This is a genomic window from Bacteroides sp. MSSM.1001136sp1_RTP21357st2_D2_RTP21359_211015, from assembly GCF_040913205.1.
Taxonomy (GTDB): Bacteria; Bacteroidota; Bacteroidia; order Bacteroidales; family Bacteroidaceae; genus Bacteroides; species Bacteroides ovatus.
This window is the reverse complement of the sequence record NZ_JBDFVF010000001.1, coordinates 424,832-482,502: the sequence shown is the minus strand read 5'-3', so window position 1 is coordinate 482,502 and position 57,671 is coordinate 424,832. Positions and strand designations below refer to the sequence as shown.

The window sequence follows — 57,671 nt, the reverse complement described above, 5'->3', positions numbered from 1 at the left end:
TTTATTAGCACGTTCACAGAGTTCAGCATTAATTTCTTCATTAAAAACCAATTGGGTAATTCCGTAACGGTCGCGAAGGTCAATGAAAGTCATCCCTCCCATCTTACGGCTGCGCTGTACCCATCCGGACAGCGTGACTTGCTTGTTTACATCAGAGATTCTAAGCTCTCCACATGTGTGCGTTCTAAACATATATTTTTTATTTAAACGATTATCACTCGCGTTTTTATTTTGATCGAACCAAAACTGCGCAAAAGTACGCAATAATTTGTAATTCGGTGTCAGTAATCCGTTATTTTATCAGACTTTCTTTGTCAGCTTTTTCAATATTTTCTTGTTTCTATCTGTTATATTGTCAACGATGGCTTCATTCATCAATTTGATGCCATTCATATATTCCTGCGCTCTTTGGAGCACATTGGCTGCATCCTTTTCCGGTGCTCGTGGCACTACCACGCGCAATCCTCTTTGAATCAGCTGAATATTTACATTGGCATCCGTTTCCATGGGGTCACCATCAAAATGCACGACACCCGGAGTAGTCCGGCGGATGCACAACTGCTTGCAGCGGAAAGTCTTGATACGGCTATTCTGATCGATTGTTTTATTGAATAATTGAAAGGCCAATGAAGGAACGTCCAATATGGTGAACGGTTCGAGAATAGTCACATCCAGCAAACCATCTGTCAGAGTGGCTTGCGGTGCGATATAAGCATTGTTTCCATATTGCGACGCGTTTCCGCAGGCAATCAGGAAGGCTTTATACTTGGAAACTCCGTTTTCCGTTTCCAGTTCGTACGTTTCCGGCTCATATTTAAGACTTTCCTGCAGGGTTTTCTCCAGATAAGTCAATAGCCCCCGTTTACCGGCATGCGCAAACTTCAGACTGACAAACGCGTCGAATCCCACTCCGCAAGTGCAGAAAAAATCCGTACCGTTAATCTTACCATAATCTATCACATCCATGCAACCTTCGTTCAGCACTTCCAATGCTCTCTTCGGTTCCATCGGTATATGCAGATGCCTCGCCAGTCCATTGCCCGATCCGCAGGGAATAATTCCCAGCGCGGTATCAGTATGCACCAACGAACGAGCTATTTCATTGATTGTTCCATCCCCACCAATAGCCACTACTATATCTGTTTTCTCTTCGGCAGCTTTGGCAGCTATTTCTACTGCATGACCGGCTCTTTCCGTATACACTACTTCCCAAGAGTATCTCGCCTTGTCTATTTTTTCGTCCAGCAAGTTAAGAATCAATTCTTTACTTTGTGTTCCCGAAATAGGATTGACGACGAATTTTATTTTTTTCATTCTTTCGTTCATGCTATTCTTGTCGATTGTAGACGACAAAAGTAATATAAATATCTTAAATTTTAATCTATTAGAGGTTTCTAATCATACGAGAGCAACTTTTTTCTCTTAAAAAGAACAGATAAAAGCAAATTTTGTTATCTTTGCCCCCTGTTTTTAAACACTTGTTAAGATAAAAGGATGTAAGATCGTCAGCGAACGATCTGAGTATGAGTATAATAAATTATAATTCATGGGATTATTACAAGAGAAGTTAGCTAAGTACGACCTGCCACAAAAGTTTATGGCACAGGGCGTTTACCCATATTTCCGTGAGATAGAAGGAAAGCAGGGTACAGAGGTAGAAATGGGCGGACACGAAGTGTTGATGTTCGGTTCTAATGCATACACTGGCCTTACGGGAGATGAAAGAGTGATTGAAGCAGGTATCAAAGCCATGCATAAATATGGTTCCGGTTGCGCAGGCTCGCGCTTCTTGAATGGTACGCTTGACCTGCACGTTCAGTTGGAGAAAGAACTGGCTGCCTTTGTAGGCAAAGATGAAGCGCTCTGCTTCTCAACCGGTTTTACGGTGAATTCCGGAGTTATCCCTGCTTTGACAGACCGCAATGATTATATCATTTGCGATGACCGCGACCACGCATCTATCGTAGATGGCCGTCGCCTCTCCTTCTCTCAACAACTGAAATATAAGCATAACGATATGGCGGATCTGGAAAAGCAACTTCAAAAGTGCAATCCGGATTCAGTGAAGCTCATCATAGTAGACGGTGTGTTCTCTATGGAAGGCGACCTGGCAAACTTGCCCGAAATCGTACGCTTGAAACATAAATACAACGCTACTATCATGGTAGACGAAGCTCATGGCTTGGGTGTATTTGGAAAACAAGGACGTGGTGTTTGCGACCATTTCGGTCTGACTCACGAAGTTGACTTGATTATGGGTACTTTCAGCAAATCACTGGCTTCTATCGGTGGATTTATCGCTGCTGATTCTTCTATCATCAACTGGTTACGTCACAACGCACGGACCTATATCTTCAGTGCATCCAACACTCCTGCTGCTACTGCATCTGCTCTTGAAGCCCTCCACATCATCCAAAATGAACCGGAAAGGCTTGAAGCTTTGTGGGAGGCTACCAACTATGCATTGAAACGTTTCCGTGAAGCTGGCTTTGAAATCGGCGCAACAGAATCACCTATCATTCCTCTTTATGTACGTGACACGGAAAAAACTTTCATGGTTACTAAATTAGCTTTTGACGAAGGGGTATTTATCAATCCGGTTATTCCTCCGGCATGTGCACCGCAAGATACTTTGGTACGTGTGGCATTAATGGCTACTCATACAAAAGATCAAATAGACCGTGCTGTAGAAAAGCTAGTTAAAGCATTTAAAGCATTGGATCTTTTATAATCTACGAGAAATATATCACTCTTATCGGGTGAATAAAATAAAAGTCTGACACAAATCAATGTGCCGGACTTTTATTTTATCTTATTCACCCTTAAGTACTTCCGCCGGATTTTGCTGGGCGGCTTTCCATACACGCCAGATGATGCTTAGGAAAATGACAAATCCCATTCCTATGAATATGACTGCATAGAGCCACCATTCTATCGGTGTTTGCTTTATATAATTTTCTAGCCAATGTTTCATCATGACATATCCCAACGGAAAAGCAAAGAACGATGAAAACACAAGTAAAAGTAAATATTCTCTAAAGAATAGATTCAGGATTATTCCTATATTGGCTCCATTTACCTTGCGTATAGCTATTTCTTTACGCCGTTGCTGGCAGGATAAAGTCACCAATGAAAATATGCCGAATACGGCAATCGCTATACATATAAAAGAAACTATGCTCAACAATTGACACAAAGTTCTCTCTGATTTCATATAAGTGTCATAAACCTCTTCCATATTAGACAACATCAATTCTGCATTTGGATTAACTTTATTCACTTCCGCTTTTATCTTTTCTGAAACAACGTTCCAAGTCCCTTCTTTCACTTTGAATATAATACCTCCTCTGCCTGTATTATCCGGCAAAAAAAACATAGCAGGGGCTACCGGGTGTATTGGGGCATTATATGAAATATTTTTAATAACCCCTTTCACTATATAATGCCTTCCTAATTTATCAATTTTCTTTCCAACCGGTTGTGTCCATCCGAAAGCTTTCACAGCAGCTTCATTTATAACAACCATATTTTTTCCATCCTTTTCATCCAGCATGCTTCCCTCCAGCACCTCAACTCCAAAGAAATCGGCATATTCTTGATTGATCGTCTCATCTTCTAGATCTATATATTGCTCACTATCAGTTGTCTTTCCTTCCCACTCCTTTATCCTGAATGTTGAAAAATACATTTTGGGAATAGGTGTCTGAAAGCCACTCAAATACTTTGTAACATCGGGCATCTGTTCTAATATTTCTTTAAAAGGAACATTTTCAGAGCAATAAACAACAGCTCCCACATTATGCCGTTCTATTCCAAGTTCTTTGGTATTCAACAAGAAGTTAAGTTGCTTCATCATCACCAAAGTACAAAAAACAAAGGCTATACCAATAAACAACTGAAATAAAATGCTACTCTTATAAAACCAACCGGAGAGATGAAGATTAGATTTTTTGTTTATATTACTAAGTAGAGTTCGCTTGCTAATGTATCGTATAAGCAGAGATGCAAAACCAACTGTCACGGCAATCAATGATAGTATATAAACAAATACTTCGATATAAAAAAATGAAACACCCTCATTGATTTGTGACAAACGTTTAAAAGTCGGCAGGATGAGTTCTATCAATACCAGCCCTATTCCTGAAGATAAAATTAGTAACAAGACAAGTTCTGTAAGAAGTAAAGTGAGTAACCCACCATTTGATGAACCATTGACTTTCCTCAACGCTAACTCACGTTTACGCATCCGGATACGAGTTATCAACATTGTTAAATAATTACATATTCCACAAATTATAACCAAACCGCTAATACATGCAAAAAGACGAATATGATTCAACTTCACATTCACATCTTCCCTCGGATGACTACTCCGCAATGTGGATAATGGAGCAATAAGCGTAGAATTTGGATATTTATGACCATCTTGTTGTACTTCATATTCTGACAACCTCTGTTTCAATGCTTCTATATCACAGTTGGGATAAATACGAAAAAGCGTTTGACATCGTTGGTTCCCCCAATTGGGGTTTGTATCATGAAATGGCAATAATATATCAAATGAAAACAAAGAGTGTCCTTCCCATGACTTTACAACTGCAACGATTATTTTTTCTTCGTTACTTTCCTCTAAAATCAAGTGTTTACCTATCGGAGATTCTTTCCCAAATATTCGCTTTGCCGTATTTTCTGTTATAGCAATTTCATCCTTTTTTAGCTGTAGATGGTTATCTCCATCCAATACTTTAATATTGAACATTGAAATGAAATTTGAATCTACCTCTATACGTCGTACCACAAACTCAACATCCTCATTCTTAATTTTTTTTTCATTCCAGTCATAAAATATACGACATACTTTCTCTATCTCCGGACAATTCTTTGCCAAATAATCAGCTAGAAAACTAGATGAATTATAGGTAAATCCGTCTCCATAAAGACGAAAGCTACTGCCTGCCAGATAAATGCGATCGGCTCCCTCATGAAAATTATCATACGTCATTTCATAACGTATCCATAATACCGACAGCGCAAAACAGGTAAAGCCGACTGCTAATCCAATAATACTAACAAGACTTTGTGTTTTATACTTTATCAGATTACGAAAGGCTACTTTCAGATAGTGTTTTATCATGATATTGTTATTTTATTATTCATTTTTGATAACTTCCGCAGGATTCTGTCGGGCGGCTTTCCATATGCGCCAGATGATGCAGAGTAGAATAATAATCGCCACTACAACGAAAATCCCTACATATACCCAACCGTTAATCGCAGTTTGTCTCACATACGTTTCAATCCATTGCCTCATAACCACATATCCCATTGGAAAGGCTATGACAGCAGCAATAATCAGCAATAGGAAGTATTCACGGAAAAACATCTGCAAGATATGACGAATTTGCGCCCCGTTCACTTTACGTATAGCAATCTCCTTTTGACGTTGCTCACATGATAGAGTGACCAATGAAAAAATTCCGAAAACGGAAATGAGTACACAGACCAATGACACGAAGCTCAACAGTTTCATCAGTGCATCCTCGGAGCGAAGATATTTACCATATTCCTCCTCCTCGCTAAACAACCGTAAATAAGCATGGGGAAATTCTTCTTTGTGGAGCTTTTCTATAGCTTCACGACATTCGTTCCAAGTCCCCTCTTTGAATTTAAAAAGGATACTGGCACGATTCAGGAGATATTCTTGTGCTTCGGGGCGTTGAAAGGCAATAAGTCCCGGCTTGCTTGTCGGAGAACGATAACTAAAGTTTTTCACCACTCCGACAACTTTGTATGCAATGTCCTGACGACCATTGGTGTTATTGCCGAAAGTCTTTCCTAAAGCATGTTTCCATCCGAATTTCAGGCACGTACTTTCATCAACCACAACTTCATTCTGCTGGCTCTTTTCAGATATAAATTCACCTTCCAGCAATTTCAAATCATAAAACTTAAAAAATTCCTCCTTTGCCGGCATTATGCCAACAAGTAGTGTTTTTTCTGTCACTTTGGGCAGCCCATCCCAATTTGTTATTTCTGCATACATCATCGGACCGGTTGGAATAATTGGAAAGTACGCAGGAGGTAAAGTTTCTGTTACCATAGGGAGAGCTTTTATTTTCTCTGCCCATTGATGAATGTCTCCATTCCACAATGCCACATTAGCCACATGATGACGTTCCATACCTAAATCCGTATTTTTCAGGAAATGTAGTTGCTTCATGATGACAACTGTGCAGAAGATAAAAGCAAGACTGACAATCAACTGTACGATAATACCTATTCTGCGAAATAAGTACGGACGGGCAGTAGCAACACTTCCTTTGATCGTTTCCTGCAATGTTCGACGACGAAAATAGGATAATGGCATCAGCGCAAACAGAAACGACAGGATGATTACTGCCAGAAGATATATCAAAATTTCTCCATAATATGAACTGGACTCTATCTGCGTAAAGTTCAGGAAGCGGGACATACTCATCTCCACCAGCAGCAATCCGCCGATCAGAGCAATACATAAAAGCAGCAATAATTCAATGGCAAACTGTACAGACAAAGCTTTATTGCTTGCTCCATTCACCTTACGAAGTGCCATTTCACGGTTGCGCATACAAAGGCGACTGATAAAAAGCGTCAAATAATTGAATAACGAACAAATAATCACCAGTCCGCCTGCTAAGGAGAAATAGAATATATAACTGAAAGAGATAACAACATCTGCTTTATCTACATAATCCGAATAGCGCAAAGCTGACATCCGGGTAATCAACAGATCGGAAAGTTCGCTCTCTTTCTCAATATCGTTGATGCAAACGGTGCTCATTTTTGTTCGGAATGCGTCTATATCTGTTCTTTCGCGTACACGAATAAGTAGCTGCTCATTTGAACTTCCCCACTGAGGAGAATGTCTTGCCGGAGCCAGTATATTATATGGAATATTGGAATGGTTAGACCATCCACTCACAATTGCTCCTATTTTACATACGCGTCTGCCTACTTCCACCTCTTTCCCCAATGCATCCTCTTCTTTGCTGAAGAGCCGCTTCGCAAATTCTTTAGTGATAGCAACTTCCTGACCATCACATTTCAGGAAGTTGACAGTACCTTTCAATAATTGTATATCAAAGAAGTTCATGAAAACAGAATCTGCGGCAATCATTCCGATCTCCTGCTCGGTATCTTCCATACGGAATTTTACATAATGTGCGGTAAAAGCGGTTACAGCTTCTATCTCCGGCATTTTGTCTTGCAAATATTTCATTAAAGGATATGGAGTAAATTTACTTGTACCGGGTTCATTGGCGTAATGCGCACGTACCAGATAAATGCGATCGGCTCCCTCATGAAAATTATCATACGTCATTTCATAACGTATCCATAATACCGACAGCGCAAAACAGGTAAAGCCGACTGCTAATCCGATAATACTAACAAGACTTTGTGTTTTATACTTTATCAGATTACGAAAGGCTACTTTCAGATAATGTTTTATCATGATATACTTTTTATTGATAGCTTGTGCTTACATACTAACTTCGGTCACCACCTGTCCATCAAACAGGTTTATGATACGGTCGGCATAACCGGCATCGTGTTGTGAGTGGGTCACCATGACAATGGTGGTTCCCTCTTTATTCAGTTCGCTCAATAGCCCCATCACTTCTTTACCGTTTTTGGAGTCCAGGTTACCGGTTGGCTCATCGGCCAGAATCAGTTTAGGGTTGGCCACGACGGCACGGGCAATGGCAACACGTTGCTGCTGACCACCGGAAAGTTGTTGCGGAAAGTGTTTACTACGATGAGTAATGGCCATTCTCTCCATAGCTGACTCTACCCTCTTTTTCCGTTCGGCAGCGGAAATACCCATATAAAGCAAAGGAAGTTCGATATTTTCGTATACGTTCAACTCGTCTATCAGGTTAAAGCTCTGAAATACGAAGCCTATCACGCCTTTGCGAAGACTGGTACGTTGCGACTCGGTATACCGGGAGACTTCCGTTCCGTTCAGATAATACTCTCCTCCTGTCGGGTTATCAAGTAGCCCCAAAATGTTGAGCAATGTTGACTTGCCACAGCCGGAGGGACCCATGATGGCTACAAATTCACCTTGTTTCACTTCGATACTGACGTTATTCAACGCCCAAGTTTCTACTTCTTCCGTTTTGAAAATCTTCTGTAAGTCAATGGTCTTAATCATAACTGTATTGTTTTTAGAATTATTAATTTTATTCGTTTTTGATTACTTCTGCGGGATTGAGACGTGCAATCCGCAGTATTTTAAAGATAATGGTAATTACTGTCAATAAGGTTACTCCCCAAAATATGCTTCCCCAATATAATATTCCATCATTAAAAAATACGGTGTACATTTGTTTCCACAGTTGCAATACCACGTAAATGAGCGGAAAGGTGATGGCGGCAGTCACCATCAGCAAAATCAGGTACAAACGTGCAAACAGCCAGATGATGGAACGTATTCCGGCTCCGTTCACTTTGCGAATGGCAACCTCTTTCTGGCGGCGTTCTGTATCGAGCGTAATGCTGGAATACACTCCCAACAGGGTAATGATGATGCTTACAATTGCAAAAAACGAGATGATATCTTTCAGAATATATTCCACTGCCTGCACTTCGTACAAATCATCCTGAAATGTACGTACTTGGGAAGAAATATTCTCCGGCAGCACTTCACGACGGATGGTTTCCATCCATTTCATGACTTCTTTTTGCTGTTCAGGGTAACATTTCACATAGCAGTGACCTATGTATTCAGAAGAATCATAAAGTGTGAAAGCATATCCGCCATTATGATTATGTACATCTGTTTGAAAGGGGGCACATACTCCACAAACGGTGAAATCACTGGTCTGGTCGTAAAAGTTCATTCCGATGATATCTTTCTTTTGTCTTTTCTGCCAGACTTCATCCATTACGAGATCCTTTTTTGTCCGGATCGTCCTGCCCTCCGTTATCGGAATATTCATAAAGGTGAAGAAATTCAATGGTACACACATTACATTAATATCAATCCAAGAGTTATCATTTCCTTTCTCCGTCATTAACAAGTTTCCGGATATTCCATGAGTATAAGATATATCAGATAACAAAATATCTTTCACACCGACATGCTGCCTGAAACGTTCCACCATTTCCTGTTTTTCTTTATTCTCCAGAAATGGATAGTCCAGCGGAATACTAAGAATCGTTTCTTTATCTTCCTGACTTAACGTATGAAATAAGGTTTCAGTCACCTTTCCTGATTGCAAAAACAGGCTGACAGTCAGCGTTACGAATATCCAGCAAATAAAGAACTGGACGCCGAGCATAAAGTTACGTCCCCACTGTTTCCCGCGACGTTTTTGACCTCCATAGATACCTGTCTGTATGGAAGACCTGCGAATACGGACGGATACCAGCAGACAGACTGCCATGCAAAGCAATGCAAGAAAAACAATGTATTGCAGAATATGCTTTAATAGTGTTTCAGGAGGGAAAGTCATTGTGAGGCCTGGCAAAGAGAAATCCATTCTATCTCCAATTAGTTCGATACCCCATATCACCAAAAATGAGGATGCAAATACAATCATCAATGACTGTGTTAATAACAGGCAAAACAGCCGTTTCCAATCAGAACCAAGCATTTTCATTATGGCGTATTCCTTAGTGCGATTCAGGAAAGAGCCGATGAGAAAATGAAAGAAATTAATCAATCCGACCAACAATATCAATATGCCGACAATTCCGGTGACCCATCCCAGAATATAAATACCTTTCTCCTGCGACCGATCTCCTATATAACGGGCAACAACGGTATAAGTCTCGTTATATAGACTATAAGTATAGTCGCGCTTGGAAAATTGTTTTTCCAAACCGGTAATGCCAACCTGCGGAGATAACAAAACGTATGTCCGGGCTCCCGTTATATCGCGACGTTTCGGACTCTGAAAAAGTCCCTCACTGTCGTTGATAACCAATGCGTCGGTATGACACATAAAATTAAAATCATTGTTCAGTGGAAGATCTTCCATCACTGCTTGGATTGTGTACACAATACCTCCTGTCTTTGGTGTACTGTCCGGAGAAGTATAAAGCCGTCTTGTAAGAGTCAGGTGTTTGCCAATGGCAGTCTCCACCTGACCAAATATCTTTATGGCAGTGGACCGGCTTATAATAACCGCGTTGGGCATCCGGCTTGCTGTCTGCCAGTTACCAACTACCATTTGCGGAGTAAAGACTTTATTGTATAGGGTATCGACTTCTATAATTTCAAGATCGTATGGCAATGATTTATCCGGAGACAGTTCAACCTGAAAAGAGCGTTCACGGGGATATGCCATACAAGAGATCGCTTCCACTTCACCCATAGCCCAAGTACGGAGTTCTTCGGATAATGCTACTTGTGTGCCGGAAAAATAGTCGCCAGTCTGTTCATTATAGAGATTTAACTCGACTATGCGGGAATAATTGTCAAAGCAATTATTGGTAGATTCTACAAAACGACTGCAATACATACATATACTAAAACACAGTAGTCCTACTGCCAATCCGATGGTGGAAATTATATTCTGTGCCTTGTACTTCCACAAGTTTCTAAATGCTACTTTGAAATAGTGTTTTATCATAATATCTTAGATTCATTCAGTTTTTATAATTTTAGCAGGATCAATATGCACAATCTTGTTTATTTGCCAGAATAGAGTCCCTAAAGAAATACCACCAACCAATAACAAAGCTATCAAAAAGATTCCTATACCTATAGGAGCTTTCACTACAAAATCCTTTGTGTATTCATATATCAGATACCAGGATAATGGAAGAGCTACTGCAAAAGCCCCACCTAATATGACAAGATACTTGCGTCCTAGTAAAAGATATAAATCTTTCAGTGATGCTCCATTCACTTTGCGAATTGCAACCTCATGGGAACGCTGCCTAATGTCAAATAATGAAATACCAAACAAGCCAAGACAAACTATTACAATAGCTATACAAGCGAAAAGAGCATAAACAGAAGCTATCTGGCGATCATTTTTATAAAGTTCAGCCACATCGTCCTTCAACAAAGAATATTTAAAATCCTCTGTACCATACACTTTCTTTTGAATACTTTTCAAATAGTCAATAACTGCCTGTTCTTTGCCGGAGTGGCAATATATCTGATATAAATCACCGTCTAATTGACTACCAACCATAAAGACCATCGGATGGACACCTGTACTAATATGTCCGTCATAATAATCGTCTATTACAGCAACAATAGGTTGAGCCGGAAAATCCGGGACGTTTCTTTTCATCATTTCATCAACCAGCATAGCTCCCTCACATTGCGTATATCCTAAGGCTTTCAATGCCGCACGATTTACAACGGCCACTCTATTTCTTGAGTCTTCATCCATTTCCGGCAGACTTCCATCCACAAACGCAAGATTGAAAACTTTAAAGAAATCAGGAGTAACATAAGATTGCAACAACGCAACTGTTTCTCCTTTTACACTTTGAAAGTTTGTAGAATAATAGTCTCCCAAAATAGATGAATGTCCCGTCGTCCAATACTGAATATCCGGACAACTCTTCATGAGTTGGTCTATTTCAGTAATCCTCTCTTGCCGTTGTTTGATAGTCTCCATAGTGTAAACTGCGAAATCTCGTGATTCATATATCAAGTTTGCTTGAATTACAGACTCTACACGAAAACCAGGATCGGTATGTAACATAAAATTCAGTTGCTTGCTGAAATAGATTGATAATACCACTAACAGGAAAGTAATCATATATTGCAGAAAAAGAAAGATCATACGTAAACGAACCGAATGGTTATCTGTACCTACCTTCCGGATTGAAACAGCCAACAAAGAACGTTGGCACTGCACAAACGCATAAATAGATACTAACAGAGGCAAAAACAACAAAATAGAGAATGATAATATCCCATCAAATGCAGTATACATCAGCTGACTGCCAAACATGGATGATACAGGAATATTTGTCACCTCTACAATGAGCCAGGCTACTATCATGGAAGCAGCGATCAATAAAAAGTTTTCTATGAATATTTGCTTAAACAACGCTTTTCTATCAGCTCCAAAAACTTTCCGCAAGCTATACACCTTACCTCGTTTCACCATCAATACCAGATAAAGATTGATGAAATTCATCACACCTGCAAGTAATATCAACAGGCAAATTCCTCCTAAAATAAATAGTTGGGAACGGTTTCCGCTAACTAGCATATCTGGTCCGGATCGACCAATTAAAGCCCGATCCCAATACATATCACTTATAGGAACTAGAGAGAAAGTGTATTTCCGACTATCCCCGCTACGAGCATCCTGATTGATAAACCGGGGATAACTCCCGGCCTTATTGGCTTTCATTACTTCCGTTTCTGAAGTGAAACGGATAAAATCCAAAGGCATACGCTCCCATAATGATGATAGTTTTGAAGAGAGGACCAAGTCAAAATTAAACATCCGCTTATTAATTGGTTCCTCTAATATGCCTGTCACCCTAATCTCCTTTCCATTCGAATAAGTGAGAATCTTGCCAATAGGATTTTCTTTGCCGAAAAGTTTTTTAGCAAAACCCTCCATTAACAAAACTGACGCCGGATCTTCCAAGGACACTGAACCTTGTAACACACGGTAAGGGAAAAGTTCAAAATAAGCACTATCTGCTGCCATAGCTTGAACAGGAATACGATTTGACTGATAGGTCAAATAATCATTTTCGAGCAACACGATGCGTGAACGCGTCACTATGCCACTATTATCAATGTAAACACTATCCCGGCTCCCTATTTCAGCCACACTTAATACCCGATTTCCTTCAAACGTTGTCTGTACACCATACACTTGATTACGATCAATGCAATGTGTGTCTACTGTAAGCTCACGATGAATATAACGAAGCAAAATAATGCAACAAGCTAAACTAAAGGCTAACCCGAGCAAATTAATAATAGTATATGATTTTGTACGCAACAAAAAGCGTATCGCATAGTACAATGTTTTCATGTTTTATCTATTTGTTATTTTTCATTCATTTCAAGATCAATTCTTCCGCATCGCCAAAGGTATCATATCCGGTGGTAATAACCCAATCTCCCGGCTGTAAACCTTCTACTATTTCATATTGTTGCGGATTCTGTCGACCAATATTCAATGGCACGCGAACTGCTTTTGTCTTTGATGCATTTACTTTATAAATCCATTGTCCGCCTGTAAACTGATAGAAGTTGCCTCGCGGAATAATGAGCGCTTGCTCCGGCTGTCCCAATTCAATCTGTACCCGGAAGCTCTTGCCGACTCTTACATTATCGGGCATATCTCCGGTAAAAATAAGATCAATATCAAACATACGATCTTTCACTTCGGGAACCACTTTTGTTATTTTCAGCGGATATTTGTTTCCTTGATAGTTCACGGTAGCCGGTAGTCCGGTGGTGATCCGGTCGATATAATATTCGCTAAGTGAAGTATGGATTTTGTATTGATCGAGCACTTTTATTTCAGCAATGCTTTCACCGGAGGAAACCTGCTGCCCCGGAGTGACCTTTACGAAACTAAGCTGACCTTTCAGTGGAGCTGTGACCACCAAGCTATTCAGTCGTTCGCGAGTACGTTCGTACTTTTTCCGTTCCCGCTCCCGGTCGTTACGAATCAATTCCTTACGTATCATCGTGACAGCAGAATCATGTCGCAAGCTCTCTTGTTGCAGGGCTGCGTTTTTCTGTTTGTAACAATATTCATCTTCAGCTACCTGCAACTGCGCCTTACTCTTCACTCCCATCTGAAATTCTTCGCGGTCGAGAGCGATGCTTTTTTTCAGGCGTTCCAATTCGTAGCTATTTGTCAGGGCTTGCTGTTTCAAGTTCAGACTTTTTTGTTCCATTTCAATCTCCTGCTCCTGATAGGTAATCATTTGCTTTTCCCATTCGTCACGCTGGTCTTCAATATTGCGGAGCAAATCGGGATTGGAAAGAATAAGAATGGTGTCTCCCTGCTGAAGCAAACTTCCCTCTTCACCGACAATCCTTTCCACGCTTCCAGTTTCACGAGTATTGATCTTGATGGTCAGTATAGGCTGAATGAGCCCTTCCACATCTACATATTCCATGAAATCAGACTCTTTCACTTCTGCAATCTGTATATTTTCGGCATCTATCCGTAGTTTTCTGGGACCTAAAGACAAAGTAATCACATAAATCAAAAAGGCGGCAAATAAAAGCCCTCCTATCAGATAGTATCTGTAACGAATGTACCACGGTTTCTTTTCTAATTTTATATCCATGAGATTATCTGGTGTTTTACAAGTTTCTATTAATTAGGGTTCCATCACTATTCTTTACTGACTTTTCGTTGTTCTCTATTCAATCAGAAGATGGTAGTCTTCTGTCAGTATCGTATTTCGCTCAAAATCATATAGTGTCATGCTACGGAGTGTATAATATAAACTCCAATAATTATATAAAGCCGAAATATAGTTACGGCGGGCACTATCTTTCTCTGAAATGGAAGCATTCAAGTCAAGAATGGTAGATTTACCTAATAGATAGAGTTTGCGGGCCACTTCACTTCTTCGTTGGGCTGTCTCATCCGTGCGGGCAGCGATCCGGACACGTTGCGTTTGCAGATTGAATTGTTTGACGAGTTTACGAACGTTCAGTTCAAAGTCCGTCCGGCTCTGTTCGACTTGTGTGTAAACCAGATCACGATTGGAACGGGCTACTCGCACCTGTCCTTTTCCACGTCCCCAGTCTAGGATAGGAAGAGAAATGCCGATACTTACGTATTGCTGGTCCAACAAATTTCGATAAGCGTCGGGCAGTTTGTCAGCAGTCTGCGTCAATCCGAAACGGAGATAGATATCTGCTTTCAGGCCGGCATTGGCGCGGGCTTTCGCCACAGCACTCTCACTTTCCAGTTTCCGCCTTTCCATCGTCTGTATATCCGGACTGTTTTCGTAAGCCAGTGCCAGTGCTTCATTCAGGTTCACACTGAAATCCGGAATTTGAGGACTGACAAGGACACGTAATTCCCGATCTTCGTGAATACCAAGATAGGAACGGAGTTCCTGCATACAATTATCCATTTCAATAAGGGCATTCATGCGGTTTGTCTCTTCCGTCAAACGGTTAAGTTCCAGTTGCAGCATTTCATTTTCTGTGATGGTACCTATGTTATAGCGGCCTTGCGCATAACGGTAAAGTGTATCGGCATTGGCGTAATTAAAGGAAGCAATATCGTAATCGCTCTGGGCGGTGGCCAAGGCAAAGAATTTATTAATCGCATTGGCTGATACGAGTTCAAGCGTCTCTACGTAGCTTTTCTTTGCCTCCTGATAGCGCACGGGCTCTATCCGTCTATCCCATTTCAAACTATTGTAGCCAAAAAGAGACTGGCGATAACCGATCATTATGGGGGAAGTCTGCCATGAGTATTTATGTTCGCTGAACAGATCCATGCGTTGAGCGGAGGTTTCGAGAAAGAAAGAGCCACCGGTCCAGGATAAGTTCTGTGAAAGATTCAGGGTTAAATCTGTATTCAATAGATTTTGTTCGACAAACTTTACCGAACCGTCTCCCATCGTTATCTTGTTAATGGCACGGTTCAGATTCGGATCGGATGTCAGGCTTAAAGACGGCAGATAATTGGCACGATAATATTTATAGTTCCAATACGCAGAACGGAAACTGTGGCGTGCCGTCTGTGCATCGGGAGATTCCATACGGGCAATCTCTATGACTTGCTTCAATGACAGCTCTGTGGTTTGATCTTGAGCAGTCAATAGTTCTGTCAACAATAGTCCGAGAGATATGAAGATTAATTTCAGATTCATTCGTTGGTTATATTTGTTATTTATCATTCAAAAGATGTGCCATTCAGATAAACAGTTATCATTCAATAATATAGTAATATTCCTTTCATTCATTCAGTGTGCATATACGCACAAAATTAGTGCGCAATCGCACACACAACACATGAGATTTATCCATATCTTTGCTCCCGGAGTTTAAATGGATAGAAGATATGGAAGAAGTCAACAAATTAGGAAAGATACTCATAGTAGATGATAACGAGGACGTGCTCTTTGCCCTCAACCTCCTACTGGAACCGTATACGGAGAAAATAAAGGTGGCTACTACCCCCGATCGGATCGAGCATTTCATGACCACCTTTCATCCCGATCTTATCTTATTGGACATGAATTTCAGCCGGGATGCCATCAGCGGACAAGAGGGATTTGAAAGTCTGAAGCAGATATTGCAGCTTGACCCACAAGCTATTGTTATTTTTATGACTGCCTATGCGGATACGGACAAGGCCGTCCGGGCCATCAAAGCCGGTGCTACCGATTTTATTCCCAAGCCTTGGGAAAAGGATAAATTGCTGGCTACGCTTACTTCGGGTATGCGACTGCGTCAGTCACAGCAGGAAGTCAACATGCTGAAAGAGCAAGTAGAAATTCTTAGCGGGCAAAATGCTTCGGAAAATGATATTATTGGAGAGTCACCGGCCATGCAGGAAGTGTTTGCCACGATAAATAAACTAAGTAATACGGATGCCAATATACTGATTCTCGGAGAAAACGGTACGGGAAAGGATGTGATTGCCCGACTATTATATCGTTGTTCTCCACGATACGGCAAACCTTTTGTCACGATTGACCTGGGAAGTATACCCGAACAATTGTTTGAGAGTGAACTGTTCGGTTTCGAAAAAGGCGCTTTCACCGATGCCAAGAAATCAAAAGCGGGACGAATGGAAGTGGCGACCAACGGGACTTTGTTTTTGGATGAAATTGGCAATCTTTCACTTCCTATGCAGTCTAAATTACTGACTGCTATCGAAAAAAGGCAAATCAGTCGTTTGGGAAGTACGCAAACCATTCCCATCGACGTCCGTTTAATATGTGCCACCAATGCTGATATCCGTCAGATGGTGGAAGACGGGAATTTCCGTCAGGACTTATTATATCGTATCAACACGATTGAAATACATATACCTCCACTCCGTGAACGCGGCAATGACATCATCCTGCTTGCCGAACACTTTCTGAACCATTATGCCCGCAAATATAAAAAAGAAATGCACGGACTGACACGGGAAGCCAAAAACAAACTGCTGAAATATGCATGGCCTGGAAATGTGAGAGAACTTCAACATACGATAGAACGTGCTGTAATCTTGGGAGACGGCTCCATGCTAAAACCTGAAAACTTCCTTTTTCATGCGACACCTAAACAGAAAAAGGACGAAGAAATGGTACTGAATCTCGAACAACTGGAACGGCAGGCCATTGAGAAAGCGCTCCGGATCAGCGACGGAAACATCTCCCGTGCTGCCGAATATTTAGGGATTACCCGTTTTGCATTGTATCGCAAACTTGAAAAATTAGGCTTATGAAACGATTTGAGTTCAAAGTAGCATTGCACATCTTAATTATTTTTCTGCTTTCTATCGGCAGTTGTCTGCTGTATCAAAGACAGTTATGGTTCAGCACTACCGTCTGTATTCTCTTTTTGATAGGTGCCGGTATGCATCTCTACCGAATACAGTTCAAGCAAATCACCTTGTTACGACGATTGACGGATGGACTTCGCTACAACGATATGACGCAGAATCTTCATCCGCCTTTCAAAAATAAGATGATGGATGAGTGGGCACAGGAGCTTTCTAATGCATTGAAGGACTTTCGGGGAAAGTTATTGGCAGAGGAAGTCAAGCATCAGTATTACGAGAGTTTATTAAATAAAGTAGATACTGTCGTACTCGTAACCGATGCTTCCGGGCACATTGAATGGATGAATCAGGCTGCAGTGGCCCATCTGGGGCAAATATCACAACTACCGGACGTACTTCAGGAGGCTTCTATCAGCAATGATATGTCCATGATCCGCATCGAGCAGAATGGTATCGTTCTGGAAATGGCTATTTCCTGCACCACATTTGCTACACAGGGGAAGAAACAGCGGTTAATCAGTCTGAAGAATATTCATTCTGTACTGGAACGTAATGAAATGGAGGCCTGGCAAAAGCTGATTCGTGTATTAACACACGAAATCATGAACTCCATCACTCCTATTATTTCTCTTTCGGAAACGTTAAGTGAAAGGGGAATCCCCGAATCACTCGGAGAAAAGGAGTATTCTGCTATGTTGCAAGCTATGCAGACTATTCACAGAAGAAGTAAGGGATTACTAGGATTTGTGGAGAATTACCGGCGACTGACACGAATTCCGATACCTGTCCGTACTAAAGTATCTGTTGCAGAATTGTTTATGGACTTAAAGAAATTATTCCCGGAAGAGTATATTCATTTCGAAATGCCTGCATCTGATTTATTTTTATATGTAGACCGGGCACAGATAGAGCAAGTGCTTATCAACTTGTTAAAAAACGCCCGCGAAACATGCGAGCGAAAAATAGATAAAGAGATACAGATAAAGTTTTTCTCTAAAGACAACCCGACATTAACAATATCTGATAATGGCGAGGGAATTCTAACAGATGTTTTGGACAAGATTTTCGTTCCTTTCTTCACCACCAAAACATCCGGTTCGGGCATCGGATTGAGCCTGTGCAAACAGATCATGACTTTGCATGACGGAAGTATTAACGTAAAATCAGAAATAGGGAAAGGAAGCTGTTTTATTCTTACTTTCCCTAAATGAGAACCACCGAAAGCCTCCCGAATCCTTTAATACGATGATTAGTCTGGGTAGTAGAGGAATTACTTATCCTCTACTACCCAGACTATTTGTATCGGGATTTAACTCCTTAACCGCCTCTTTGACCGCTTTATTAGTTGGCTTGCGATATGCTTCCGCTTGTTGAACGGGGACAATCTCATTCACCATTCTTTCATATCCTTTTTGCTCTAACAAGTGCACTTCTTTTTCACCTGTTTCTTTTTGTTTTCTTGTTTTCATAAGGCTTTTCATTTTAAAATTCTTATTTATAAAACAGCAAACATCGAAAGATAGTTCATACTCACAGATAATTTATGTACGGGGCAACCACCCCCAATATACCATTATGAGCTTGTTCACTCCGGTACAGTTATGAACAATTTAATATTCTTTCTCTATAATAGGCACAATTCTTCCATCCCCTTCACTCTTCCTCTGTATCACCGATTAACAGGGAGTTTGCAGGTGAAGAGCCGTTCTTTCACCTTCTTTTCATCGTGAACAAAATCAAATAGCCGCTTACCCTGATTACATCATTGAGCAAGATTAGTCAAGCTATTTCGTTATTAGTTTCAACCCCATTTGAAACTAAAAGTTTCACGCCTTGAAACAAAGTGTTTCTCCTAATGAAACAAAGTGTTTCACACCGAGAAACGAAGTGTTTCAAGGATTGAAACTATTTTTGAAACCTAATCGCTTACAGGTGAAGAGGTGGTGAAGTTGTTGCCCTTCACCCGCAAACTCCCTATTCATCGAAGAGACAGAGAAAAGGTGAAAGAGGAGATGAAAAGATGAATTACGATGTCCGATGATACTTCTAATCTCTGACAAGAAAAAAAAGTGCGGTCGCAAAGTGATGAGATTCAAGGTATTGAGAAATAATAGGTAAAAAACATTCGTTTAGCTATTGTTAATTAAAAAATACTCCCTATCTTTGCACCGCTTTTGAAAAGAACAACCCTTCAAAAAAGTAGCGGGGTGTAGCGCAGTCCGGTTAGCGCACCTGCTTTGGGAGCAGGGGGTCGTGGGTTCGAATCCCGCTACCCCGACTACAAAAAAGAGGGTTATTAAGTTCAAAGTTTTTCGGGGTGTAGCGCAGTCCGGTTAGCGCACCTGCTTTGGGAGCAGGGGGTCGTGGGTTCGAATCCCGCTACCCCGACGAAGAAAATCAAGTCAAGATTCACAAAATAAAGCCAGTACAATTAGTATTGGCTTTTTTATTATATATAGGATAAGTGTAATTATCCCCGTTTGGGGGCAAATAAAAAGGGCAATTCTTTGAACTATCTTTGAACAGGTTTCTAGCATTATCCTCATTTTCTTATTTAATTTAGAGTAAAAATCTATTTTGTTAACTTTACTACCCTTTTATTTTGGCGTTATCAATGTTTTGCGTTAACTTTATAGCGGAAATACAAACATTGTTTATAGAGAAAACGATAACAAACAAAATACTTAAACACATGAAGAAAACTCTGCTGATGCTCGTTGTTATTTTCATTTCACTATATTCGCATTCACAAAGTCCCTTTCTGAATTTTAGAATTCCAGAAGAATCAAATAAGCGTATCATTGGATATTCTTCAAGTAATAAAATAAATGTTTTTTTGAATATAAAATATCAATCTTGTAATACTCTAATACAGTATTACAAACAGGATTCTAATAAATTGATTGTGTAACAAAAATAACGATATGATGAAAAAGTTTTTTTATTTGAGTGCGATACTAGCCATAGTTTTGGTTTCATGTAATTCAGAAAAGGAGTATATAGCAAAACTCTCTAATACCGCTTCTATGATTGAGAAAGAAGCTGATTTAAGTGAAGCAATAACTCTTCATTATTGTGATACTTGGAGAAAAGTAATTTACGATCATGAATACAATGGAGAATATTGCACTGATTTCAATGAAGCCTTAGCGAAGCATCAGGAGTTTATTATCACAACAGATACCTATAAGAGACTAAAACAAAAGAGAGATTCAATCGAGGCTATAATGCCACAACTAAATGATTATCCTTCCAGTTGTAAAGATGCTTATAATGAGTTAGTATCAATATATGCAGATACAGATGAATTATTCAGATTCGCAGATGAGCCTAGGGGCTCTTTATCTACATACTCAACAAAAACAACAGACCTTTATCAAAAGATAGAAAAGTCACTGAAAGAATTTAAAATAAAGCATATACAAAACAAATAATTTAAAAGAGTAGTATAGTTATTGTAGCAGCTTATTGAATTTAAGACTATCAAAAGACAAAATAATAATTTCACTTCAAGAGCAACTTCAGAAAGTACTGCTAGAAAATAGTGTTCAAAAGCTAGAAATTACTCTTTTGAATTATGAGTTAGAAAGGAATAGAACGAAGATCTCAAAATAGCGTTTTTGAACTAGCTTTGAAATAGTGACGGTATATGACAGCGATACCGTCACTATCGCAAGCATATACCGTCACTATCTTTACCGGATAGCGTCACCCTTTTACATGTTCAAATAATAATCCCGGGTTAGCGTCATATATTCCTCACTATATTGATGACGAGCCAGTTCTGTCAATAGTTCTTCTACAATGCACTCTTGATTGGAAAAAGAAAAAGTAATCAAAACACGTTTCGGAATACCGCCGGGTTTAGTGATTACATTCAGTTGACGGACTGCATATAATTTCTTTATAGAAGCTATCTTTTTTACCCGTTCAGCTACATCTGCCGGAATCACCACTGTAAAAAATCCGTTTTCTGTCAATAATCCGCTTACTCCTTCCAACAAATCTTCATAGCTCAAAGAATTATTGTGACGCGCCGCGGTTCTCTGACGATCCGGACATTCCAGCGAATCGACAAAATAAGGAGGATTAGAAACAATTACGTCGAATTTATCCGAAGACCTGTATTTCCTAAAATCAGCCTGCACCACCTCTACCCGCTCCTTCCAGGGCGAACGAATAACATTTTCCCTGGCTTGCCCGACAGCCGCTTCATCTATTTCCAACGCTACAATATTTGCATCCGGCAAACTGCGTTGCGCCAACATTAAAGCTACCAACCCTGTTCCCGTCCCAATGTCCAAAATCCGGTGCGCACTTTCAACGGAAGTCCAAGCTCCCAGAAGCACCCCATCCGTACCGACTTTCATGGCACATTTATCATGCCATACCGTAAATTGCTTAAATTGAAAATAAGGATTCGACATTTTATCCGTTTATCTTAAAGCCGTTTTATACTATTATTTTATTGCAAATCGCCAAAAATAAATAATAATTATGGAATACTCCCTTTACAAGCCGATATTTTGGCATTGTTTTTGTGTTTTTATTCTACGCAGTGCTTTATTATTAGAGAGAATCAATTAACTTTGCAAACGATTTATGCATATCAGTATGGCATAAACTAAATTAAAACGAAAAGATGAAAGAAAGATATTTATTGGAAGATGGAGGCGATAACAGCTTCTCGCTAATCACAGACTATGATGGGAACGATGAACAAGCATTTGATGTAAATGTGAAATCTGGTGAAATTCTTCCGGTACTCCCCTTACGTAATATGGTATTGTTTCCTGGAGTATTCCTGCCGATCACGGTAGGCCGTAAGTCTTCACTGAAACTCGTACGAGATGCTGACAAGAAACATAAAGATATTGCAGTAGTATGCCAGAGATCGGCACATACAGAAGATCCGAAACTGGAAGATTTACACAATATCGGTACCGTAGGACGAATTGTGCGGATATTGGAAATGCCCGATCAGACAACAACTGTCATTCTTCAGGGAATGAAACGTTTAAGTCTGACTAGCATCATCGAAACTCATCCGTACCTGAAAGGTGAAATAGAACTTTTGGAGGAAGATGTCCCTGGCAAAGATGATAAAGAGTTTCAAGCCCTGGTGGAAACTTGCAAGGACTTGACAATGAGATACATCAAATCATCAGATGTGATGCATCAGGATTCGTCGTTTGCTATTAAAAATATCAACAACTCAATGTTCCTGGTCAATTTCATCTGCTCAAACCTGCCGTTCAAGAAAGATGAGAAGATGGACTTGTTGAGCATCAACTCATTGCGTGAACGCACTTATCACTTACTGGAAATTCTGAACCGTGAAGTGCAGTTGGCAGAAATCAAGGCATCCATCCAAATGCGTGCCCGCGAAGATATCGACCAGCAACAACGCGAATACTTCCTGCAACAGCAGATCAAGACCATCCAGGATGAACTGGGTGGCGGCGGTCAGGAGCAGGAAATAGAGGAAATGCGCCAGAAGGCAGAAAGAATGCGCTGGAATTTAGAAGTCAGAGACACGTTCATGAAAGAACTTGCCAAACTGGAACGCACTCATCCGCAATCTCCGGATTACAGCGTACAGCTCAACTATCTGCAAACGATGCTCAATCTCCCATGGGGTACTTATACAACTGACAATCTGAACCTTAAAAACGCAGAAAAGACGTTGAACAAAGATCATTACGGACTGGAGAAAGTAAAAGAACGTATTTTAGAACATCTAGCCGTATTGAAGCTGAAAGGTGATATGAAATCACCGATTATCTGTTTGTATGGCCCTCCGGGAGTGGGTAAAACATCTCTTGGAAAATCCATCGCATCTGCGCTCAAACGGAAATATGTACGTATGTCTTTAGGCGGTGTGCATGACGAAGCAGAGATTCGCGGTCATCGTAAGACTTATATTGGCGCTATGCCGGGACGAATCATCAAGAGCTTGATAAAAGCCGGTGCTTCTAATCCTGTTTTCATCTTGGATGAAATAGACAAGGTCAGTGCTGACCGTCAGGGGGACCCTTCTTCTGCATTACTGGAAGTGCTCGACCCGGAACAGAATACATCTTTCCATGATAACTTCCTGGATGTAGACTATGACCTCTCCAAGGTATTGTTTATTGCAACAGCCAATAACCTGAATACAATCCCCGGCCCGTTGCTCGACCGTATGGAATTGATTGAGGTAAGCGGATATATCACAGAAGAAAAAGTAGAGATTGCCCGCAAGCATCTGCTCCCCAAAGAATTGGAAGCCAACGGACTTAAAAAGACAGATATTAAACTTCCCAAAGATACACTGGAAGCCATAATCGAGTCATATACCCGTGAAAGCGGTGTTCGTGAGCTGGAAAAGAAGATCGGTAAGATTCTTCGCAAATCAGCCCGTCAATATGCTACGGACGGTTATTTCGCCAAGACGGAAATCAAACCGACAGATTTGTATGATTTCCTTGGAGCACCGGAATATACACGCGACAAGTATCAGGGAAATGATTACGCAGGTGTAGTCACCGGATTGGCATGGACAGCTGTCGGAGGCGAAATCTTATTTGTAGAAACCAGTTTAAGCCGGGGCAAGGGCGGACGTCTTACATTGACCGGTAACCTGGGAGATGTGATGAAAGAATCTGCTATGCTGGCACTTGAATATATCAAGGCGCATGCTTCTGTCCTTAGTCTGAATGAAGAGATTTTTGATAACTGGAATATCCATATCCACGTTCCTGAAGGGGCTATTCCGAAAGATGGTCCGTCAGCAGGTATCACGATGGCCACTTCACTGGCTTCTGCCCTGACTCAAAGAAAAGTGAAAGCCAACATTGCCATGACGGGAGAAATCACTCTTCGCGGCAAAGTGCTTCCTGTGGGTGGCATCAAGGAGAAGATATTGGCAGCCAAACGTGCCGGAATCAAGGAAATCATCATGAGTGCCGAGAACAAAAAGAACATAGATGAAATTCAAGATATTTATTTGAAAGGACTGACTTTCCACTATGTAAACGATATAAAAGAGGTATTCGCTATTGCATTGACTAACGAGAAAGTAGCGGATCCTATTGATTTATCTGTTAAGAAACCCAGCCAGGAATGACATTTGAGTTACAATATACAGACACTAAAAGTAATGCCCGTGCCGGTCTGATAACAACAGACCACGGGCAGATACAAACACCTATCTTCATGCCGGTGGGCACACTGGGCACTGTGAAGGGAGTACATCTGACCGAATTGAAAGAAGATATCCAGGCACAGATTATTCTGGGTAATACCTATCACCTCTATTTGCGTCCGGGACTGGATGTGATCGAGAAAGCAGGCGGGCTGCACCGTTTCAACGGTTTCGACCGCCCCATGCTGACTGACAGCGGTGGTTTTCAGGTATTTTCATTAGCCGGAATCAGAAAACTGCGTGAAGAAGGAGCCGAATTTCGTTCGCATATCGACGGAAGCAAGCACATCTTCACTCCGGAGAAGGTGATGGACATAGAACGTACCATCGGTGCGGATATTATGATGGCTTTTGACGAATGTCCTCCGGGCGACTCGGATTACGAGTATGCCAAAAAGTCATTAGGATTAACCCACAGATGGCTCGACCGTTGTATACAACGTTTTAACGAGACAGAACCTAAATACGGTTATAATCAGTCTCTCTTCCCCATCGTGCAGGGATGTGTTTATCCCGACCTGCGCAAGCAATCTGCAGAGTTTGTAGCGTCCAAAGGTGCTGACGGGAATGCCATCGGTGGTTTGGCGGTAGGCGAACCGGTAGACAAGATGTACGAAATGATCGAGATTGTCAATGAAATACTCCCCAAAGACAAACCCCGTTACCTTATGGGTGTCGGAACTCCTGTCAACATTCTTGAAGGAATAGAACGCGGCGTGGATATGTTCGACTGCGTTATGCCTACAAGAAACGGACGAAATGGCATGTTGTTCACCAAAGATGGCATTATCAATATGCGGAACAAGAAATGGGAAACGGACTTCTCTCCTATCGAAGCCGACGGAGCCTCTTGCGTGGATACATTATACAGCAAGGCTTATTTGCGCCATCTTTTCCATGCGCAAGAGCTACTGGCTATGCAAATCGCTTCCATACATAATCTGGCATTCTATCTGTGGCTGGCAGGGGAAGCAAGAAAGCACATTATCGCCGGAGATTTCTCGACCTGGAAACCGATGATGGTCAAAAGAGTATCAACTAGATTATAAGAAATGAAAAGCAATCGATTTATAAAACGGCTGGACTGGTATATCATCAAGAAGTTCTTGGGGACATACGTATTTGCTATTGCACTAATCATTTCTATTGCAGTGGTATTTGACTTCAACGAAAAGATGGACAAACTAATGGAGCATGAAGCTCCATGGGATAAAATTATCTTTGAATACTACATGAACTTTATCCCCTATTTCTCCAATCTGTTCAGTCCGTTGTTCGTATTCATTGCTGTTATTTTCTTTACCTCCAAACTGGCAGAAAACTCCGAAATTATTGCGATGTTCTCCACCGGTATGAGCTTTAAGAGGATGATGCGCCCTTACATGATTTCTGCCGCTATCATCGCCCTCGTCACTTTCACACTAAGTTCGTATGTGATTCCGAAAGGAAGTGTTACGCGTCTGAATTTTGAAGACCGGTATATCAAACCAAAGAAACAAAACTCGGTAAGCAATGTGCAGCTGGAAGTGGATAGCGGAGTGATTGCATATATCGACAACTATAACAACGCAATGAAAACCGGTAACCGCTTTTCATTGGACAAATTTGTGGATAAAAAGCTGGTTTCACATTTGACTGCACGACGGATTACCTACGATACCACCACCGTTCATAAATGGACGATCCACGATTATATGGTACGCGAACTGGATGGTTTAAAGGAAAAGATCACTAAGGGAGACCGGATAGACTCTATCATCAACATGGAACCTTCTGACTTTCTTATCATGAAAAACCAGCAGGAAATGCTGACCAGTCCCGAGTTAAGCGATTATATCGCCAAACAGAAACGAAGAGGATTTGCCAACATCAAGGAGTTTGAGATTGAATATCACAAACGAATCGCTATGTCGTTCGCCTCTTTCATCCTTACTATCATCGGTGTATCGCTTTCGTCCCGAAAAACGAAAGGCGGTATGGGGCTTCATCTGGGTATCGGATTAGGATTAAGTTTCTCTTATATCCTGTTCCAGACGATTACTTCCACCTTTGCCGTGAACGGAAATGTGCCGCCTGCCGTTGCAGTCTGGATTCCTAATATCCTTTATGCGGGTATCGCATTCTTCTTGTACCAGAAGGCACCTAAATAAAAGGTAGGCAAGCCTTCCGCAGTCTTCACGGATTCTATCCATAGATTGCCCTAAGGTTTTGGATGCACCGGATAAACGAAGAGTATAAAAGTAGAAGTTCCGCCTATTCTTGCTAATGCAAGTGTAGGCGGAACTTTTTTGTTGTATCCATTTCCTCTTTTGTCTATTCTCCATTATTTTCACCTGACGGTGATTTGGAAAATCCCTCTTTCTCCTTACATTCTTAAAATCGTTAACCGACTTCTTTTACATAAGCAGAAAGATCTGCAGCAGAGATGTTTTTGGCTATAATTACACCATTTCCATCCAATAAATAGTTAGTAAATCCCCGGTTTAAACGGTACTTCTTAAATAAACCGGAATCCTCGCCTTCTGTTTCCACGAAACAAGTGGGCGTAACTATTTGATCCTTACGAACGGTTTCCTTAAATATTGACTGATATTCGTCAAATGAAATAGAAACCATTTCCACATTATGAGAAGAACGAAGCGCATTGCTCAAACTTACATTTTGCATCCGGGACTGCGCGTCATAACTTGCCCAAAAACTTAGCAACACATATTTACCTTTCAAATTTCCCAATTTAAAGGCGGGTTGCCCGTTTGACGTAGATTCGATTTTAAAATCAGGGGCTACGTCACCCTCACTCAAACCTCCGGTAGGTTTGTCTTTCTCAACGAAAGCGGTCAAGGAACAAATCAGTAATACAACAAAAATCCATTTTACATGCTTCATGTAATTCGGTTTTAGTTAATACTATCCGGGACTGTCCTTAAACAGTGGTTTCTTCCCGAAACGTTGTCTTTTCAGGCATCAGGCGAAGAGGAATCCGCTGATTATCAGAGCCTTTATTTTTGAAACCGGGTGCAAAGGTAAGTAAATATTAAATTAACTTCCAAGCAAATAAGCAAAAATCTTACTTTTGGGGTATAACTTTTTATGTTATTTAGCATAAAAACGAACTTTTTTCTCTACTTTTGCAGCGTTAAAGTCTATTTTTTATGCAACCATCAAATACTGAATTGATTCTGATTCGAGTTACCGGCGAAGATCGCCCGGGACTGACTGCTTCCGTGACCGAAATCCTTGCCAAATATGATGCCACGATTCTTGATATCGGCCAGGCAGATATTCATAATACATTATCGCTGGGTATCCTGTTCAAGAGTGAAGAAAGACATTCCGGATTCATTATGAAGGAACTGTTGTTCAAGGCTTCTTCTCTGGGAGTGACCATCCGGTTTGAACCTATCACCACCGAGCAATATGAAAACTGGGTAGGTATGCAAGGGAAAAACCGTTATATCCTGACGGTTCTGGGACGCAAGCTTTCCGCCCGACAGATTTCTGCCGCTACAAGCATATTGGCCGAGCAGGGCATGAATATTGATGCTATCAAACGTCTGACAGGTCGTATCCCGTTGGATGAATGTCAGGCAGATGCACGCACCAGGGCTTGCATCGAATTTTCAGTGAGAGGTACTCCGAAAGATCGCATTGCGATGCAGGAGAAGCTGATGAAGTTGGCCAGCGAACTGGAAATGGACTTTTCTTTCCAACAGGATAATATGTACCGTCGTATGCGCCGTCTGATCTGTTTTGATATGGACTCTACATTAATCGAAACAGAGGTGATTGACGAACTGGCTATCCGTGCCGGTGTAGGCGACGAAGTAAAGGCCATCACAGAAAGCGCCATGCGTGGAGAAATAGACTTTACAGAGAGCTTTACCCGCCGTGTAGCACTATTGAAAGGGCTGGACGAATCGGTCATGCAGGAAATAGCCGAGAGTTTGCCTATCACAGAGGGCGTAGAACGGCTGATGTATGTATTGAAGAAGTACGGTTACAAAATCGCCATCCTTTCGGGAGGATTCACTTATTTCGGTCAATACCTGCAAAAGAAATACGGTATAGATTACGTCTATGCCAACGAACTGGAAATTATTGACGGCAAACTGACCGGACGTTACCTGGGAGATGTAGTAGACGGAAAACGGAAAGCCGAACTGCTCCGCCTCATTGCACAAGTGGAAAAGGTGGATATTGCACAGACCATCGCCGTAGGAGACGGAGCTAACGACCTCCCTATGCTAGGGGTTGCCGGACTGGGAATTGCTTTCCACGCAAAGCCTAAAGTGGTGGCAAATGCCAAGCAATCGATCAACACCATCGGACTGGATGGAGTGCTCTATTTCCTCGGATTCAAAGATTCTTACTTGAATATGTAATTAGACCAAAAAATAGATTATCTTTGCTGACAAATTAAATAAAAGAATGAAGTTTTCCGAACTACAATTAAATGCAAATGTGCTTGAGGCGCTTGATGCCATGCGATTTGACGAATGTACGCCTATACAGGAGCAGGCAATTCCAATCATACTTGAGGGTAAAGATTTGATCGCAGTAGCACAGACAGGAACAGGTAAAACGGCCGCGTTTCTACTGCCTGTATTGAATAAATTATCTGAAGGTAAACATCCGGAAGATGCGATTAATTGTGTCATCATGTCTCCTACCCGGGAATTGGCCCAACAGATCGACCAGCAAATGGAAGGGTTTTCCTATTTCATGCCGGTATCGAGTGTTGCCGTATACGGTGGAAATGATGGAATATTGTTCGAACAACAGAAAAAAGGACTCACTTTAGGAGCTGATGTTGTTATTGCTACTCCCGGACGTCTGATCGCCCATTTAAGCCTTGGATATGTAGATCTTTCCAAGGTTTCTTATTTTATTCTGGATGAAGCAGACCGGATGCTCGACATGGGATTCTATGAAGATATCATGCAAATTGCGAAATATCTGCCGAAGGAACGACAGACAATCATGTTTTCTGCAACAATGCCTGCAAAGATTCAGCAATTGGCAAACACAATCTTAAATAATCCGTCAGAGATAAAGCTCGCAGTTTCCAAACCTGCAGAAAAGATTATTCAGGCAGCATACGTTTGCTACGAAAATCAAAAGCTGGGAATCATACGCAGTCTTTTTATGGATGAAGTTCCGGAACGTGTGATTGTCTTTGCATCTTCTAAAATCAAGGTCAAGGAAGTAGCCAAGGCTTTGAAATCCATGAAACTGAACGTAGGGGAAATGCATTCGGATCTGGAACAGGCTCAACGGGAAACTGTTATGCATGAGTTTAAAGCCGGACGAATCAATATATTGGTAGCTACGGACATCGTTGCACGTGGTATAGATATCGATGATATCCGCCTGGTTATCAACTTCGACGTGCCTCACGACAGCGAAGACTATGTACACCGTATCGGACGTACAGCACGTGCCAACAATGATGGTGTAGCACTTACGTTCATCAGCGAGAAAGAACAAAGTAACTTCAAAAGTATTGAGAACTTCCTGGAAAAAGAGATTTATAAAATTCCTATTCCTGAAGAATTGGGAGAAGCTCCGGAATACAAACCGCGTTCTTTTAGCAAGGGCAAGGGTGGCAACTACAAAAGAAAAGATTTCCGGGGAAAAAGGAATAATAATAACGGAGGAAAGAGAAATAACCGTCCGTCTCCCCCCAGACAAAATTAAAGCAAGGCTTTTTTAATCCGGCACTATACGATCTGAATGTATGGTGCTTTTTTATTTGGATGAAGTGATAGTCAAATCTCCTTTAAAACTTACTTCCATATTTACAATGCTATATATGGAAGTTTCCGGAATGGCCAGGACAGCTTGATAATGAAAACCGTTCCGGTCTACTTTCATAAACTTTGTATCTGACAGGATGGATTGCTCCAGAAAATCGACAGGAAGTACTTTGTCAAACATCTGTTTGGTAACATCGCTGGCAAACAGGCTCTTTTTACCTTCATACACACAAATGTGCATCACATTATCATAGTATACATTATCCATGCTAATCCCGTCTTCGGAATAAGTCGTCTTGATGACTCTCATTTTAGAAGGATTAATATATACGTATGCGCGATAGCGAGTGCCATTATAGGTCACTACACTATCGCGTTTGGTTACTTCCGTATATGCCGGAATGACTAATTCCTGACGGACAAAATAGATTGAATCATTGGCATCTTCGGATTTATGCAACTTAATTACATCATCCGTTATGGAATGAAACCAGAATATATGTTCTGCCTGCTTATCAATCTTGTAATAAGTAGTATCATTTCCATAAGTATAAAGAGTATCCCGTATTATTTTAAATGCAATGGGAGTACTTTGTACATCTGCATAGTAGATAGTATCTCCTTCTACACGCATCAACGGGCTCTCCGTTTCATCGTCCAGCCAAATTCCCTGCAGTAGTCCTTTTGCACTAAGATCCTCTTTCTCTTGTTGAAGAGAATGGGGACTCTTATTGCCGCTACATGCCGCGAAAAAGATTGCCATTAACGATACAGCCACATTTTTCATCATCTATTTTAGTTTTTATATAAAGATACTCTTATTTTTTTATTTACCAATACAGTGATAAATAAATCCGAGTTCTTCCATCTCTTTTTTATCATATATATTACGTCCGTCCAACACAATCTGCCGGGACATCGTTTTCTTGATAACGGCCCATGAAGGCAGACGGAATTCTTTCCATTCGGTAACCAACATCAACACATCAGCATCCAGTACGGCATCATACATATCGCAAGCATAATAGATAGTATCACCAATCCTGCGCTTACATTCTTGCACGGCAGCCGGATCGTATGCGCGTACTTTACAACCTGCTTTCAGCAATTTATCGATCAGGACTAATGCCGGAGCCTCACGCATATCATCCGTTTCCGGTTTAAATGCCAATCCCCACAAAGCAACAGTCTTACCCTGCAAATCACCATTAAACTGTTTCATTAACTTTTCGAACAAGACGCTTTTTTGGTTCTCATTCACTTCTTCCACAGCCGTAAGTACCCGCATGGTATAACCATTCTGTTCTGCTGTTTTAATCAATGCCTTCACATCTTTGGGGAAGCAGGAACCACCATATCCGATACCCGGGTACAGAAACTTACGTCCGATACGAGTATCCGAACCTATCCCACTACGCACCATATTCACATCCGCACCAACAATCTCGCACAAGTTTGCAATATCATTCATAAAGCTTATACGGGTTGCCAGCATCGAATTTGCCGCATATTTAGTCATTTCCGCAGACGGAATATCCATGAAAATCACACGGAAATTATTCAATAAGAATGGTTTATATAGTTTGGACATCAATTTCTCCGCACGTGCCGACTCCACTCCCACTACCACGCGGTCCGGGCTCATAAAGTCACTGATAGCATTTCCTTCTTTAAGGAATTCCGGATTAGAAGCCACATCAAAATCAACCGTCACGCCTCTCTTATCCAGTTCTTCCTGAATAACCGCACGAACCTTACTGGCAGTGCCTACCGGAACGGTACTTTTGGTAACTACCAATTTATACTGTTTCATATTGCGACCAATGGTACGGGCCACCTCCAATACGTATTTCAAATCAGCGCTGCCATCTTCATCCGGAGGAGTTCCAACTGCACTGAATATAACTTCCACTTCATCCAGACAACTTTCCAATGAGGTAGTAAACTTCAATCGCTTTGCTTTCATATTACGGAGTACCATCTCTTCCAATCCATTTTCATAAATTGGAATGTTCCCCTTTTGCAAAGATTCGATTTTCTCTTTGTTCGTGTCTACGCACGTTACATTCACGCCAATTTCGGCAAAACATGTGCCTGACACCAGGCCCACATACCCTGTTCCCACGATTGCAATTTTCATACTTAATCTATTGTTTGTTTAGAAATTCATTCAAAATAAACGGCGTCCTTGAAAGCAGTTCCCTCTCTGTCTTTCGCAGATAATAACATTTGCGACTCTGCCAACGGCCAGTCGATCCCCAATGCTTCGTCATTATATAAAATAGAGGCTTCTGCCTGCGGAGCATACTTGTTATCTACCTTATATGTAAAAACAGCTTCTTCACTCAAGACAGCAAAGCCATGAGCAAAACCACGGGGAATAAAAAATTGTCTCTTGTTTTCTTCACTAAGCAATACACAAACATGCTTTCCAAACGTAGGCGATGATTTACGCAAATCAACGGCAACGTCGAGCACTTCTCCTTTAAGAACACGAACCAGTTTCGCCTGACTATGTTCTCCTTTTTGATAGTGCAATCCACGCAATACACCAAAAGATGATTTCGACTCGTTGTCCTGTATAAAGTTTACGGGACCAATATTGGCTTCAAACTCTTCTTTCTTATAGGCTTCCATAAAATAGCCCCGTTCATCGGAGAAAACTCTAGGCTCGATCAGCCATACTCCGTCTATTTCTGTCTGTATATAGTTCATTATTGATAGTGATAAATAAAACGATGCAAAAGTAGTGAATTTTTCGAAGTTTTCTGGGATATATTCAATTTATCTCTTAATTTTGCAGACATGATTGAATTGGCACAACATATAGAGACTTTACTACTGGAAAACGACTGCGTCATTGTTCCGGGATTTGGTGGTTTTGTAGCACATTATTCGCCCGCAACCCGCGTAAAGGAAGAAAATATATTTTTACCTCCTACCCGTACAATCGGTTTTAATCCTCAATTAAAACTGAATGACGGCGTACTGGTGCAATCTTATATGTCAGCATACGACACAAGTTTTGCTGACGCCAGCCGTATAGTAGAAAAAGAAGTAAACGAATTTATCGGTCTCCTTCATGAGGAAGGGAAAGCCCATCTGGATAATATAGGTGAGATTCATTATAACATTTATGGTAACTACGAGTTCGTTCCTTATGATTATAAGATAACAACTCCTTCATTGTATGGTCTCGACTCTTTTGAAATACATGAACTTTCGGCTCTGCAGCAGAAAGAAAAAGTATTGGTACCGACTTATCAGGAAAAGGAAAAGAAGACTTTTGAAATTAGTATCAACCGCGCGTATCTCCGCAATGCTGCAGCAATGATTGCTGCCATCGTACTGTTCTTTGCCTTTTCAACTCCGGTAGAGAATACCGACGTTCAAAAGAACAATTATGCACAGTTATTGCCCAGCGAGCTTTTTGAGCAAATAGAAAAGCAATCGGTTGCAGTAACTCCTGTTTATGTTAAGAACGATGTTGCGCAACAAGCAAAGAAGCTTTCTGCTTCTTCTGCTTCAACCAAAACTTCATCTGCTAAAAAGCATACAACGGATAAAGCCAAGACTTCCAAACCGATCGCAGTAAGAGAAGTGAAAGTGGTAAAACAGGAAACAGCGACTCCTGCTCCTGCGGTGAAATCTCAAGAAAGTGCAAATCATCCTTTTCATATCATTGTGGCAGGAGGAATCAGCCTAAAAGATGCAGAAGTTATTGCGAACCAATTAAAATCAAAAGGATTTGCAGATGCAAAAGCTCTGAACACTGATGGTAAAGTACGTGTCAGTATCGATTCATTCAACAACCGTGATGAAGCGACCAAGCAATTACTTGAGCTAAGAAAAAACGAAACTTATAAGAATGCCTGGTTACTGGCTAAATAAAAACCCCTTTTAAAAAGCATGAAACGAGTTCTTTGTCCTAAATGTGAGAATTATCTTTATTTTGATGAAACCAAGTATAGCGAAGGCCAATCACTGGTATTTGAATGCGAACATTGTGGCAAGCAATTCAGTATCCGGTTAGGAAAAAGTAAAGTTAAGGCTCTTAGAAAAGAAGAAAACCTGGAAGAAGAAGCTGAATCTCATAAAGAAGAATTCGGATATATCACTGTTATCGAAAATGTATTTGGTTTTAAACAGTTACTTCCCTTGCAGGAAGGTGACAATGTCATAGGCCGCCGTTGTGTAGGAACAAACATTAATACTCCCATTGAAAGTGGTGATATGAGCATGGATCGACGCCATTGCATCATCAATATAAAGCGTAATAAGCAAGGAAAGCTAGTCTACACATTACGAGATGCTCCTAGTCTCACAGGTACTTTCCTTATGAATGAAATTCTGGGAGATAAAGACCGTGTACGCATTGAAGATGGCGCTATTGTGACAATTGGAGCTACTACATTTATTTTGCATACGGCTGAACAAGAATAATAAATAATCTGATAATAAAAAATAGCGCCACTGTTCTCTGAACAAGTGGCGCTATTTTTTTATTTAGTCTTCTAATTACAGAATACCTTTAACGGTCTCAAGCATTCCTTTTTCCTGGATAGAATCCAAATCAGCTTTTACGGCTTCTGTCAATCCCGGAATCTTATTCAAATCTTCTCCCCAGATAAAATCTGCAGCCAGAACACCTTCGGCAACTTTCTTTGTGCAACCTGTTGCCCAAAGTTCTTTCAGCAGGTTCATGATTTCAGGAGCATCATTCGGAACAATTTCAGCACCATCAGCACGTACACCACCTTTATAATAAGTAATGATAGCGGCTAAACCAAGTACCAGTCCTTTAGGAAGTTCACCTTTACGTTCCAGATAAGTCTTCAATCCCGGCAAATCACGAGTTTCGTATTTAGGGAAAGAATTCAGCATGATGCTGGTTACTGCATGATCCACGAACGGATTGTTGAAGCGTTCCAATACATCATTTGCAAATTTCTCCAACTCATCCTTCGGCAAGTTCAAAGTTTCCATCAGTTCGTCAAACATTACCTTGTGGATATATTTGCCAATCACTTCGTGCTGGCAAGCATCACGTACAATATTCACTCCCGAGAGATAGGCAACCGGAGAAAGAACAGTATGCGGGCCATTCAACAAAGTAACCTTACGTTCGTGATAAGGAGCTTCTGACGGTACAAACAATACATTCAAGCCTGCCTTGTCAGCCGGGAACTCTTTTGCAACTTCCTGCGGAGCTTCAATAACCCACAAATGGAAAACTTCAGCCTGAACAACCAGATTATCATCATATTGCAGTTTTTCTTTGATAGCAGCAATATCCTTGCGCGGGAATCCCGGAACAATACGGTCTACCAATGTTGCATATACACCACAAGCTTCTTCAAACCAAGTTTTAAACTCATTACCCAGGTTCCACAATTCAATATATTGATAAATTGTTTCTTTCAACTTATGACCATTCAGGAAAATAAGCTCGCAAGGGAAAATAATCAAACCTTTTGTCTTATCACCATTGAATGTTTTAAAACGATGATAGAGTAATTGAGTCAGCTTACCCGGATAAGATGAAGCAGGAGCATCCTCAAGTTTACAAGCCGGATCAAAAGCAATACCAGCCTCTGTAGTGTTTGAAATAACAAAACGCATTTCAGGTTGCTCTGCCAACTTCATAAACTCGTCATTTTGAGTATATGGGTTTAAAGCGCGGCTGATTACATCAATCATTGTCAAGCTGTTAACAGCCTCTCCTTTATCCAATCCTTGAAGGTTTACATGATAAAGATCATCCTGTGCATTCAGCATATCGACCATACCTTTATCAATCGGTTGAACCACTACTACACTGCTGTTGAAATCAGCTTTCTGGTTCATGTTATAAATAATCCAATCTACAAATGCACGCAAAAAGTTACCTTCGCCAAATTGGATAATACGCTCCGGACGTTGTGTTTTAGGAGCAGTTTCTTTGTTTAATGCTTTCATGTTAGTTGTAATTTATAAAGTTGATATTATACAAATTCAAAATAAAAATCAATGTTTTCCTTTATCAGGATATCAATAGGCATGTATTTTACAGGTTCAACAGACTTCTTAAACACGACATGATCGCACAAAGCCTTCACCCCACAATATCCTTGCAAACCCGGACGTTGCCCGATTAAATAATGCACATCACCGGATTTTAATAAATCTACGTTTGCTTTCAGAAGGTCATATCCTATCAGTCCTTTCATGCTACGTCCCGCATGACGAAGATACTCTCCCAACTGATACACTCTGGAATTAAATACAACTCCCAGTAAAGCCTTCGGATGCGCCTGAAAAAACTCATCCAATGTCTGTTGGTTACTTTCCTGATCGGATTTATTAAGTACTACCTCATGGATTACCAAGTTATTATATTCTTCGGCAATGTAACTCATAAAACCATCCAAACGGCGTTGCATCTGTATTTCAGCCGGATTATCTTTATTGTTACTTAAAAACAAAACCAACTCCTGGCCTTCTCCTGCCGAATAATTGCGCATCAATATTTTCGCTGCGATATATCCGCTCTTATATGAATCCTGCCCGATATACGTCAACGCTTTCGCTTCTTCCATATTGAAATCGACAAAAGCATAAGCAATCTTATTTTCCTGTAAATAGGCTGTCAGCGCCAGTGTCTCTTCCCGAAAATTCGGAGAAATCAATACCGCATCCACATTCTTTTCTTTTATAGAAAGGCAGGCTTCCTGATAACTCTTCTCATCCCCATGGTGATAGCACAAATAATCTATACTCACATTAAAAGGACGTAATTCTTGCCGGACACGCTCAATCCCCCCTACTACCGAATGCCAATAATCATGCTCTATATAATAAGGTATCAAACAGAGGAAAGAATATTTCTTTTTAGCAGCCAAACCGATAGCAAACACATTGGGCTGATAATGAATCTCATCCAACACCTTTTGTACTTTGGCTTTGCTTTTGGGAGACACGTCACCGCGATTGTGCAACACCCTGTCAACCGTTCCGGCGGAAACACCGGCCATACGGGCAATGTCTTTAATGGTATAGTTCTGGTCCTCCATAGTGCTAAAACTTAAATATTATAAATAATCGCTGCAAATATACGAATTATTTTGTTACTCCAAGTAAATTTTCTATTTTTGTGTTCGATAACGGTTAATAAAACTAAAACAAGATTTACGCCTATTAGCTTTAAAATCAATACTATATAGGTATAAATATAGAAAGTAATAATTTTATATACTTAAAACACAGTAATAATGAAGAACTTCATGGACGAAAACTTCTTGCTGCAAACAGAAACTGCGCAAAAGTTGTATCACGAGCATGCGGCTAAAATGCCGATCATCGACTATCACTGTCACCTTATCCCTCAAATGGTAGCTGACGACTACAAGTTTAAATCACTGACTGAAATCTGGTTGGGCGGTGACCACTACAAATGGCGTGCAATGCGTACAAACGGTGTAGACGAACGTTTCTGTACGGGAAAAGATACCACAGACTGGGAAAAATTTGAAAAATGGGCGGAAACAGTACCTTACACTTTCCGCAACCCATTGTACCACTGGACTCACCTTGAACTGAAAACGGCATTTGGTATCAATAAAATATTGAATCCACAAACCGCACGTGAAATTTACGATGAATGTAACGAGAAACTGTCTCAACCCGAATATTCAGCTCGTGGAATGATGCGTCGTTATCATGTAGAAGCCGTTTGCACAACGGATGATCCTATCGATTCATTGGAATATCATATCAAAACACGCGAAAGCGGATTTGAAATCAAGATGTTACCAACATGGCGTCCTGATAAGGCTATGGCTGTAGAAGTCCCTGCAGATTTCCGCAGTTATGTAGAAAAACTGGCAGAGGTAAGTGGTGTTATCATCTCCAACTTTGATGATATGATCGCTGCTTTACGCAAACGTCATGACTTCTTCGCAGAACAAGGCTGCCGTCTGTCTGACCATGGTATTGAAGAATTCTACGCAGAAGATTATACAGATGCTGAAATCAAAGCCATCTTTAATAAGGTATATGGTGGCGCAGAATTGACCAAGGAAGAAATTCTGAAATTCAAATCGGCAATGCTTGTGATCTTCGGTGAAATGGACTGGGAAAAAGGATGGACTCAACAATTCCATTACGGCGCTATTCGTAACAATAACACGAAGATGTTTAAATTACTGGGTGCTGATACAGGTTTCGATTCTATCGGTGAATTTACAACCGCCAAAGCAATGGCTAAATTCCTTGATCGCCTGAACACTAATGGCAAATTGACTAAAACAATCCTCTACAACTTGAACCCATGCGCCAACGAAGTAATTGCAACAATGCTGGGTAACTTCCAGGATGGTTCTATCCCGGGAAAAATCCAATTTGGTTCCGGATGGTGGTTCCTCGATCAAAAGGATGGTATGGAAAAACAAATGAATGCTTTGTCAGTACTCGGTCTTTTGAGCCGCTTCGTAGGTATGTTGACCGACTCTCGTTCATTCCTATCCTACCCGCGTCATGAATATTTCCGCCGTACATTGTGTAACCTGGTAGGACGTGACGTAGAAAACGGAGAAATTCCGGTATCTGAAATGGAGCGTGTAAACCAAATGATTGAAGATATCAGCTACAACAATGCCAAGAACTTCTTCAAGTTCTAATAGATAGTAGTTACACTATAAAAAAACCGCTACCAAAGTCGAATATAGCTTTGAGTAGCGGTATTTTTTATTCCTACAGCTGAACAGTAACACCCCAAAAAGCTCTTAACAAAAAAGGAGAACCTTTTAAGTTCTCCTTTTAATAATCTTTGTACACCCTCAGGGACTCGAACCCTGGACCCATTGATTAAGAGTCAATTGCTCTACCAGCTGAGCTAAGAGTGCAACATTTTATTTTTATTGCAACGTCGAATTTGTACACCCTCAGGGATTCGAACCCTGGACCCACTGATTAAGAGTCAGTTGCTCTACCAACTGAGCTAAGAGTGCTTAATTCCTCGTTTGCGGTTGCAAAAGTAGGTCTTTTATTTTATTTGACCAAACAATCATGCAGCTTTTTTACTATCTTTTTTCGTCTTTATTCGAACACATAAAGCTCGGAAGGCGTATTTCGCTTTAAAGCAAGTAGTTGCACATCTTTGCCTACAATAACACCTTTGTTCTTTAATTTCCATTCCACCGTTTTATAAGCCAGCTCCGGGTGATTATTGTCTTTACTTAAATGGCATAACCAGATATATCGCAAATGTTCAGTAATATTTTCCGCCAGAAACTCTGCAGTATCAGAGTTACTCATGTGTCCGGTTTTACTTGCAATCCGTTCTTTCAGATATTGAGGATAAGGCCCCATTTTGAGCATTTCCTCATCGTAGTTGGCTTCAAGTATCAGATAATGGGCTTTACTGATATAATGAGCAGCTGTAGGAGTAATCTCTCCAAGGTCGGTTAAGAAAGAAAAGACTTTGCCATCAATTTCAATGCAATACCCCACATTGTCCGTTCCATCGTGTGGCACTTCAAAAGATTCGATGTGAAAATCTTCCAGCGTCATAGGCTCTTGCTTTTCCAGATAACGAACTGACGAGCTAAGTTTCTCCGTCATACAATAGCTACGATTAATTCCAGCATGAATACGTGCGGTTGTATAAACAGGAATATTCATTTTTTCTCCCAGATTACCCACTGCTTTAATATGGTCAGCATGATCGTGCGTTATAAATACCGCACGAATACTATCCATCAAGATATTATAATCTTTCAGTGATTTTTTGATAGTACGTATGCCGATTCCGGCATCTATCAGTATCCCATAGGTTTCAGTGCCCAGATAATAACAGTTCCCGCTACTGCCACTCGCCAGGCTTATAAATTTTACTTTCATGTTTTATCCTCTTTATTAAAATGCAAAATGCCGTCAACTTTTACAGCAAAGTGACGGCAAATATACATAAAAAAGCAGAGAATTACCGAGAAGCCTCCTTCTTTTTGTCGATGGATTCGGTGATTTTTGCAAATAATAGTAGCGCTACAGCGGCAATCAGGCCTATAGCAGCAAAGTAATACCATATATAATGGGCATTTCCACTAGCTGCCTCCCATGCTTCCCGCGTCTCGAACAAAGCCGGATCCGGACAATATTTAGTGAGCAAAATTCCCGCCAGACCAAAACCGAAAATAGAAGAAAGGAATGAATGTAAATGACTGAATCCTAAATACATTCCTTCTTCTCCTTTCGGAGCCTGTAAAGAGAAATATTCCAGATAACGCGGTGAAATGAAACATTCGGCAAGCGCCTGCACAACTATACCCGCAATCATCATCAGAGTAATATTGCTCATACCTGTAATAAGATCATTACCCAACAAATTTCCACATGCCATCAGTAATGCCGAAATAGGAATCAAAAACATTCCCACATTCATCGAAGTAATCGCACTGCGTTTGGCCATCAAACGGGTGATAAAACTAACGCAGCAAACCACCACAAACGGATTCACGTTGGCAATCCAACCCGGTTTTGCCGTCTCTCCAGCCATACGAATCACATATTTAGGCATAGTGGCATAAAGCTGCTGTTGCACCATCCAGAAACCTGTAACAATCAAAATAAGAATCAATAAACGCCAGTTTGTGATGATTCGCATAAATCCCTGTCCAATCTCATGGAGACTTTTTCCTTCACCTGCCGTATGCGTCGATTTATAAAGAAGAATAACAGCAAGTAAAGCAACTATTGTCATCGCACCGGAGAAATAATTAATATAGATATACGCTTGTTCACCAATGACATTACGCAAAGGATCGATAATCGTTTTACCGGTGAAAGCACCCACATTTACCATCATATAAAATATGGAATAACCACGGGCACGGGTTGCTTCCGTTGTTTCTTTAGCCACAGAAGCGGAGATAATGGACTTAATGAAAGAACCTCCCACCATAAGTACAAACAAAACCGGCACGATGATCCACCGGGTATAGCTATCAGGCAAACCATTAAATTGAGTAGTGGCACCATAACTAACCAAACCGGCAGCTTCCAGTAAAGTGGGCAGTACACCCAACCCTAAATATCCGATGGATAATAAGGAAAATGCTATAATCATTGATTTCCGGAAACCGATCTTGTCAGCATAAGCACCGGAAAAAATAGGAAGCAGATACAATCCACCGGAAAAAAGCCCGGAAATCATACTTGCTTCGAAATCATTAAAACCTAAAATGGAAGATAGATAAATAGTGAGAACGATAAAAACGGCATAATATGCCATACGCTCAAACAGTTCGACTGTGTTGCTGACCCAAAATGCTCTCGTAAAGCCTTTAGCAGCACGCTGAGGGGAATTGTTCATGTATTTATATTTTTATTAAAATGTTAATTTGAGACAAAGATACGTTTTTTTGGCTTACTGTCCGTATCTTTGTTCCAAATTAGGTAATTAAAAACTATGATTATAGCTGTTGATTTTGACGGAACGATTGTAGAACATCGTTATCCACGCATTGGTGAAGAGATTCCATTCGCTGTTGACACATTGAAGTTATTGCAACAAGAAAAGCATCGTTTAATACTGTGGAGTGTGCGTGAAGGAGCACTTCTGGACGAAGCTGTCGAATGGTGTAAATCCAGAGGTTTAGAATTTTATGCCGTTAATAAGGATTATCCTGAAGAGCAGAAAGGCCATCAGGGATTCTCTCGAAAGTTGAAAGCCGACATGTTCATTGACGATCGAAATCTGGGTGGTTTACCAGACTGGGGAGTCATTTACGAAATGATTAAAGAGAAAAAGACGTTTGCAGATATCTATAGCCAAAACGGAGAAGAAGAAAAAACATCCCTGAAAAAGAAGAAAAGATGGCTGCCTTTTTAGGAAGCTGATAAATATCAAACTAATAAAATAGAAATGCACTCTTATCTGACATGATTAGAGTGCATTTCTATATTCATAAATGATTTATCATTCAACATTGAATCACAATTTACTACGCTTCTTTATTTTCCCACTTTTCCCTAAACTCCCATAATTGCTCAATAGTAGGATGAAAAGTCGGATTCTCCCAGTTTCTGGAAATCATTGCAATCAAAGATTCCAAATACGATTTACCATCAATAATGGTAGTACATTTATTGACCTGATATCTTTCTGTAGGATAATTCTTTGTCTCAATCATCTTTTTTGCCCAGTTCAATAATTCCTGAACAGCTTCATTGTCATAAGTATGTTGTGCCATATCTTTAGAATTTTCCGCAAAGATACAAAGTTTATTTATTCATAAATAAAGTTGTTCGTTTCTTTTTACTATAAAGATTCCATTTTAAATTTATACCTTTACGTCCAATATACTCAATTAGACTAACTAATAGAAACAATAATTATGAAGAAAATTTTCATTTTAGTATGTTCATGTGCTCTTTTGGCAGCATGCAACAATAGCGCGAAAACAAACAAGAGTGCCGGTGCAGACAGTACTTCAATCGAAGTAACCGATATCCATAATGCGGAAAATTCACTTGATTACGAAGGAACTTATAAAGGAGTTTTCCCCGCTGCCGATTGTCCGGGTATTGAAACAACCCTGACATTAAATCCGGACAAAACATTCAGCCTCCATTCCGTATATATCGATAGAGACAGCTCATTTGACGAAAAAGGTACATATACTTTAAAAGACAACCTGTTGACTCTTAATGAAGAAGGCGGAGAACTTTCTTATTATAAAGTAGAAGAAAATCATTTACGCAAACTAACAATGGATAAACAAGAAATAACCGGAGAACTTGCAGACCATTATGTTTTAAATAAGGAATAAGGTCCAAACAAATTTTACTATCAATAGAGAACAATTTCAAGATTTTTTATGTTTATATAAATAGATATAAACTTAAAAATAGAACAACTTATGATTTATAGTTTTTTATTTCCCACAAAATCGAATACAACGAAAGTATCTTTGTTGCTATTGGCTGTCCGGATCATCTTCGGTATATTATTAATGAACCACGGTATCCAGAAATGGAGTAACTTCCAGGAGATGTCAGCAGTATTTCCTGATCCGCTTGGAATAGGAAGTCCCCTATCTCTCGGATTAGCAATTTTTGGCGAACTCGTATGTTCGATGGCATTTATCATCGGATTCCTGTATCGCTTGGCAATGATCCCGATGATTTTCACAATGATAGTAGCCTTCTTTGTTGTTCATGCTAATGACGTATTTGCGGTTAAAGAGCTAGCCTTCATCTATTTAGTTGTATTTATATTGATGTATATTGCCGGTCCCGGTAAATTTTCAATAGACCATATCATAGGAAACGAATTGTCACGGCGGAAGTCAAGAGTATACAAAAATTAGAAATAATAGCCCCGATTAATTAAAAAATATTATATTTGCATACACATAAGAGAGAAATTATCAATATTTTTTATTAATCAAAAACATTTTAACATGAAAAGAAGAAAACTGACTTTAGTCGCAGTAGTACTTAGTGGTAGCTTATTATTCAGTTCTTGTGTAGGATCATTTGGTTTATTCAACCGCCTGTCTTCCTGGAATCAATCAGTTGGAAACAAGTTTGTAAACGAACTCGTATTCCTTGCTTTCAACATTGTTCCGGTTTATGGTGTAGCTTACCTGGCTGATGCTTTAGTTATCAACTCAATCGAATTCTGGAGTGGCTCCAATCCGATGGCTAATGTAGGTGACGTAAAGAAAGTAAAAGGAGAAAACGGCAACTACATGGTGAAAACTCTTGAGAATGGATATTCCATTACTAAAGAGGGCGAAACTGCTTCAATGGACCTGATCTACAACAAAGAAGCCAACACATGGAATGTCGTTGCAAACGGTGAAAGCGCTGAATTAGTAAAAATGAACAATGATGGCACTGCTGATTTGTTCTTGCCAAATGGCGAAAAGATGAATGTAACGCTGGATGCTCAAGGCATGCTGGCAGCACGCCAGGCTACAATGAGCAATTTTATGTTTGCCGCCCGCTAAAAATAAAAACAAATACGAAGGAGATGAAACATCATATAGGAGTTTCATCTCCTTTTTCAATCTTATCTTCTTCTATCAAGAATCTTTTGTACTATGAATAAACTACATACACTTATCTATTCTGTTCTAATCTTCACCTGTCTATCTTGTCAGCAACAGACTCCTCAAACTCAAATAGAACAGACAGCCATAGATTTCTGTGAAGCCTTTTATAATTTCAATTATCCGGTCGCCAAAGAATGGAGCACGCCTTCTTCTCAATCTTATCTTAGTTTCTTAGCATCTAATGTCGGGCAACCCCATCTGGAGCAACTTAAGACACGAGGCGCTGCAAAAGTTTCTGTTATTTCAAGTGAGATAGATGCTAATTTAGAAGAAGCGTCGGTTGTCTGCCAAATCAAAAATGCATTCGTCATTCATCCCATCGGAGGAAAAATGGAATACGTAAGTTCCCTGCAAGATACGCTCGAATTAGTAAGAGTAAATAATAAATGGCTGATTAGAAAGGATATCCCACAGCAAAATGGAAAGCAAAGTCACGACTGAATTTAGGATGAATGATGGGGAAATGCTCTTTCCTCGTTTCATAGGCAGGATTGACAGCTTTCATACCTCCGTCAAAACGCAAAATAAAGAAATCCAAATCCAGGCGGAGACCTAATCCGTAGGCCACTGCTATTTGCTTATAAAACCTATCAAACTTGAAAACCCCTCCCGGTTGATTGGCATAACTCCGGATGGTCCAGATATTACCAGCATCAATAAATACCGCCCCCTGAAACTTCCAGAATAACTTGCTTCGGTATTCAATACTGGCATCCAGTTTAATATCTCCGGATTGATCGAGCAAATTCCCATTTCCTGCAAAAGAGCCCGGTCCCAAATCGCGAACACTCCATCCGCGGACACTATTGGCTCCACCAGAGAAATATTGTTTCTCAAACGGAATAGTCTTCGCATTTCCATAAGGTACAGCTATTCCCACACCAGCATGAAACGCAAAAGAGTTACGATAATCGATTCTGATATTCTTAGCAAAATCAAACTCCCCTTTCAGATATTGAGCATAAGGAATTCCCAGAATAGCGTATTCACCATTACTGTTCTTCCGAATGTTTGCAGCCTTTGACAGAGCATACATTACATTTCCCGCCGATTCGAAATTAAAACGGATGGAGTATGAATTAGAAGCAATCGTATTATTGATAATCGATCCTCCCACGCTATTATAATTATAGCTATATCCCATATTTATAATCAGTCGATCCTGATAATTATACTGGAATATATGGTTCTGTCCTTTATTTATATAGTCTTCTTTAAATCTTTCAGAAATACGGGGCAAATAAAGGAAAGCAATATTTATCAAATCAATACGGTGTTGTATCTTCTGGCGTTGTGTCCACTTGTAACTCCAGTTAGCAGAAGCCATCGTACGCAAGAACTCCGGTCGCAACTGATAATTATACTGTAAACCAAACTCTGTTGTAGCCCTGATTTTCCGTTTAAAATCAGAGGAAATGAATGGGAACAGGAAATTAGGAAAGTTGATACTCGTTTCCACTCCATACTCCGTATAGTTATTATTTGAATAGCCTGCCTGAAGCCCGGAAATAACCTCATACGCTCCACGGAATTTTATCATAAACGTTTCCGACCCGCGAAAGAGATTCCTATTCTGGAAAGAAACGGAAGCTGCCGCTCCCAAGTCACCGGCAGAATTGGTTCCCTCTACCTCAAAGGATACCGATTTATGCTTGCTCTTAGTCAACATCACGTAACAATCGAGCATTGTTGAATCTCCAACTTGAGTCTCGATAAAACGGATATTCGTATATTTCAATGCAGACAAACGCCCGAAACTGGAATAAGTTTGCTGCACATCACGCTCATTAAACAAATCGCCGGAAGCAAACCGGAGGTTATCCGTAAGCACTTTAGGACGTAAATAGAGCTTATCCTTATAGTAAATCGGATATCCCTTATAATGAACCGAATCATTAATATCCACACTACTCAAGGCAGAAGACTGCAAAACGTCATAATCCGTAATAAAATTAATCTTATTGATCCAATATTGCTGATGTGCCCTTGCCGAATCAATCGCATGCGCTTTATACATCTGCAAATGTTGAGTCAGATCTACATTATAAGTATTACGAACCGTATCGGCCGTATATCCGATATAATCCTTATTAAATTTATAATAGCCATTCCGAAGCAACTTATTCGTGATACGTTGCCTGTCCGCATCCAATACATTCACATCCAAATACATTCCTTCCTTCAACAAGCTTCTGGCAGAATCCTGTTTGAGAAGAGAGGCTATTTTAGGATCATAAATATCATATTTGATAGATTGAACAACGTAGGGTTTGCCGGCCGTTACATCATAATACAGTTTAATCTTTTTCTTTTTTATTTTAGTCGAACGCTTCACGGTTGCCGCCATATATCCCATATTGTGCACAGCCTTAGTGATTTCTTCTTCAGAGCGTTTCGCTTCGTCCTCGCTATATATTACAGGAGCATCCCCTATCCTTCTTAAAAATTTGTTTCCCCATTTGGTTGAATCACGTCCCGACAGATTGTAGACATAAAGTTGAGTCTTTATCAGGCTGAACCACTTGGCATTAGGATTTTGACGAACATACATACGTAAGGAAGAAGGCCGTATGTTTTTCTGGTCCGTACGAATTTTAACTTCATCCAGCAAATAAGAACCATCCGGCACAAACTTAGTGGTAGTACACGAAGCAAGTGACAAGACAGCAGCAGAAGCAAGTAAATAAAGAAAATTTCTCCTCATACGGTTTTACATCGATAGCATAAAAAATGCGCTTACAAAGATAAATTATATTTTCCGACGGGAAAAATAAATTAAGAAAAAGAGAGGAAAGTAAGGATAGATTGGAAATATCTTTATAGCTTTGCAAAAGAATATCAAATTTATGGCATCACTAAGTAAAAACAAAATAAAGTATATCCACTCGCTGGAACTGAAGAAAATACGCAAAGAAGAGGGAGTATTTCTGGCTGAAGGTCCTAAATTGGTAGGTGATTTACTCGGACATTTTCCTTGTCGTTTTTTAGCAGCCACTTCCTCCTGGCTTCAGGAACATCCCGATATAGATGCAAGTGAACTGGTAGAAGTTTCACAGGAAGATCTTTCACGGGCCAGTTTATTGAAAACTCCCCAACAGGTACTTGCTATTTTCGAACAACCACAATATACTTTGGATCCGGAGGCAGTTCGTTCATCACTTTGCCTTGCATTGGACGATGTGCAGGATCCCGGAAATCTAGGTACCATTATCCGTCTGGCCGACTGGTTTGGCATCGAACATATTATCTGCTCGCAGAATACGGTAGATGTATATAACCCTAAGACCATACAAGCCACTATGGGTGGAATTGCCCGGGTGAAAGTACATTATACTTCCCTCCCCGATTTTATCCGGTCGCTCGGAGATACTCCTGTGTTCGGTACGTTTCTGGATGGAAAAAACATGTATGAACAACCATTGTCGGCCAATGGCTTGATCGTAATGGGAAATGAAGGGAATGGCATAGGGAAAGAGGTAGCCACATTAATCAACCGAAAATTATATATCCCCAATTATCCGGCAGGCCAAGAGACATCCGAGTCTCTGAATGTAGCCATTGCTACCGCAGTAATCTGTGCCGAGTTCCGTCGACAGGCTGCATGGAAGTAAAATCAAAAGGATAAAACAAATAAGGAAATAAAGCTTCCCCCTTCTTTTCTGCTTCCTGCAGATACTCATTAAAACATTGAGAAGATTGATTCGAAACACTGGGAAGATTGATTTGAAACACTGGAATGTTTTTTAAAATCATCCCAGTGTTTTTTATTTTTTCCACCTGACTTTCAGAAAGCAGCACAATCACTCCCGGCATCCATTCAACCGATTCAATCTCTTCGGTCAATGGGAACACACCTCGGACAACTCCTTCGTCAGTGATCTCCACTACCTGCTGCTTCATATATCCGACGGCAGGTATCAGCAAATAATGAGAAGCAAAACGTTTCATTACAATCAGTTGTTTGAACGTCTTTGTTGCTGCTTCCTGCGTTGATTCATCTGGCGTTCTTTTCTTTGCTCTATCCGTTCCTTTTGGATATGCTGTTCCACCTGAATCTGCTCCGGCTTCTTCTCACGATGAGTTCCCGTACGACGACGGTTCATCTCTTCCGGTGTCAGACGCTGAATGTCATCTTTATTCTTGTCTATGACCTTATGTAAAGAGTCGGCATTTTCTTTAGTAGCTATCTTCTTCAAAGAATCCGCTTTCAATGCTTCTATCTTATTCAAAGAATCGCGTACAGCAAATGCGAGCGTATCCGTACAATGATAACGAGTCATCATGAAGCGGTCGGCCAATACTGCCCCGCCTTTTTCCTGGCTATCCATCGGATAATAAATGAACCCTTTTATTTCTTTCATCGAACCTAATGTGTCTGCAAACAAACGAATTTGTTGCACACCCGGTTCAGTCACCTTTTTCCAATGATTGATCGTATCTTTCTCATAAATCACCTGCATAGCCATAGTGACACCTCTTAAAGAGTCGGCAAGCATCGGCTCCAGGAAACGATACCGCACTTCCCATACCAGTGTATCCCGGTCTTTGTAGTTAGAGTCGGTCGGCAAAGTAAATACATATTGATTATCCATCATTTCACCGGTCAAACGTACCATACGCTGCCACGGCCAGACATCGATGCTATCACCCTGCTTAGTCATTTTCGGTTTCTTATCACGCTTGGCTATCAGGTCGCCAACAAGTTCCTGTTCGTCTTTCAAGCGTTTTTTCACCTTATCATAAATTTTCGATAAAATCTCTGTGTTACGGGTATACCAAACCATGGATGAGTCAAATGCAGCTTGTGTAGTCCCGTATTTCTTGAAAACGGCGTCGATATACAATGCTTTCTTATAGTTCTCACTATAAGGCAAATTATCTCCCATAGACTTTGCCACATGATAATCATACAGCAAATTCTCCATCTTCGATTCCGAGATTACATCACTGGGTCTTTTCACTTTACACCCGGCTACCGCAAAAACGAACATGCAGATGAGACACAGATGAAACCGAAATTTATTTTTCATGATCCGTAGCTTCCTTTTTATCTTTATCCAGCGAATGATAAGACTCATTCAAATATTTACTATAAAAGAGTAACAAGGCAATGATACCGCAACTGATAGCGGCATCCGCAAAATTAAAGATCGGACTAAAGAATATAAAATGCTCTCCACCCACAAACGGCATCCATGTAGGCCAGTTTGTATCTATAATCGGAAAGTAAAACATATCCACCACTTTTCCGTAAAACCAGGTAGAATATCCACCACCTTCGGGCATGAAACTGGCAATCTGCGAATGAGTGCTTTCATTGAAAATAACTCCATAGAACACGCTATCTATGATGTTCCCCAAAGCACCGGTCAGAATAAGAGCCACACAGACGATATAACCTGTTTTGAACCCTTTCTTTATGATTTTATAGAGATACCACCCTATCAATGCTACTGCAACAATGCGGAATGTTGTCAGGAATAACTTGCCGAAGATTTCCATACCGAAAGCCATCCCGTTGTTTTCGGTGAAATAGATATAAAACCAATCGGTCACACGTATACTTTCGTGCCAGTACATGTGAGTTTTAATCCAGACCTTGATGATCTGGTCAATAATCAATACGGAAAAGATAACGAGAAGGGCAATTCTCCCCTTCGTGAATAGTTTCTTCATGTGTTTATTATAAGTTAAACATAACGAGCTACAAGTGCCGTGCGTAAACTTTGCGCAGCTACTTGTAGCTCGTTACCTGTAGCCTACTTGCTATCTGTTATTTTTTACCACTGTTCTTTGCTTCAATGCTTAATGTAGCATGAGGAACAGCACGCAGACGTTCTGCCGGAATCAACTTTCCGGTTTCACGGCAAATGCCGTACGTTTTATTCTCAATACGTACCAAAGCAGCTTGTAATCCTTGGATAAACTTCAGCTGACGTTGTGCCAGTCGGGTCGTTTCTTCCTTGGAGAGCGTATTAGCTCCTTCTTCCAATACTTTATACGTAGGAGATGTATCGTCGGTATCATTACCGTCCAGTCCCATCAAACTTTTCTTCAACTGTTCATAGTCACGTTGTGCCAATTCCAGTTTCTCCATAATAATGGCACGGAATTCCTCGAGTTCCGCATCCGAATATCTAGTCTTTTCTGCCATAACTTTACAATTTTAAAAGGTTAATCAATATAGTATTAGTCTTTTATCACGTTCACAAACAATGAGAAGTCGTCAAACTCCAGCATTGTTCCGTCTTTCACTTCATCTACAAGTTCAAGAGATGTGCCTAAAACCTGGTTACAAATATAAGTATTATATTCATTTACCGCATCATCTGTTTGCGTATTTTTCGAGATTGTTATTTTTATTTTGTCTGTAATCTCGAAGCCGCTTGACTTACGTATATTCTGAATACGGTTCACCAGTTCACGAGCAATACCCTCGCGACGCAGTTCTTCGGTAATAGTCACTTCAAGCGCTACTGTCAGTTTGCCTTCATTGGCAACCAACCATCCCGGAATATCTTCACTAAAGATCTCGACATCTGATGCTTCAATAACAGCTTCCGCACCATCCAGATTTAATGTATACTTTCCGTTTTTCTCCAATTCACCGATCGCTTCCTGTGACATTTCTGCAACAGCAGCAGCTACTGCTTTCATTTGCTTGCCAAATTTCGGGCCTAACTTTTTAAAGTCACATTTCACTTTTTTCACCAATACACCGGCTGCACCATCAACGAATCTGACTTCTTTTACGTTCACTTCATTCATAATCAGGTTCTTCACAGCTTCGATATGAGCTTTCTGCTCTTCATCTACCACCGGAACCATGATACACTGTAGCGGTTGGCGTACCTTGATATTCACCTTGCGGCGCAATGCCAACACCATAGATGTAACATCCTGTGCCATTTGCATGCGGGCTTCCAGTTCCTTGTCTATCATTTCTTCCTGATATTTCGGGAATTCGGCAAGATGGACAGAAACTACATTGTCGCGTCCTGTTGCTGTAATCAAGTCAGTATACAACCGGTCTGCATAGAACGGAGATACAGGAGCCATCAGTTTGGCAACTGTTTCGAGACAAGTGTACAATGTCTGATAAGCAGACAATTTATCCTGTGTAAATTCACCACCCCAGAAACGTTTACGATTCAGGCGAACATACCAGTTGGACAAATTATCATTCACAAAATCAGAGATCAAACGTCCTGCCTTTGTCGGTTCATATTCATTATAGCATGTATCTACCTCCTTTATTAATGTATTCAATACAGACAAGATCCAGCGGTCGATCTCCGGACGTTCTGCCATCGGTACATCCGCTTCTTTATACTCAAATCCGTCTACATTCGCATAAAGCGCAAAGAATGAATACGTATTATATAAGGTACCGAAGAATTTACGGCGAATCTCTTCCACTCCTTCAACGTCAAATTTCAGGTTATCCCACGGAGAAGAATTGGTAATCATGTACCAACGCAACGGGTCGGAACCATACTTTTCAATCGTAGTAAACGGATCGACAGCGTTATTCAAACGCTTAGACATCTTGTTACCGTTCTTATCGAGTACCAAACCGTTAGAGATAACAGCTTTGTAGGACACACTGTCAAATACCATGGTAGCGATAGCATGCAAGGTAAAGAACCAACCACGAGTCTGGTCTACTCCTTCTGCGATAAAGTCAGCCGGATATACCTGACGGTTATCCAACAGTTCTTTATTTTCGAACGGATAATGGATCTGCGCGTATGGCATAGCACCCGAATCGAACCATACATCAATCAAGTCTGATTCACGCTTCATCGGTTTGCCGTCTTTCGATACCAATATGACGTCGTCTACATAAGGACGGTGAAGATCAATCTTATCATAATTTTCTTCCGAATATTGACCCGGCACGAAACCTTTATCCTTGTATGGATTGGATTTCATAAATCCGGCAGCTACCGATTTCTCGATTTCATTATAAAGTTCTTCTACAGATTCGATGCATATCTCATCCGTATTATCTTCTGTACGCCAGATAGGTAATGGAGTACCCCAATAACGAGAACGGCTAAGGTTCCAGTCATTCAGATTTTCCAGCCACTTGCCGAAACGGCCGGTTCCGGTAGATTCCGGTTTCCAGTTGATGGTTTTATTCAATTCCATCATTCGCTCCTTGCAAGCGGTAGAACGGATAAACCAGCTATCCAACGGATAATAAAGTACCGGTTTGTCTGTACGCCAGCAGTGCGGATAGTTGTGGACATGCTTTTCTATCTTGAAAGCCTTGTTGTCTGCTTTCATCATCATGGCAATGACAATATCCAAAGATTCGGCAGCTTGCGCAGCTTTCTCATCGTATTTGCCATCCACCATAAATTGAGGATCATAAGCATTTTTCACCCATGCACCCTGATATTCTTTGTATTTATCTACATCAACACATTCTTTTACGAAATTCTCATCCAACTCATTCAACAGATAGAATTTACCAGTTAAATCCACCATCGGACGAGTTTCGCCTTTCTTATTAATCATGAACAATGACGGGATTCCTGCAGCACGTGCCACATTCGCATCGTCTGCACCAAATGTAGGTGCAATGTGAACAATACCTGTACCATCTTCTGTAGTAACATAATCACCTGGTATTACACGGAAAGCCTTATCACTAGGCTTCCAGTTGCCATCTTCGGATACCTCAACCGGTTTCACCCAAGGGATCAACTGCTCATATTCCATACCGACAAGATCAGTACCTTTATATTCGGCAATCACTTTAAATGGTACAAGTTTATCTCCAGCTTTGTAGTCCTCCAATTTCAGATCAGCAGCTTTTGCATTGAAGTGTACATTCAATAAAGCTTTTGCCAGAACAACCGTGATAGGTTCTCCGGTATAAGCGTTGTAAGACTGTACAGCCACATAGTCAATTTTGGGTCCCACACAAAGAGCCGTATTTGAAGGCAATGTCCATGGAGTAGTTGTCCAGGCGATAAAATAAGGAGTTCCCCATTCCGTCATTTCCGGTTTAGGATTCTTCATTTTAAATTGGGCAACGGCTGTTGTATCTTTTACGTCCCGATAACAGCCCGGTTGATTCAACTCATGTGAGCTCAATCCTGTTCCTGCAGCCGGTGAATACGGTTGGATCGTATATCCTTTATACAACAATCCTTTTTTATGCAGTTGCTTCAATAGCCACCATAATGTTTCAATATAGCGATTATCATACGTGATATAAGGGTGCTTCATATCCACCCAATATCCCATCCGATGAGTCAGGTCTTCCCACTCCTTGGTATATTTCATCACGTCTTTCCGACAAGCCGCATTGTAGTCGGCAACAGAGATTTTCTTACCAATATCTTCTTTTGTGATACCTAATGCCTTTTCTACACTTAGTTCCACAGGCAGTCCGTGCGTATCCCATCCGGCTTTACGCTTCACCTGATAACCCTTCATCGTTTTGTAGCGACAGAAAATGTCCTTAATGGTACGAGCCATTACATGGTGAATACCCGGCATACCATTAGCCGAGGGAGGTCCTTCGAAAAACACGAACGAAGGACAACCATCACGTTCTGTCATACTCTTGGCGAAAACCTGGTTCTCGTCCCATTTCTTCAGCACATCTTTGTTCACCTGCGAAAGGTCAAACTGCGAATATTCAGTAAATCTCTTACCCATAGCTGTCTACGATTTTACTATTTACAATTTACAATTTGAGGGGTATCCCCATTTTTAAGGGTGCAAATTTACAAAAACATTTGTTTAGTTGAGCAAAAAGCTAAGACTTTTAATCGGATTCGTGTGAAGTTAACGATTATAAACCGCCTACAGCCTAAACAAAACAGGTATCTCCTTGTTTTAGTGGGAAACCTAAAAGCACTTTAACTTATGAATTACGGTATTAGCATTTTATTCAGAGCAATCCCTTTGGCGATGGCTATTTTTTGCTTCGGATACGGAGCGTTTATTTATGGTTATGGAGATGACGGGAGTCGTGTTGTGGCCGGTCCTGTTGTGTTTTCACTCGGTATGATATGCATTGCACTGTTTTGCACGGCTGCCACTATCATCCGGCAAATCATACATACTTATAATAAATCGGCCAAATACGTTTTGCCGGTTATAGGCTATCTGGCAGCCATCATTACTATTATTGGAGGTATCTGCATTTTCAGTAATGCCACTTCCACCTCTGCATTTGTTGCAGGACACGTTATCACCGGCGTTGGATTTATTACCACTTGTGTAGCTACCGCCGCCACCTCTTCTACCCGATTCTCTTTAATTCCGAGGAATTCAAAAGCGACAAGTAATGAGGTTCCGGAAGGAGCTTTTTCCCTTAATCAGAGACGGGCATTGGTCATTGTTGCCATCATCGTTTCGCTGATCGCATGGATATGGGCATTTGTATTATTGAGCAACAGTCATTCTCATCCTGCTTATTATGTGGCGGGGCATGTAATGGTCGGTCTGGCATGTATTTGTACCAGTTTGATTGCGCTGGTAGCTACCATAGCACGCCAGATACGTAATGATTATTCAGAAAAAGAACGGAATAAATGGCCGAAACTGGTTTTATTAATGGGATCTATCTCTTTTGTATGGGGATTATTCGTGATTTTGGCAGATTCCGGAAGTGCAAACGGTACCACCGGATATATTATGCTCGGATTGGGGTTGGTATGTTACAGTATTTCCAGCAAAGTAATCCTGCTGGCTAAGATATGGAGGCAAGAATTCAAATTAGCCAACCGTATTCCTATGATTCCGGTATTTACGGCATTGGCTTGTCTGTTCCTGGCGGCTTTTGTATTCGAGCTTGCCACTATACATGCTGATTATTTCATTCCGGCACGTGTTTTGGTAGGTCTCGGAGCTATTTGCTTTACGCTGTTTTCTATCGTTAGTATATTAGAGAGTGGCACGTCATCCAAATAAAAAATATTCTATCAAAAGGGCGTCACTATATGCCCCGGATAGTGACGCTATCCAAGGCATATAGTGACGCTATCCGGACAGCATAGCGTCACTCTTTTTATTTCTTGTATCTCACCTCATACAGGTCATTCCTACGGTCTTTCAAGTTGCGTACACTACCATAAGTATGCAGCTCGTTCAGCAAATCCAAGTCAACATCCGATACCAAAATCATTTCGGTGTTAGGAGTTGCCTCTGCCCTCTTTCCGTCTGTTGGAAAAGCAAAGTCGCATGGGGTAAATACCCCCGATTGGGCATATTGAATATCCATATTGTGCACACGGGGAAGATTTCCGACACTTCCGGCAATGACTACAAAACATTCATTCTCGATGGCACGTGCCTGCGCACAAACACGAACACGGGAATAGGCATTCTGGGTATCTGTCAGGAAAGGAACAAATAATATCTGCATTCCCTGATCTGCCATCAGGCGGGAAAGTTCGGGGAACTCGACATCATAGCAGATCAAAACTCCAATCTTTGCACAGTCCGTGTCAAAAGTATTCAGAAGTTTACCACCATTAAGTCCCCAACTTTTTATTTCATCGGGAGTGACGTGTAATTTTTCATACATTTCGTAGGTTCCATCCCGTCGGCAAAGGAAACCTACATTATAAAGCAATCCATCCTCTTTTACGTATGGCATACTCCCGGTTATAATGTTGATATTATAGCTAATAGCCAGATTCATAAACCGTTCCCGAATTTCATCCGTATACTTTGCCAATCCGCGAATAGCCTGTGATTCTCCTTTATCGTTATACTTCGACATCAAAGGAGCATTGAAATATTCCGGGAAAAGAACAAAATCACTTTTATAATCGGATACTGCGTCCACAAAGAATTCTACTTGTTCGAACAGGTCATCCAACGTTTTATAACTACGCATCTGCCATTGCACCAGTCCTACGCGAACCGTAGTTTTGGGACTGATATATTCCTGTGTAGGTGGCTGATAATAGATATTATCCCACTGGAGCAAACAAGCATAATGTTTTGATTCTTCATCATTTGGCAGATAATTAGTCATTACCTTACGAACGTGAAAGTCATTCGACAACTGGAAAGTAAGTACCGGATCATAAATCTCGCGTTGACGTACCCGTTCGATATATTCTTTTGGACGCATTTTGTCAGCATATTTATGATAATTCGGGATACGTCCGCCAAACATGATCGCTTTCAGATTCAATGTTTCGCAAAGCTCCTTACGATATTCATACATACGACGTGCGAGACGCAAACCACGATAGCCCGGGTGGATGAATACTTCAATGCCATACAGGATATTTCCTTTGGGATTATGTGTATTAAATGTTTCCTTACCCGTAACCTGTGCATACGTATGGTCGTTCTTTACTTTATCATAATCAACAATAATGGAAAGAGCACAACCAACTATTTTATCGTCAACGACTGTGACGATCTGACCTTCCGGAAAGATTTTAATCAACTTCTGAATCTGCTCACGAGTCCAAAATACATCGCTACCGTCAGAATAAACACGGGTAAACGATTGGGATAGTTGTACATAATCTTCTATTTGCAGATTGCGTATCTGCACTTTATTAATTTTTATCGGATGTTGTTCCATAACAATACGTGTTTTTATATAAAGACTGTGCAAAGGTACTGTTTATCTTTATACATTGTCATTGCAAAATTAAAAATGCATTATACTTAATTTTAATACATGCTTCAGAAATGGCTACAGTGCTTTAACATCACATAATTTTCATACAGATTCTTGCACCGTTTAATTTGCGACTTCCGAAAATTATCGTACATTTGCAGCGACTAACATTTTATACCCACAGAAGCAGTGAACCTGCTTCAACTCCAGTAGCAGGCATTTTTATGCCTGTTGCTGCCGTAGATACGCGGTTTCGTACCCCCGTGGGGAACGTTAATGCGTCCCCAGCTTCTGTGGAGTGTTAGTCAACGGGAAAGGCGGAACCGTTTTTTTATTCCCGCCTATCTTAAAACCGTTGTATCATGCATGAAGAACAAAACAATGCACCTGTAAAAACCGTTCGAAGCAATCGGCAGGAAGCTAATTTTCCTAATCTGGAAGAAAAAGAAAACCTAAAACAGTTTTATTTAGCCCAATCACGACGACTATGCCCTACTGTATCAGTCGATCGTTCGGAATTACAACGTTTGGGAGCGTTACACCACAAAATCAAACATT

47 protein-coding genes and 4 tRNA genes (2 of these 51 running past the window's edge) are annotated in these 57,671 nt (G+C 40.7%); 22 read left to right on the top strand and 29 right to left on the bottom strand.

What is annotated here, in order from left to right:
* Together aspS and AB5217_RS02025 are read right to left on the bottom strand one after the other, a co-directional pair.
* Nucleotides 1-192 carry the 5' end (the start) of an aspartate--tRNA ligase gene (aspS, locus tag AB5217_RS02030; protein WP_004318227.1) on the bottom strand. Its footprint begins 1,572 nt before the window's first position, so only the first 192 of its 1,764 coding nucleotides appear in the window; the start codon lies at nt 190-192; its stop codon lies beyond the left edge, outside the window.
* Nucleotides 193-300: 108 nt separating this feature from the next.
* Nucleotides 301-1,326: a diacylglycerol/lipid kinase family protein gene (locus tag AB5217_RS02025; protein WP_004325910.1), complete on the bottom strand. Its 1,026-nt coding sequence runs from the start codon at nt 1,324-1,326 to the stop codon at nt 301-303.
* Between the two features lie 220 nt (nt 1,327-1,546).
* Between AB5217_RS02025 and spt the strand changes: the two genes are divergently transcribed.
* Nucleotides 1,547-2,731 (top strand): serine palmitoyltransferase, encoded by a 1,185-nt coding sequence (gene spt, locus AB5217_RS02020; RefSeq protein WP_004325909.1) that lies wholly within the window; start codon nt 1,547-1,549, stop codon nt 2,729-2,731.
* Nucleotides 2,732-2,812: 81 nt separating this feature from the next.
* On the opposite strand, the gene AB5217_RS02015 is transcribed toward spt, so the two are convergent.
* The 7 genes from AB5217_RS02015 to AB5217_RS01985 all read right to left on the bottom strand — a co-directional run bounded on the left by AB5217_RS02015 (nt 2,813) and on the right by AB5217_RS01985 (nt 15,834).
* Nucleotides 2,813-5,134, bottom strand: coding sequence for an ABC transporter permease (locus tag AB5217_RS02015; RefSeq protein ID WP_004325908.1), 2,322 nt, complete (start codon nt 5,132-5,134; stop codon nt 2,813-2,815).
* A gap of 15 nt (nt 5,135-5,149) precedes the next feature.
* Nucleotides 5,150-7,492, bottom strand: a complete 2,343-nt coding sequence (locus AB5217_RS02010) for an ABC transporter permease (protein WP_004325907.1) — start codon at nt 7,490-7,492, stop codon at nt 5,150-5,152.
* A gap of 27 nt (nt 7,493-7,519) precedes the next feature.
* Complete coding sequence (locus AB5217_RS02005; RefSeq protein ID WP_004295924.1) at nt 7,520-8,194, bottom strand: ABC transporter ATP-binding protein; 675 nt, start codon at nt 8,192-8,194, stop codon at nt 7,520-7,522.
* 28 nt (nt 8,195-8,222) lie between these two features.
* Nucleotides 8,223-10,619, bottom strand: coding sequence for an ABC transporter permease (locus tag AB5217_RS02000; protein ID WP_004325906.1), 2,397 nt, complete (start codon nt 10,617-10,619; stop codon nt 8,223-8,225).
* Between the two features lie 12 nt (nt 10,620-10,631).
* Nucleotides 10,632-13,010, bottom strand: a complete 2,379-nt coding sequence (locus AB5217_RS01995) for an ABC transporter permease (RefSeq protein ID WP_032843465.1) — start codon at nt 13,008-13,010, stop codon at nt 10,632-10,634.
* A 25-nt stretch (nt 13,011-13,035) separates the two neighbouring features.
* Nucleotides 13,036-14,286, bottom strand: coding sequence for an efflux RND transporter periplasmic adaptor subunit (locus AB5217_RS01990; RefSeq protein ID WP_004295921.1), 1,251 nt, complete (start codon nt 14,284-14,286; stop codon nt 13,036-13,038).
* A gap of 75 nt (nt 14,287-14,361) precedes the next feature.
* A complete protein-coding gene (locus tag AB5217_RS01985; protein WP_004318226.1) occupies nt 14,362-15,834 on the bottom strand; it encodes a TolC family protein in 1,473 nt (490 codons plus the stop codon).
* Nucleotides 15,835-16,025: 191 nt separating this feature from the next.
* On the opposite strand from AB5217_RS01985, the gene AB5217_RS01980 reads away from it, so the two are divergent.
* Complete coding sequence (locus AB5217_RS01980; protein WP_004318225.1) at nt 16,026-17,402, top strand: sigma-54-dependent transcriptional regulator; 1,377 nt, start codon at nt 16,026-16,028, stop codon at nt 17,400-17,402.
* Complete coding sequence (locus tag AB5217_RS01975) at nt 17,399-18,670, top strand: sensor histidine kinase (protein WP_004295918.1); 1,272 nt, start codon at nt 17,399-17,401, stop codon at nt 18,668-18,670. Before AB5217_RS01980 ends, AB5217_RS01975 begins: the two co-directional genes overlap by 4 nt.
* Before the next feature lie 63 nt (nt 18,671-18,733).
* Here the strand turns inward: AB5217_RS01975 and AB5217_RS01970 are convergent, their stop codons facing one another.
* Nucleotides 18,734-18,928, bottom strand: a complete 195-nt coding sequence (locus AB5217_RS01970; RefSeq protein WP_004303066.1) for a hypothetical protein — start codon at nt 18,926-18,928, stop codon at nt 18,734-18,736.
* A gap of 734 nt (nt 18,929-19,662) precedes the next feature.
* On the opposite strand from AB5217_RS01970, the gene AB5217_RS01965 reads away from it, so the two are divergent.
* The 3 genes from AB5217_RS01965 (at nt 19,663) to AB5217_RS01955 (ending at nt 20,893) form a co-directional block, all read left to right on the top strand.
* Nucleotides 19,663-19,737, top strand: a tRNA-Pro gene (locus AB5217_RS01965).
* A gap of 35 nt (nt 19,738-19,772) precedes the next feature.
* Nucleotides 19,773-19,847, top strand: a tRNA-Pro gene (locus AB5217_RS01960).
* Nucleotides 19,848-20,383: 536 nt separating this feature from the next.
* Nucleotides 20,384-20,893: a hypothetical protein gene (locus AB5217_RS01955; protein WP_004295913.1), complete on the top strand. Its 510-nt coding sequence runs from the start codon at nt 20,384-20,386 to the stop codon at nt 20,891-20,893.
* Nucleotides 20,894-21,175: 282 nt separating this feature from the next.
* On the opposite strand, the gene AB5217_RS01950 is transcribed toward AB5217_RS01955, so the two are convergent.
* Complete coding sequence (locus AB5217_RS01950; protein WP_004295912.1) at nt 21,176-21,886, bottom strand: tRNA1(Val) (adenine(37)-N6)-methyltransferase; 711 nt, start codon at nt 21,884-21,886, stop codon at nt 21,176-21,178.
* A 215-nt stretch (nt 21,887-22,101) separates the two neighbouring features.
* On the opposite strand from AB5217_RS01950, the gene lon reads away from it, so the two are divergent.
* The 3 genes from lon to AB5217_RS01935 are packed head-to-tail and all read left to right on the top strand — an operon-like array spanning nt 22,102 to nt 26,795.
* Nucleotides 22,102-24,567, top strand: coding sequence for an endopeptidase La (gene lon / locus AB5217_RS01945; protein ID WP_004295911.1), 2,466 nt, complete (start codon nt 22,102-22,104; stop codon nt 24,565-24,567).
* The gene (gene tgt / locus AB5217_RS01940) at nt 24,564-25,694 is read left to right on the top strand and encodes a tRNA guanosine(34) transglycosylase Tgt (RefSeq protein ID WP_004295910.1); all 1,131 of its coding nucleotides are present in this window, start codon (nt 24,564-24,566) and stop codon (nt 25,692-25,694) included. The genes lon and tgt overlap by 4 nt, the downstream gene beginning before the upstream one ends.
* A gap of 3 nt (nt 25,695-25,697) precedes the next feature.
* Nucleotides 25,698-26,795 carry an LptF/LptG family permease gene (locus tag AB5217_RS01935; protein ID WP_004295909.1) on the top strand — a complete coding sequence of 366 codons (1,098 nt, stop codon included), beginning with the start codon at nt 25,698-25,700 and terminating at the stop codon, nt 26,793-26,795.
* A 232-nt stretch (nt 26,796-27,027) separates the two neighbouring features.
* On the opposite strand, the gene AB5217_RS01930 is transcribed toward AB5217_RS01935, so the two are convergent.
* A complete protein-coding gene (locus AB5217_RS01930; protein ID WP_004295908.1) occupies nt 27,028-27,531 on the bottom strand; it encodes a thioredoxin-like domain-containing protein in 504 nt (167 codons plus the stop codon).
* Between the two features lie 266 nt (nt 27,532-27,797).
* On the opposite strand from AB5217_RS01930, the gene serB reads away from it, so the two are divergent.
* Nucleotides 27,798-29,027: a phosphoserine phosphatase SerB gene (serB, locus tag AB5217_RS01925; protein ID WP_004295907.1), complete on the top strand. Its 1,230-nt coding sequence runs from the start codon at nt 27,798-27,800 to the stop codon at nt 29,025-29,027.
* A gap of 46 nt (nt 29,028-29,073) precedes the next feature.
* Nucleotides 29,074-30,342, top strand: a complete 1,269-nt coding sequence (locus AB5217_RS01920) for a DEAD/DEAH box helicase (protein WP_004295906.1) — start codon at nt 29,074-29,076, stop codon at nt 30,340-30,342.
* 51 nt (nt 30,343-30,393) lie between these two features.
* Here the strand turns inward: AB5217_RS01920 and AB5217_RS01915 are convergent, their stop codons facing one another.
* Genes AB5217_RS01915 through rfbC form a run of 3 tightly spaced genes read right to left on the bottom strand, consistent with a single transcriptional unit; the run spans nt 30,394 to nt 33,116 of the window.
* Nucleotides 30,394-31,191 (bottom strand): DUF4738 domain-containing protein, encoded by a 798-nt coding sequence (locus AB5217_RS01915; protein WP_004295905.1) that lies wholly within the window; start codon nt 31,189-31,191, stop codon nt 30,394-30,396.
* 36 nt (nt 31,192-31,227) lie between these two features.
* Nucleotides 31,228-32,541, bottom strand: coding sequence for a UDP-glucose dehydrogenase family protein (locus tag AB5217_RS01910; protein WP_004295904.1), 1,314 nt, complete (start codon nt 32,539-32,541; stop codon nt 31,228-31,230).
* 26 nt (nt 32,542-32,567) lie between these two features.
* On the bottom strand, nt 32,568-33,116 hold the full coding sequence (gene rfbC, locus AB5217_RS01905; RefSeq protein ID WP_004295903.1) for a dTDP-4-dehydrorhamnose 3,5-epimerase: 549 nt from the start codon (nt 33,114-33,116) through the stop codon (nt 32,568-32,570).
* A 90-nt stretch (nt 33,117-33,206) separates the two neighbouring features.
* On the opposite strand from rfbC, the gene AB5217_RS01900 reads away from it, so the two are divergent.
* Both AB5217_RS01900 and AB5217_RS01895 read left to right on the top strand, forming a co-directional pair.
* Nucleotides 33,207-34,292, top strand: coding sequence for an SPOR domain-containing protein (locus AB5217_RS01900; protein WP_032843457.1), 1,086 nt, complete (start codon nt 33,207-33,209; stop codon nt 34,290-34,292).
* An 18-nt stretch (nt 34,293-34,310) separates the two neighbouring features.
* Nucleotides 34,311-34,844 (top strand): FHA domain-containing protein, encoded by a 534-nt coding sequence (locus AB5217_RS01895; RefSeq protein ID WP_004295901.1) that lies wholly within the window; start codon nt 34,311-34,313, stop codon nt 34,842-34,844.
* A 75-nt stretch (nt 34,845-34,919) separates the two neighbouring features.
* On the opposite strand, the gene AB5217_RS01890 is transcribed toward AB5217_RS01895, so the two are convergent.
* On the bottom strand, nt 34,920-36,359 hold the full coding sequence (locus AB5217_RS01890; protein WP_004295900.1) for a tagaturonate reductase: 1,440 nt from the start codon (nt 36,357-36,359) through the stop codon (nt 34,920-34,922).
* Between the two features lie 26 nt (nt 36,360-36,385).
* Complete coding sequence (locus AB5217_RS01885) at nt 36,386-37,453, bottom strand: substrate-binding domain-containing protein (protein ID WP_004295899.1); 1,068 nt, start codon at nt 37,451-37,453, stop codon at nt 36,386-36,388.
* Nucleotides 37,454-37,651: 198 nt separating this feature from the next.
* Here AB5217_RS01885 and uxaC point away from each other — a divergent pair, with 198 nt between their 5' ends.
* Entirely contained in the window at nt 37,652-39,058 is a 1,407-nt protein-coding gene (gene uxaC, locus AB5217_RS01880; protein ID WP_004295898.1) for a glucuronate isomerase, read from the top strand.
* Between the two features lie 152 nt (nt 39,059-39,210).
* Here the strand turns inward: uxaC and AB5217_RS01875 are convergent.
* The 4 genes from AB5217_RS01875 to AB5217_RS01860 all read right to left on the bottom strand — a co-directional run bounded on the left by AB5217_RS01875 (nt 39,211) and on the right by AB5217_RS01860 (nt 41,751).
* Nucleotides 39,211-39,283: transfer RNA gene (locus AB5217_RS01875), tRNA-Lys, on the bottom strand.
* A 32-nt stretch (nt 39,284-39,315) separates the two neighbouring features.
* A tRNA-Lys gene (locus AB5217_RS01870) sits at nt 39,316-39,388 on the bottom strand.
* 88 nt (nt 39,389-39,476) lie between these two features.
* Nucleotides 39,477-40,280: an MBL fold metallo-hydrolase gene (locus tag AB5217_RS01865; RefSeq protein WP_004295897.1), complete on the bottom strand. Its 804-nt coding sequence runs from the start codon at nt 40,278-40,280 to the stop codon at nt 39,477-39,479.
* An 82-nt stretch (nt 40,281-40,362) separates the two neighbouring features.
* Nucleotides 40,363-41,751 carry a peptide MFS transporter gene (locus AB5217_RS01860; protein WP_004295896.1) on the bottom strand — a complete coding sequence of 463 codons (1,389 nt, stop codon included), beginning with the start codon at nt 41,749-41,751 and terminating at the stop codon, nt 40,363-40,365.
* 96 nt (nt 41,752-41,847) lie between these two features.
* Between AB5217_RS01860 and AB5217_RS01855 the strand changes: the two genes are divergently transcribed.
* Nucleotides 41,848-42,270 (top strand): BT0820 family HAD-type phosphatase, encoded by a 423-nt coding sequence (locus AB5217_RS01855; RefSeq protein WP_004325893.1) that lies wholly within the window; start codon nt 41,848-41,850, stop codon nt 42,268-42,270.
* 112 nt (nt 42,271-42,382) lie between these two features.
* Here the strand turns inward: AB5217_RS01855 and AB5217_RS01850 are convergent, their stop codons facing one another.
* Nucleotides 42,383-42,631 carry a DUF6965 family protein gene (locus AB5217_RS01850; RefSeq protein ID WP_004295894.1) on the bottom strand — a complete coding sequence of 83 codons (249 nt, stop codon included), beginning with the start codon at nt 42,629-42,631 and terminating at the stop codon, nt 42,383-42,385.
* Between the two features lie 144 nt (nt 42,632-42,775).
* On the opposite strand from AB5217_RS01850, the gene AB5217_RS01845 reads away from it, so the two are divergent.
* The 4 genes from AB5217_RS01845 to AB5217_RS01830 all read left to right on the top strand — a co-directional run bounded on the left by AB5217_RS01845 (nt 42,776) and on the right by AB5217_RS01830 (nt 44,941).
* Nucleotides 42,776-43,210 (top strand): copper resistance protein NlpE, encoded by a 435-nt coding sequence (locus tag AB5217_RS01845; RefSeq protein ID WP_004295893.1) that lies wholly within the window; start codon nt 42,776-42,778, stop codon nt 43,208-43,210.
* Between the two features lie 90 nt (nt 43,211-43,300).
* Nucleotides 43,301-43,750, top strand: a complete 450-nt coding sequence (locus AB5217_RS01840) for a DoxX family protein (RefSeq protein ID WP_004295892.1) — start codon at nt 43,301-43,303, stop codon at nt 43,748-43,750.
* 93 nt (nt 43,751-43,843) lie between these two features.
* Nucleotides 43,844-44,395, top strand: a complete 552-nt coding sequence (locus AB5217_RS01835) for a DUF3332 domain-containing protein (RefSeq protein WP_368112652.1) — start codon at nt 43,844-43,846, stop codon at nt 44,393-44,395.
* 93 nt (nt 44,396-44,488) lie between these two features.
* Nucleotides 44,489-44,941 carry a hypothetical protein gene (locus AB5217_RS01830; protein WP_004295890.1) on the top strand — a complete coding sequence of 151 codons (453 nt, stop codon included), beginning with the start codon at nt 44,489-44,491 and terminating at the stop codon, nt 44,939-44,941.
* On the opposite strand, the gene AB5217_RS01825 is transcribed toward AB5217_RS01830, so the two are convergent.
* Nucleotides 44,895-47,204, bottom strand: coding sequence for a BamA/TamA family outer membrane protein (locus tag AB5217_RS01825; RefSeq protein ID WP_004325891.1), 2,310 nt, complete (start codon nt 47,202-47,204; stop codon nt 44,895-44,897). The two genes, AB5217_RS01830 and AB5217_RS01825, sit on opposite strands and share 47 nt — an antisense overlap.
* A gap of 142 nt (nt 47,205-47,346) precedes the next feature.
* Between AB5217_RS01825 and AB5217_RS01820 the strand changes: the two genes are divergently transcribed.
* A complete protein-coding gene (locus tag AB5217_RS01820) occupies nt 47,347-48,111 on the top strand; it encodes a TrmH family RNA methyltransferase (protein ID WP_128131936.1) in 765 nt (254 codons plus the stop codon).
* On the opposite strand, the gene AB5217_RS01815 is transcribed toward AB5217_RS01820, so the two are convergent.
* The 5 genes from AB5217_RS01815 to ileS all read right to left on the bottom strand — a co-directional run bounded on the left by AB5217_RS01815 (nt 48,062) and on the right by ileS (nt 54,178).
* Entirely contained in the window at nt 48,062-48,448 is a 387-nt protein-coding gene (locus AB5217_RS01815; protein ID WP_004325889.1) for a hypothetical protein, read from the bottom strand. The two genes, AB5217_RS01820 and AB5217_RS01815, sit on opposite strands and share 50 nt — an antisense overlap.
* A gap of 5 nt (nt 48,449-48,453) precedes the next feature.
* Nucleotides 48,454-49,530 carry a DUF4296 domain-containing protein gene (locus AB5217_RS01810; protein WP_004325888.1) on the bottom strand — a complete coding sequence of 359 codons (1,077 nt, stop codon included), beginning with the start codon at nt 49,528-49,530 and terminating at the stop codon, nt 48,454-48,456.
* Complete coding sequence (locus AB5217_RS01805; RefSeq protein ID WP_004295884.1) at nt 49,520-50,176, bottom strand: lipoprotein signal peptidase; 657 nt, start codon at nt 50,174-50,176, stop codon at nt 49,520-49,522. The genes AB5217_RS01810 and AB5217_RS01805 overlap by 11 nt, the downstream gene beginning before the upstream one ends.
* A gap of 97 nt (nt 50,177-50,273) precedes the next feature.
* Nucleotides 50,274-50,654: a TraR/DksA family transcriptional regulator gene (locus AB5217_RS01800; RefSeq protein WP_004295883.1), complete on the bottom strand. Its 381-nt coding sequence runs from the start codon at nt 50,652-50,654 to the stop codon at nt 50,274-50,276.
* Nucleotides 50,655-50,689: 35 nt separating this feature from the next.
* Nucleotides 50,690-54,178 carry an isoleucine--tRNA ligase gene (gene ileS / locus AB5217_RS01795; protein ID WP_368112653.1) on the bottom strand — a complete coding sequence of 1,163 codons (3,489 nt, stop codon included), beginning with the start codon at nt 54,176-54,178 and terminating at the stop codon, nt 50,690-50,692.
* 210 nt (nt 54,179-54,388) lie between these two features.
* Between ileS and AB5217_RS01790 the strand changes: the two genes are divergently transcribed.
* Nucleotides 54,389-55,438: a DUF2776 domain-containing protein gene (locus AB5217_RS01790; protein WP_032846272.1), complete on the top strand. Its 1,050-nt coding sequence runs from the start codon at nt 54,389-54,391 to the stop codon at nt 55,436-55,438.
* 97 nt (nt 55,439-55,535) lie between these two features.
* On the opposite strand, the gene AB5217_RS01785 is transcribed toward AB5217_RS01790, so the two are convergent.
* Nucleotides 55,536-57,074 (bottom strand): carbon-nitrogen hydrolase family protein, encoded by a 1,539-nt coding sequence (locus tag AB5217_RS01785; protein WP_004295880.1) that lies wholly within the window; start codon nt 57,072-57,074, stop codon nt 55,536-55,538.
* 401 nt (nt 57,075-57,475) lie between these two features.
* Between AB5217_RS01785 and AB5217_RS01780 the strand changes: the two genes are divergently transcribed.
* A protein-coding gene (locus AB5217_RS01780) for a hypothetical protein (RefSeq protein WP_032846271.1) crosses the window boundary here: on the top strand, nt 57,476-57,671 show its beginning. The gene runs 281 nt beyond the window's last position; 196 of the gene's 477 nt are visible here — the first part of the coding sequence; its start codon is at nt 57,476-57,478; its stop codon lies beyond the right edge, outside the window.

Excerpts from the sequence above, each read along its gene's own strand:
- AB5217_RS02025 (WP_004325910.1), bottom strand. The coding sequence starts at position 1,326 with ATGAACGAAAGAATGAAAAAAATAAAATTCGTCGTCAATCCTATTTCG.
- spt (WP_004325909.1), top strand. The coding sequence starts at position 1,547 with ATGGGATTATTACAAGAGAAGTTAGCTAAGTACGACCTGCCACAAAAG.
- AB5217_RS02015 (WP_004325908.1), bottom strand. The coding sequence starts at position 5,134 with ATGATAAAACACTATCTGAAAGTAGCCTTTCGTAATCTGATAAAGTAT.
- AB5217_RS02010 (WP_004325907.1), bottom strand. The coding sequence starts at position 7,492 with ATGATAAAACATTATCTGAAAGTAGCCTTTCGTAATCTGATAAAGTAT.
- AB5217_RS02005 (WP_004295924.1), bottom strand. The coding sequence starts at position 8,194 with ATGATTAAGACCATTGACTTACAGAAGATTTTCAAAACGGAAGAAGTA.
- AB5217_RS02000 (WP_004325906.1), bottom strand. The coding sequence starts at position 10,619 with ATGATAAAACACTATTTCAAAGTAGCATTTAGAAACTTGTGGAAGTAC.
- AB5217_RS01995 (WP_032843465.1), bottom strand. The coding sequence starts at position 13,010 with ATGAAAACATTGTACTATGCGATACGCTTTTTGTTGCGTACAAAATCA.
- AB5217_RS01990 (WP_004295921.1), bottom strand. The coding sequence starts at position 14,286 with ATGGATATAAAATTAGAAAAGAAACCGTGGTACATTCGTTACAGATAC.
- AB5217_RS01985 (WP_004318226.1), bottom strand. The coding sequence starts at position 15,834 with ATGAATCTGAAATTAATCTTCATATCTCTCGGACTATTGTTGACAGAA.
- AB5217_RS01980 (WP_004318225.1), top strand. The coding sequence starts at position 16,026 with ATGGAAGAAGTCAACAAATTAGGAAAGATACTCATAGTAGATGATAAC.
- AB5217_RS01975 (WP_004295918.1), top strand. The coding sequence starts at position 17,399 with ATGAAACGATTTGAGTTCAAAGTAGCATTGCACATCTTAATTATTTTT.
- AB5217_RS01970 (WP_004303066.1), bottom strand. The coding sequence starts at position 18,928 with ATGAAAACAAGAAAACAAAAAGAAACAGGTGAAAAAGAAGTGCACTTG.
- AB5217_RS01955 (WP_004295913.1), top strand. The coding sequence starts at position 20,384 with ATGATGAAAAAGTTTTTTTATTTGAGTGCGATACTAGCCATAGTTTTG.
- AB5217_RS01950 (WP_004295912.1), bottom strand. The coding sequence starts at position 21,886 with ATGTCGAATCCTTATTTTCAATTTAAGCAATTTACGGTATGGCATGAT.
- lon (WP_004295911.1), top strand. The coding sequence starts at position 22,102 with ATGAAAGAAAGATATTTATTGGAAGATGGAGGCGATAACAGCTTCTCG.
- tgt (WP_004295910.1), top strand. The coding sequence starts at position 24,564 with ATGACATTTGAGTTACAATATACAGACACTAAAAGTAATGCCCGTGCC.
- AB5217_RS01935 (WP_004295909.1), top strand. The coding sequence starts at position 25,698 with ATGAAAAGCAATCGATTTATAAAACGGCTGGACTGGTATATCATCAAG.
- AB5217_RS01930 (WP_004295908.1), bottom strand. The coding sequence starts at position 27,531 with ATGAAGCATGTAAAATGGATTTTTGTTGTATTACTGATTTGTTCCTTG.
- serB (WP_004295907.1), top strand. The coding sequence starts at position 27,798 with ATGCAACCATCAAATACTGAATTGATTCTGATTCGAGTTACCGGCGAA.
- AB5217_RS01920 (WP_004295906.1), top strand. The coding sequence starts at position 29,074 with ATGAAGTTTTCCGAACTACAATTAAATGCAAATGTGCTTGAGGCGCTT.
- AB5217_RS01915 (WP_004295905.1), bottom strand. The coding sequence starts at position 31,191 with ATGATGAAAAATGTGGCTGTATCGTTAATGGCAATCTTTTTCGCGGCA.
- AB5217_RS01910 (WP_004295904.1), bottom strand. The coding sequence starts at position 32,541 with ATGAAAATTGCAATCGTGGGAACAGGGTATGTGGGCCTGGTGTCAGGC.
- rfbC (WP_004295903.1), bottom strand. The coding sequence starts at position 33,116 with ATGAACTATATACAGACAGAAATAGACGGAGTATGGCTGATCGAGCCT.
- AB5217_RS01900 (WP_032843457.1), top strand. The coding sequence starts at position 33,207 with ATGATTGAATTGGCACAACATATAGAGACTTTACTACTGGAAAACGAC.
- AB5217_RS01895 (WP_004295901.1), top strand. The coding sequence starts at position 34,311 with ATGAAACGAGTTCTTTGTCCTAAATGTGAGAATTATCTTTATTTTGAT.
- AB5217_RS01890 (WP_004295900.1), bottom strand. The coding sequence starts at position 36,359 with ATGAAAGCATTAAACAAAGAAACTGCTCCTAAAACACAACGTCCGGAG.
- AB5217_RS01885 (WP_004295899.1), bottom strand. The coding sequence starts at position 37,453 with ATGGAGGACCAGAACTATACCATTAAAGACATTGCCCGTATGGCCGGT.
- uxaC (WP_004295898.1), top strand. The coding sequence starts at position 37,652 with ATGAAGAACTTCATGGACGAAAACTTCTTGCTGCAAACAGAAACTGCG.
- AB5217_RS01865 (WP_004295897.1), bottom strand. The coding sequence starts at position 40,280 with ATGAAAGTAAAATTTATAAGCCTGGCGAGTGGCAGTAGCGGGAACTGT.
- AB5217_RS01860 (WP_004295896.1), bottom strand. The coding sequence starts at position 41,751 with ATGAACAATTCCCCTCAGCGTGCTGCTAAAGGCTTTACGAGAGCATTT.
- AB5217_RS01855 (WP_004325893.1), top strand. The coding sequence starts at position 41,848 with ATGATTATAGCTGTTGATTTTGACGGAACGATTGTAGAACATCGTTAT.
- AB5217_RS01850 (WP_004295894.1), bottom strand. The coding sequence starts at position 42,631 with ATGGCACAACATACTTATGACAATGAAGCTGTTCAGGAATTATTGAAC.
- AB5217_RS01845 (WP_004295893.1), top strand. The coding sequence starts at position 42,776 with ATGAAGAAAATTTTCATTTTAGTATGTTCATGTGCTCTTTTGGCAGCA.
- AB5217_RS01840 (WP_004295892.1), top strand. The coding sequence starts at position 43,301 with ATGATTTATAGTTTTTTATTTCCCACAAAATCGAATACAACGAAAGTA.
- AB5217_RS01835 (WP_368112652.1), top strand. The coding sequence starts at position 43,844 with ATGAAAAGAAGAAAACTGACTTTAGTCGCAGTAGTACTTAGTGGTAGC.
- AB5217_RS01830 (WP_004295890.1), top strand. The coding sequence starts at position 44,489 with ATGAATAAACTACATACACTTATCTATTCTGTTCTAATCTTCACCTGT.
- AB5217_RS01825 (WP_004325891.1), bottom strand. The coding sequence starts at position 47,204 with ATGAGGAGAAATTTTCTTTATTTACTTGCTTCTGCTGCTGTCTTGTCA.
- AB5217_RS01820 (WP_128131936.1), top strand. The coding sequence starts at position 47,347 with ATGGCATCACTAAGTAAAAACAAAATAAAGTATATCCACTCGCTGGAA.
- AB5217_RS01815 (WP_004325889.1), bottom strand. The coding sequence starts at position 48,448 with ATGAAACGTTTTGCTTCTCATTATTTGCTGATACCTGCCGTCGGATAT.
- AB5217_RS01810 (WP_004325888.1), bottom strand. The coding sequence starts at position 49,530 with ATGAAAAATAAATTTCGGTTTCATCTGTGTCTCATCTGCATGTTCGTT.
- AB5217_RS01805 (WP_004295884.1), bottom strand. The coding sequence starts at position 50,176 with ATGAAGAAACTATTCACGAAGGGGAGAATTGCCCTTCTCGTTATCTTT.
- AB5217_RS01800 (WP_004295883.1), bottom strand. The coding sequence starts at position 50,654 with ATGGCAGAAAAGACTAGATATTCGGATGCGGAACTCGAGGAATTCCGT.
- ileS (WP_368112653.1), bottom strand. The coding sequence starts at position 54,178 with ATGGGTAAGAGATTTACTGAATATTCGCAGTTTGACCTTTCGCAGGTG.
- AB5217_RS01790 (WP_032846272.1), top strand. The coding sequence starts at position 54,389 with ATGAATTACGGTATTAGCATTTTATTCAGAGCAATCCCTTTGGCGATG.
- AB5217_RS01785 (WP_004295880.1), bottom strand. The coding sequence starts at position 57,074 with ATGGAACAACATCCGATAAAAATTAATAAAGTGCAGATACGCAATCTG.